This window comes from Streptomyces sp. NPDC005962 (assembly GCF_040629205.1).
Classification (GTDB): domain Bacteria; phylum Actinomycetota; class Actinomycetes; order Streptomycetales; family Streptomycetaceae; genus Streptomyces.
In genome coordinates this window covers 114,327-171,997 of the sequence record NZ_JBEXVE010000016.1, presented here as the reverse complement: position 1 = coordinate 171,997, position 57,671 = coordinate 114,327, and the positions used below count along the sequence as shown (strand labels likewise).

At 72.6% G+C, this 57,671-nt stretch carries 45 protein-coding genes (2 of these 45 cut by a window edge); 21 read left to right on the top strand and 24 right to left on the bottom strand.

Annotation, left to right across the window (positions count from 1 at the left end; translation table 11 throughout):
* A protein-coding gene (locus ABZ370_RS25735) for an SDR family NAD(P)-dependent oxidoreductase (RefSeq protein ID WP_358625189.1) crosses the window boundary here: on the bottom strand, positions 1-5,443 show its 5' portion. 1,166 nt of this gene lie to the left of the window's left edge; only the first 5,443 of its 6,609 coding nucleotides appear in the window; the start codon lies at positions 5,441-5,443; the stop codon falls past the left edge of the window.
* A 42-nt stretch (positions 5,444-5,485) separates the two neighbouring features.
* Positions 5,486-12,757 carry a beta-ketoacyl synthase N-terminal-like domain-containing protein gene (locus tag ABZ370_RS25730; RefSeq protein ID WP_358625187.1) on the bottom strand — a complete coding sequence of 2,424 codons (7,272 nt, stop codon included), beginning with the start codon at positions 12,755-12,757 and terminating at the stop codon, positions 5,486-5,488.
* A gap of 245 nt (positions 12,758-13,002) precedes the next feature.
* On the opposite strand from ABZ370_RS25730, the gene ABZ370_RS25725 reads away from it, so the two are divergent.
* The 5 genes from ABZ370_RS25725 (at position 13,003) to ABZ370_RS25705 (ending at position 18,847) form a co-directional block, all read left to right on the top strand.
* On the top strand, positions 13,003-13,815 hold the full coding sequence (locus ABZ370_RS25725) for a methyltransferase domain-containing protein (RefSeq protein ID WP_358625185.1): 813 nt from the start codon (positions 13,003-13,005) through the stop codon (positions 13,813-13,815).
* Positions 13,816-14,447: 632 nt separating this feature from the next.
* Positions 14,448-15,218: an AfsR/SARP family transcriptional regulator gene (locus ABZ370_RS25720; protein ID WP_358625183.1), complete on the top strand. Its 771-nt coding sequence runs from the start codon at positions 14,448-14,450 to the stop codon at positions 15,216-15,218.
* Positions 15,219-15,230: 12 nt separating this feature from the next.
* Positions 15,231-15,455 (top strand): DUF5988 family protein, encoded by a 225-nt coding sequence (locus ABZ370_RS25715; RefSeq protein WP_358625181.1) that lies wholly within the window; start codon positions 15,231-15,233, stop codon positions 15,453-15,455.
* Between the two features lie 101 nt (positions 15,456-15,556).
* On the top strand, positions 15,557-17,434 hold the full coding sequence (locus ABZ370_RS25710) for a Xaa-Pro dipeptidyl-peptidase (protein ID WP_358625179.1): 1,878 nt from the start codon (positions 15,557-15,559) through the stop codon (positions 17,432-17,434).
* Between the two features lie 234 nt (positions 17,435-17,668).
* A complete protein-coding gene (locus tag ABZ370_RS25705; RefSeq protein ID WP_358625177.1) occupies positions 17,669-18,847 on the top strand; it encodes a CapA family protein in 1,179 nt (392 codons plus the stop codon).
* A gap of 71 nt (positions 18,848-18,918) precedes the next feature.
* Here ABZ370_RS25705 and ABZ370_RS25700 read toward each other — a convergent pair whose 3' ends face one another.
* The 3 genes from ABZ370_RS25700 to ABZ370_RS25690 form a co-directional block, all read right to left on the bottom strand.
* On the bottom strand, positions 18,919-21,453 hold the full coding sequence (locus ABZ370_RS25700; RefSeq protein WP_358625175.1) for an ATP-dependent Clp protease ATP-binding subunit: 2,535 nt from the start codon (positions 21,451-21,453) through the stop codon (positions 18,919-18,921).
* Between the two features lie 31 nt (positions 21,454-21,484).
* Positions 21,485-22,603, bottom strand: a complete 1,119-nt coding sequence (locus ABZ370_RS25695; protein WP_358625173.1) for a PP2C family protein-serine/threonine phosphatase — start codon at positions 22,601-22,603, stop codon at positions 21,485-21,487.
* A 61-nt stretch (positions 22,604-22,664) separates the two neighbouring features.
* Positions 22,665-22,829, bottom strand: coding sequence for a hypothetical protein (locus ABZ370_RS25690; RefSeq protein WP_358625171.1), 165 nt, complete (start codon positions 22,827-22,829; stop codon positions 22,665-22,667).
* 150 nt (positions 22,830-22,979) lie between these two features.
* Between ABZ370_RS25690 and sigJ the strand changes: the two genes are divergently transcribed.
* Positions 22,980-23,852, top strand: a complete 873-nt coding sequence (gene sigJ / locus ABZ370_RS25685; RefSeq protein WP_358625169.1) for an RNA polymerase sigma factor SigJ — start codon at positions 22,980-22,982, stop codon at positions 23,850-23,852.
* Between the two features lie 198 nt (positions 23,853-24,050).
* Positions 24,051-25,007, top strand: a complete 957-nt coding sequence (locus ABZ370_RS25680) for an FAD-dependent oxidoreductase (RefSeq protein ID WP_358625208.1) — start codon at positions 24,051-24,053, stop codon at positions 25,005-25,007.
* Between the two features lie 4 nt (positions 25,008-25,011).
* Here the strand turns inward: ABZ370_RS25680 and ABZ370_RS25675 are convergent, their stop codons facing one another.
* The 13 genes from ABZ370_RS25675 to ABZ370_RS25615 form a co-directional block, all read right to left on the bottom strand.
* Entirely contained in the window at positions 25,012-26,472 is a 1,461-nt protein-coding gene (locus tag ABZ370_RS25675; RefSeq protein WP_358625167.1) for an aldehyde dehydrogenase family protein, read from the bottom strand.
* A 118-nt stretch (positions 26,473-26,590) separates the two neighbouring features.
* Positions 26,591-28,375: an ABC transporter permease subunit gene (locus ABZ370_RS25670; protein WP_358625165.1), complete on the bottom strand. Its 1,785-nt coding sequence runs from the start codon at positions 28,373-28,375 to the stop codon at positions 26,591-26,593.
* Positions 28,372-29,874, bottom strand: a complete 1,503-nt coding sequence (locus ABZ370_RS25665) for an ABC transporter substrate-binding protein (protein ID WP_358625163.1) — start codon at positions 29,872-29,874, stop codon at positions 28,372-28,374. The genes ABZ370_RS25670 and ABZ370_RS25665 overlap by 4 nt, the downstream gene beginning before the upstream one ends.
* 109 nt (positions 29,875-29,983) lie before the next feature.
* Positions 29,984-30,514 (bottom strand): GNAT family N-acetyltransferase, encoded by a 531-nt coding sequence (locus ABZ370_RS25660; protein WP_358625161.1) that lies wholly within the window; start codon positions 30,512-30,514, stop codon positions 29,984-29,986.
* A gap of 33 nt (positions 30,515-30,547) precedes the next feature.
* A complete protein-coding gene (locus tag ABZ370_RS25655; RefSeq protein WP_358625159.1) occupies positions 30,548-31,150 on the bottom strand; it encodes a DJ-1/PfpI family protein in 603 nt (200 codons plus the stop codon).
* On the bottom strand, positions 31,147-32,118 hold the full coding sequence (locus tag ABZ370_RS25650; protein ID WP_358625157.1) for a GlxA family transcriptional regulator: 972 nt from the start codon (positions 32,116-32,118) through the stop codon (positions 31,147-31,149). The genes ABZ370_RS25655 and ABZ370_RS25650 overlap by 4 nt, the downstream gene beginning before the upstream one ends.
* A gap of 32 nt (positions 32,119-32,150) precedes the next feature.
* Positions 32,151-32,450: a hypothetical protein gene (locus ABZ370_RS25645; RefSeq protein ID WP_358625155.1), complete on the bottom strand. Its 300-nt coding sequence runs from the start codon at positions 32,448-32,450 to the stop codon at positions 32,151-32,153.
* A 163-nt stretch (positions 32,451-32,613) separates the two neighbouring features.
* Positions 32,614-33,078: a hypothetical protein gene (locus tag ABZ370_RS25640; RefSeq protein WP_358625153.1), complete on the bottom strand. Its 465-nt coding sequence runs from the start codon at positions 33,076-33,078 to the stop codon at positions 32,614-32,616.
* Between the two features lie 152 nt (positions 33,079-33,230).
* A complete protein-coding gene (locus ABZ370_RS25635; RefSeq protein ID WP_358625151.1) occupies positions 33,231-33,590 on the bottom strand; it encodes an MmcQ/YjbR family DNA-binding protein in 360 nt (119 codons plus the stop codon).
* 63 nt (positions 33,591-33,653) lie between these two features.
* Positions 33,654-34,448: a GNAT family N-acetyltransferase gene (locus tag ABZ370_RS25630; RefSeq protein ID WP_358625149.1), complete on the bottom strand. Its 795-nt coding sequence runs from the start codon at positions 34,446-34,448 to the stop codon at positions 33,654-33,656.
* 82 nt (positions 34,449-34,530) lie between these two features.
* The gene (locus ABZ370_RS25625) at positions 34,531-34,920 is read right to left on the bottom strand and encodes a roadblock/LC7 domain-containing protein (protein ID WP_358625147.1); all 390 of its coding nucleotides are present in this window, start codon (positions 34,918-34,920) and stop codon (positions 34,531-34,533) included.
* A 144-nt stretch (positions 34,921-35,064) separates the two neighbouring features.
* Complete coding sequence (locus tag ABZ370_RS25620; RefSeq protein ID WP_358625145.1) at positions 35,065-35,895, bottom strand: hypothetical protein; 831 nt, start codon at positions 35,893-35,895, stop codon at positions 35,065-35,067.
* Entirely contained in the window at positions 35,892-36,251 is a 360-nt protein-coding gene (locus ABZ370_RS25615) for a hypothetical protein (protein WP_358625143.1), read from the bottom strand. The genes ABZ370_RS25620 and ABZ370_RS25615 overlap by 4 nt, the downstream gene beginning before the upstream one ends.
* A 154-nt stretch (positions 36,252-36,405) precedes the next feature.
* Here ABZ370_RS25615 and ABZ370_RS25610 point away from each other — a divergent pair, with 154 nt between their 5' ends.
* Positions 36,406-36,771 (top strand): hypothetical protein, encoded by a 366-nt coding sequence (locus ABZ370_RS25610; RefSeq protein WP_358625141.1) that lies wholly within the window; start codon positions 36,406-36,408, stop codon positions 36,769-36,771.
* A 38-nt stretch (positions 36,772-36,809) separates the two neighbouring features.
* Positions 36,810-37,469: a PhzF family phenazine biosynthesis protein gene (locus ABZ370_RS25605; protein ID WP_358625139.1), complete on the top strand. Its 660-nt coding sequence runs from the start codon at positions 36,810-36,812 to the stop codon at positions 37,467-37,469.
* Between the two features lie 12 nt (positions 37,470-37,481).
* Here the strand turns inward: ABZ370_RS25605 and ABZ370_RS25600 are convergent, their stop codons facing one another.
* Together ABZ370_RS25600 and ABZ370_RS25595 are read right to left on the bottom strand one after the other, a co-directional pair.
* Positions 37,482-38,423: a pseudouridine-5'-phosphate glycosidase gene (locus ABZ370_RS25600; RefSeq protein WP_358625137.1), complete on the bottom strand. Its 942-nt coding sequence runs from the start codon at positions 38,421-38,423 to the stop codon at positions 37,482-37,484.
* A complete protein-coding gene (locus ABZ370_RS25595; protein WP_358625135.1) occupies positions 38,420-39,568 on the bottom strand; it encodes a PfkB family carbohydrate kinase in 1,149 nt (382 codons plus the stop codon). The genes ABZ370_RS25600 and ABZ370_RS25595 overlap by 4 nt, the downstream gene beginning before the upstream one ends.
* Before the next feature lie 203 nt (positions 39,569-39,771).
* Between ABZ370_RS25595 and ABZ370_RS25590 the strand changes: the two genes are divergently transcribed.
* The 3 genes from ABZ370_RS25590 (at position 39,772) to ABZ370_RS25580 (ending at position 42,390) form a co-directional block, all read left to right on the top strand.
* Positions 39,772-40,683, top strand: coding sequence for a hypothetical protein (locus tag ABZ370_RS25590; RefSeq protein ID WP_358625133.1), 912 nt, complete (start codon positions 39,772-39,774; stop codon positions 40,681-40,683).
* Positions 40,680-41,507 (top strand): alpha-L-glutamate ligase, encoded by an 828-nt coding sequence (locus tag ABZ370_RS25585; protein WP_358625131.1) that lies wholly within the window; start codon positions 40,680-40,682, stop codon positions 41,505-41,507. Before ABZ370_RS25590 ends, ABZ370_RS25585 begins: the two co-directional genes overlap by 4 nt.
* Positions 41,508-41,631: 124 nt before the next feature.
* On the top strand, positions 41,632-42,390 hold the full coding sequence (locus ABZ370_RS25580; protein WP_358625129.1) for an alpha/beta fold hydrolase: 759 nt from the start codon (positions 41,632-41,634) through the stop codon (positions 42,388-42,390).
* Between the two features lie 62 nt (positions 42,391-42,452).
* On the opposite strand, the gene ABZ370_RS25575 is transcribed toward ABZ370_RS25580, so the two are convergent.
* On the bottom strand, positions 42,453-43,667 hold the full coding sequence (locus tag ABZ370_RS25575; RefSeq protein WP_358625127.1) for a DUF4032 domain-containing protein: 1,215 nt from the start codon (positions 43,665-43,667) through the stop codon (positions 42,453-42,455).
* 248 nt (positions 43,668-43,915) lie between these two features.
* On the opposite strand from ABZ370_RS25575, the gene ABZ370_RS25570 reads away from it, so the two are divergent.
* From ABZ370_RS25570 to ABZ370_RS25555, 4 genes are all read left to right on the top strand, one after another.
* Positions 43,916-44,926 carry a helix-turn-helix transcriptional regulator gene (locus ABZ370_RS25570; protein ID WP_358625125.1) on the top strand — a complete coding sequence of 337 codons (1,011 nt, stop codon included), beginning with the start codon at positions 43,916-43,918 and terminating at the stop codon, positions 44,924-44,926.
* A 510-nt stretch (positions 44,927-45,436) separates the two neighbouring features.
* Positions 45,437-46,915 carry an AlkA N-terminal domain-containing protein gene (locus tag ABZ370_RS25565; protein WP_358625123.1) on the top strand — a complete coding sequence of 493 codons (1,479 nt, stop codon included), beginning with the start codon at positions 45,437-45,439 and terminating at the stop codon, positions 46,913-46,915.
* A gap of 59 nt (positions 46,916-46,974) precedes the next feature.
* Positions 46,975-47,529 carry a methylated-DNA--[protein]-cysteine S-methyltransferase gene (locus tag ABZ370_RS25560; RefSeq protein WP_358625121.1) on the top strand — a complete coding sequence of 185 codons (555 nt, stop codon included), beginning with the start codon at positions 46,975-46,977 and terminating at the stop codon, positions 47,527-47,529.
* On the top strand, positions 47,517-48,182 hold the full coding sequence (locus ABZ370_RS25555; protein ID WP_358625119.1) for an alpha-ketoglutarate-dependent dioxygenase AlkB: 666 nt from the start codon (positions 47,517-47,519) through the stop codon (positions 48,180-48,182). The genes ABZ370_RS25560 and ABZ370_RS25555 overlap by 13 nt, the downstream gene beginning before the upstream one ends.
* Here ABZ370_RS25555 and ABZ370_RS25550 read toward each other — a convergent pair.
* Together ABZ370_RS25550 and ABZ370_RS25545 are read right to left on the bottom strand one after the other, a co-directional pair.
* Positions 48,139-48,627, bottom strand: coding sequence for a hypothetical protein (locus ABZ370_RS25550; protein WP_358625117.1), 489 nt, complete (start codon positions 48,625-48,627; stop codon positions 48,139-48,141). The two genes, ABZ370_RS25555 and ABZ370_RS25550, sit on opposite strands and share 44 nt — an antisense overlap.
* Before the next feature lie 142 nt (positions 48,628-48,769).
* Complete coding sequence (locus ABZ370_RS25545) at positions 48,770-50,704, bottom strand: FUSC family protein (protein WP_358625115.1); 1,935 nt, start codon at positions 50,702-50,704, stop codon at positions 48,770-48,772.
* 483 nt (positions 50,705-51,187) lie between these two features.
* On the opposite strand from ABZ370_RS25545, the gene ABZ370_RS25540 reads away from it, so the two are divergent.
* The 5 genes from ABZ370_RS25540 (at position 51,188) to ABZ370_RS25520 (ending at position 56,563) form a co-directional block, all read left to right on the top strand.
* Positions 51,188-51,385, top strand: a complete 198-nt coding sequence (locus ABZ370_RS25540) for a ferredoxin (protein ID WP_358625113.1) — start codon at positions 51,188-51,190, stop codon at positions 51,383-51,385.
* Positions 51,382-52,617, top strand: coding sequence for an FAD/NAD(P)-binding oxidoreductase (locus ABZ370_RS25535; protein WP_358625111.1), 1,236 nt, complete (start codon positions 51,382-51,384; stop codon positions 52,615-52,617). Before ABZ370_RS25540 ends, ABZ370_RS25535 begins: the two co-directional genes overlap by 4 nt.
* Positions 52,618-52,739: 122 nt before the next feature.
* On the top strand, positions 52,740-54,215 hold the full coding sequence (gene mptB / locus ABZ370_RS25530) for a polyprenol phosphomannose-dependent alpha 1,6 mannosyltransferase MptB (RefSeq protein WP_358625109.1): 1,476 nt from the start codon (positions 52,740-52,742) through the stop codon (positions 54,213-54,215).
* Positions 54,212-55,450 carry a glycosyltransferase 87 family protein gene (locus ABZ370_RS25525; RefSeq protein WP_358625107.1) on the top strand — a complete coding sequence of 413 codons (1,239 nt, stop codon included), beginning with the start codon at positions 54,212-54,214 and terminating at the stop codon, positions 55,448-55,450. Before mptB ends, ABZ370_RS25525 begins: the two co-directional genes overlap by 4 nt.
* Positions 55,451-55,459: 9 nt before the next feature.
* Positions 55,460-56,563 (top strand): lysylphosphatidylglycerol synthase transmembrane domain-containing protein, encoded by a 1,104-nt coding sequence (locus tag ABZ370_RS25520; RefSeq protein ID WP_358625105.1) that lies wholly within the window; start codon positions 55,460-55,462, stop codon positions 56,561-56,563.
* A 13-nt stretch (positions 56,564-56,576) separates the two neighbouring features.
* On the opposite strand, the gene ABZ370_RS25515 is transcribed toward ABZ370_RS25520, so the two are convergent.
* Positions 56,577-57,671, bottom strand: the 3' portion of a protein-coding gene (locus tag ABZ370_RS25515) for a CapA family protein (protein WP_358625103.1). Its footprint extends 24 nt past the window's final position; 1,095 of the gene's 1,119 nt are visible here — the last part of the coding sequence; the start codon falls outside the window, past its right edge; its stop codon occupies positions 56,577-56,579.

Sequence of the window (57,671 nt, the reverse complement as noted above, 5' to 3'; positions counted from 1 at the left end):
CGATCCGCACCTCGGCACCCAACTCGCCGAGCTGGACCGCTAGTTCCTTAGCCCCGGGGGCGTCGGGACCGCTGCGGCTGACCAACAGGAGATGCCGGACACCCCAGGCACGGACGAGGTGTTCTGCCACCTGACCGCCCAGGGTGCCGGTACCACCGGTGATCAGTACCGTTCCGTCCGGATTCACCGGGGCCGGGACGTCGAGCACCAGCTTGCCGGTGTGCCTGGCCTGACTCAGATACCGCAACGCCTCCCGCGCCCGACTCAGCGGCCACGACCGCACCGGAGGCGGCACCAGAGCACCGGACGCGAACAGCTCGCCCAGTTCGCGCAGCATCCGGCCGATACGGTCCGGGCCCGCGTCACTGATCAGGTCGTACGCCTCGTACCGCACCCCGGGACGCTCGGCCACGACCTGCTCCGGATCACGGATGTCGGTCTTCCCCATCTCCAGCAACCGGCCACCATCGGCCAGCAACCGCAGGGAAGCGTCCACGAAGGGCCCGGCCAGGCTGTTCAGTACGACATCCACACCACGGCCACCGGTCGCCTCCCGTACGACCTGCTCGAAGTCCAGATCACGCGACGAAGCCCGGTGCCCCTGGTCGATGCCCATGTCCTCCAGCACGGTGTGCTTGCCGGGACTCGCCGTGGCGTAAACCTCCGCACCCACATGGCGGGCGATCTGCACCGACGCCATCCCCACACCACCCGTCGCCGCATGGATCAGCACCGACTCGCCCGGCCGGAGTCCGCCCAGCTCGACCAGCCCGTACCAGGCGGTGAGGAACACGACGGGCGCCGCGGCCGCCTGCTGGAAGCTCCAGCCGGAGGGGATGGGGACGACCGTACGTGCGTCCGCCACCGCCAGCGGGCCGAACGCACCCTCGAACAGACCCATCACCCGGTCCCCCACTGCGAGGCCTGTCACCTCCGGCCCGGTCTCCAGGACCACACCGGCGCCCTCACTGCCCGCGAACACGGCGTCGCCCGGATACATCCCCAGCACGATCAGCGCATCGCGGAAGTTCACGCCCGCCGCATGGACCGCGATGCGTACCTGACCGGCGCGCAAGGGTTCCAGAACCTCCGGACACGGCACGGGCCGCACACTGTCCACGGTCGCCGCCCCGACGACCCCGAGCCGCCACGCCGATTGCCCCACCGGAGGCACCAGACCACCCTGATCGCCGCTGCCGACAGCCCGCACCAGCCGGGGCACCAGCACCTGCCCGGCGCGCAGCGCCACCTGCGATTCGTCCGTCTCCACGGCCCGCAGGACAGCGTTCAGCACCCTGCCGTGATCGGCATCGAGTGTGTTCGGTTCCAGGTCGAGCAGCAGGAACCGGCCCGGGTTCTCCGCCTGCGCGCTGCGCACCAGACCCCACAGCGCGGCACCGGACACGTCCACGCTCCCGGTGTCACCACTCCCGGTGTCATCGGCGGGTACGGCTCCGCGCGTCACCACCGCCAACCGGGACTCGGTCAGCCGTGGTTCGGCCAGCCAGTCCTGCAACAGCTTCAGGACTCGCTCGGCCGACGCCAGCCCATCGGTCGCCATGGCATGGACGTCGGCAGACGCGTCGACAGCGGGCTGATACGCCAGGACGACCGAAGGAGCCGGTGTGCCGGTGTCGAGCGCGGCGATCAAGGAGTCGAGATCCGGGGTGGCCTCACTGCCCAGAGCCGCCCACCTCTGGTCACCGGCACTGCCCTCTGCCACGAGAGGCAAGGGCGTCCAGTCCATGGCGAACAGACCCTCCGTGCCCGGGACTTGGACGCTCCGCAGCTGGTCTCCGCTCGTTGGGCGCAGCACCACCGCATCGGTACTGAGCACCGGGACGCCCAGCGCATCGGCCACCGTCACCCGCACCGTGCGCTCGTCCTCGCCGCTACCCTCCCGGGGGGACAGCCGTACCCGTACGCTGGTCGCCCCTTGGGCCCGTAGCGACACCCCGTTCCAGGTGAACGGCAGCCACACCCTGTTCGTCGTGTTTCGGCCGGTCAGCAGGACGGGGTGCAGCGCCGCGTCGAGCAGTGCCGGGTGGATACCGAACCCGGTGTGCTCGCCCGCGGCCTCCGGCAACACCACCTCGGCCAGCAGATCCGCCCCGTCGCGCCACACCGCGCGCAGCCCCTGGAAGGACGGGCCGTACGCATATCCCAAGGCCGCGACCTGCGCGTAGAAGTCCTCCAGCGCCACGGGCTCCGCCCCCGCCGGGGGCCATACGCCACCCAGACCGGGCACGTCGTCGGCGCGGTCGCCGGGCGCGCTCAGTACGCCTTCCGCATGGCACACCCACATGTCCGCGGAGCGGTCGTTCCCCTCGGGGCGGGAGTACAGGTGCACCTCGCGCCGCCCGTCGGACCCGGGTGGCCCGACCACGATCTGCAGGCGCAGTCCGCCCGACTCCGGGAGCACCAGCGGGACTTGGAGCGCCAGCTCCTCCACGCCACCGGCGCCGACCTCGTCGGCGGCCCGCAGCGCCCACTCCACCAGCGCCGCACCCGGCACCAGCACGGCGCCCGCCACCACGTGCTCGCCGAGCCACGCGTGGGTACGCGCCGAAAGCCGTCCCGTCAGCAGTCGGCCGTCGCCGTTCGCCAGGTCCACTGCGGCGCTCAGCAGCGGATGCCCGGCGGGGACGAGACCGAGGTCGGTGGGGTCGACGCCCCGGCTGGTGAGGCCGTCCAGCCAATACCGCTCGTGCTGGAAGGCGTAGGTGGGCAGATCCACCATCCGGGGGGTGGGGTCGGCCGGGAACAGGGTCGTCCAGTCCACGGGGACACCCGCGTTGAACGCCTGGGCGAGGGAGCGCACCAGCTGGTCCTGGCCGCCGTGGTCGCGGCGTAGCGTCGGCACGGTTGTCGCGTCGACGCTCGCCCGCTCGAAGGTCTCCTGCATGCCGACGGTGAGCACGGGGTGGGTGCTGGCCTCGATAAAGACCCGATGCCCGTCGAGCAGCAGCGCTTCGATCGCGTCGGCGAAGCGTACGCGCTCCCGCAGATTGGTCACCCAGTAGGCGGTGTCCAGCCCGGTGGTGTCGATTCGGCGGCCGTGCACCGTGGAGTAGAAGGCGGTTTCCGTACCGGAGGTGTCGTTCGGGTGGATGCCGTCCAGTTCGCGGAACAGTTCGTCGCGGATCTCGTCGATCTGGGGGCCGTGCGAGGCGTAGTCCACGTCGATCAGCCGCGCCCGGTCGCCGTTCTCCCGGCACGCGGCCACCACCGACGCCACCTGCTCCGGCGGACCCGAAACCACCGTAGAAAACGGCCCATTGACCGCCGCCACACCCACTCCCTCGGCTCGGTCGCCCAGCTCTGACAACAGCCGACCGGCCTCCTCCTGCCCCACACCGAGCGACGCCATCGCCCCGCCACCAGCCAGCTGACGCAACGCCCGACTGCGCAGCGCCACCACCTTCGCACCGTCCTCCAACGACAACGCCCCCGCCACAACCGCAGCCGCGATCTCACCCTGGCTATGACCCACCACCGCCGCAGGCCGCACCCCATGCCCCGCCCACACCTCCGCCAGCGACACCATCACAGCCCACAAAACCGGCTGCACCACATCCACCCGGTCCAGACCGCCCCCGTCACCGCGAAGCACATCGGTGAGCGACCAATCCACATACGCCGAAAGCGCCCGCTCACACTCCGCCACCCGCCCCGCAAACACCGACGACTCATCGAGCAGCGCCGCACCCATCCCCACCCACTGCGAACCCTGCCCCGGAAACACCAACACCGGACCCACATCGCCCGCCAACGCCGGAACACCTGCATGCACCACACCCGGGTGGGACTCCCCTGCTGCCAAAGCCTCCACCGCCGCCACCAACTCGCCACGGCCCGCACCCACCACCACCGCACGATGCTCAAACACCGACCGCGCCGTCACCAACGACCAACCCACCTCGACAGGCGACACCTCCGCATCGACCACCCGCCCCGCCAACGCACCCGCCTGCTCCCGCAACGCCTCCACACTCCGCGCCGACACCACCCAAGGCACCACACCCCCCACAGACCCCACACCCTCAACGCATACAGGCACATCCGGAGCCTGCTCCACGATCACATGCGCGTTGGTACCGGAGATTCCGAAGGAGGACACCGCCGCCCTGCGGGGCCGGTCCAGTTCGGGCCAGGCGGTCGGCTCGGTCAGCAGGCGGACTCCGCTGCCCTCCCACTCCACATGCGGAGTCGGCTCGTCCAGGTGCAGATTCGCGGGCAGGACCCTGTGCCGCAGGGCCGTCACCATCTTGATGACGCCCGCCACACCGGCGGCCGCGTGGGTGTGCCCGATGTGGGACTTCAACGACCCCAGCAGCAGCGGCCGTTCGGCGGGGCGGTCCTGGCCGTACGTGGCGATCAGCGCTTCGGCCTCGATCGGGTCGCCCAGCTTCGTACCGGTGCCGTGGGCCTCCACCGCGTCCACATCGCCCGGTGACAGCTGGGCGCTTGCCAGCGCCTGGCCGATGACGCGTTCCTGGGCGACGTCGTTGGGCGCGGTCAGACCGTTCGACGCGCCGTCCTGGTTGATCGCCGAGCCCCGGATCACCGCCAGCACCCGGTGGCCGTTGCGCCGCGCGTCCGACAGCCGTTCCAGCACCACCAGTCCGACGCCCTCGGAGAAGCCGGTGCCGTCCGCGGTGGCCGCGAAGGACTTGCAGCGGCCGTCCGGGGCCAGCGCGCGCTGCCGGGAGAACTCGGTGAACATGATGGGCGTGGCAAGCGAAGTGACGCCACCGCCCAGCGCCATGGTGCATTCGCCCTGGCGTAGCGCCTGACAGGCGAGGTGGATGGCCACGAGCGAGGCGGAACAGGCGGTGTCCACGGTCACCGCCGGTCCCTCCAGACCGAACGTGTAGGCCACCCGGCCCGAGATCACACTGGTGAGTGTGCCCGTGGTGGCGTATCCCTCGAAGCCCTCGGGAATCCGCGGAGCCCGGGCCAGATAGTCCTGGCTGGACACTCCCGTGTAGACGCCGGTGCGGGTGCCCTTCAGGGTGGCGGGGTCGATTCCGGCCCGTTCCAGCGCCTCCCAGGCGATTTCCAGGACCAGCCGCTGCTGTGGGTCCATCGCCAGCGCCTCTCTCGGGCTGATCCCGAAGAACGCGGCGTCGAATTGGTCGGCCTCGATGAATCCGCCTTGGCGAACGCAACTGGTGCCGTAATGCTCGGGATCGGGGTGGTAGAGGTTTTCCAGGTCCCAGCCACGGTCCGTCGGGAAATCACCGATCGCGTCCACACCCGAACCGAGCAGGTCCCACAATTCCTCGGGGGAGGTGACCCCGCCCGGGAAGCGGCAGGCCATTCCCACCACGGCCACCGGCTCCTGGGCGCGCTCCTCCGCCGCACGCAAACGCTGCCGCGTATCGTGCAGATCAGCGGAGACCCGCTTGAGATACTCGACCAGCTTCTCTTCGTTCGCCACTAGGGGTCACCCGGCCTTCAGCATTCGTCGCGCCCGGTACATTCAGGACACACCAAGCTCGTTGTCGATAAAGTCAAGAACCTGATCCGCGGACGCGGACTCCAGCCTTTCCGCGACATTCATCGCATCCGTCGACTTCTGCGTCGGGACCTTGCCTTCGGGAGAAAGCCGTTGCACCAGATGGCGCGCGATGCCCTCCGGGGTCGGATATCTGAAGATGAGGGCCGCGGGCAGGCGCAGTCCGGTGGCCGCCGCGAGACGGTCGCGCAGCTCGACCGCGGTCAGGGATTCGAAGCCCAGCTCCTTGAAGCTGGCCTCGGCATGCACCGCGTCGGGGTCGGTGTGTCCCAGTACGGTGGCGGCGTGCTGGCGGACCAGCTGGAGCACCGCCCGCTGCCGTTCGGCCGCCGACAGCCCCCTCAGCCGTGCGGCCCAGTCGGCCGACCGCGCACCGGCCACGGCGGCCGCGCGCCGCCGCCCGCCCCGTACGCCACCCCGTGGCACCGGCGCGGTACGTTCGGCCTCGCCATGGCCGTCCGCGGGCCGCAGCTGCTCGGGGGCGGCCGGACGCATCATGAGCGCGTCGATGGTGAGCACCGGTGCGCCCGCGGCATCGGACACGGCCACCCGCATCTCGCGCTCGCCGTCCGCGCCCTGCCGGTGCGGGGACAGCCGGACGCGTACGGTGGTGGCGTCGGCCGCCCAGAGCGCTACGCCGCTCATCGTGAACGGCAGCCACAGCCGCTCGTCGGCGACTTCCCCATTCTCGTCAGGTACCAGGGCCGGTTGCAGGGCCGCGTCCAGCAGGATCGGGTGAATGCCGTACCCGCCCGGCTCGCCTGCGGCCTCCGGCAGCTCCACCTCGGCCAGGACGTCCGCGCCGTCGCGCCACATCGCGCGCACTCCCCGGAAGGCCGGGCCGTACGCATAGCCCGAGGCGGCGATCCGTTCGTACAGCCCGTCCGTCGCCACCGGCCGCGCACCGGTCGGTGGCCATGCCCCGGGCTCGGCCGTCGGGTCGTCCGGTGCGGACGGGCGCAGTACGCCCGCGGCGTGGCACGTCCACGTGGCAGGTGTGCCGCCGACGAGGTCCGGTCGGGCGTATACGCGTACGTCGCGCCGCCCGTCGTCGGCGGGGGCGCCCACCACCACCTGTACGCGGAGGCCGCCTGCGGCGGGCAGCGCCAACGGGGCCCGGAACGCCAGCTCTTCGACCTCGCCGCAACCGGCCTCGTCGCCCGCACGCAGCACCCATTCCACGAGCGCGGCGCCCGGCACCAGTGCCACCCCGCCGACCACATGCTCGCTCAGCCAGGGGTGTGTCCGTGAGGAGATACGCCCGGTCAGCATCAGGCCGCTGCCGTCGGCGCATTCCACGGCGGCGCCCAGCAGGGGGTGTTCGGCGGAGGTGAGGCCGAGGTCGGCGGGATCGCCGCCGCGCGGGGCGGGGGCGTCCAGCCAGTACCGTTCGCGTTGGAAGGCGTAGGTGGGGAGTTCGACGGTACGGGGCGGCGGGTCGGCCGGGAAAAGGGCGGTCCAGTCGACGTCGGCCCCGGCGGTGAACGCCTGTCCCAGTGAGCGCATCAGCTGCGCCCGGCCCCCGTGGCCACGCCGCAGCGTCGGTACGGCGACTGCGACGGCATCCGCCTCCTCGAAACACTCCCGCATCCCCATCGTCAGCACCGGATGGGTGCTGGCCTCGATGAACACGCGGTGACCATCGGTCAGCAGCGCGTCGACGGCATCGGCGAACCGCACCTGTTCGCGCAGGTTGCGCACCCAGTAGCCGGTGCCGAGGTCGGCGGGGCGGGCCCGGCCGCCGGTCACCGTCGAGTAGAACGCCACTCCGGTGTCGGCGGAGGTGGCCGGACGGATACCGTCCAGCAGATGGGTCAACTCCTCTGTGATCTCGTCGACCTGGGGGCTGTGGGAGGCGTAGTCCACCTCGATCAGCCGTGCGCGATCGCCGCTCTCCTGGCATGCGGCCACCACGGCGGCCACCTGCCCGGGCGGTCCGGACACGACCGTCGATCCGGGCCCGTTGACGACTGCCACCACGACCGCCGCCGCCCGGTCGCCCAGCTCGGTCAGCAGGTCGGCCGCCGCCTCCCGCCCCAGCCCCAGCGAGGCCATCGCGCCGCCACCGGCCAGTCGGCGCAGCGCCCGGCTGCGCAGGGCCACGACCTTCGCTCCGTCCTCCAGCGACAGCGCCCCCGCCACCACGGCCGCCGCGATCTCGCCCTGGCTGTGGCCCACGACGGCGGTGGGTGTCACCCCGTACTCCGCCCACACCGAGGCCAGCGAGACCATCACGGCCCACAGCACGGGCTGCACCACGTCGACCCGGGCCACATCGCCCCCGGCGCCGCGCAGCACATCGGTGAGCGACCAGTCCACGTACGGTGCCAGGGCCCGCTCGCAGGCGGCCACGCGTGCTGCGAACACCGGGGAAGTAGCAAGGAGTTCGGCGCCCATCCCCTGCCATTGCGATCCCTGCCCCGGGAACACCAGCACCGGGCCCGGGCCCCCCGTCGGCGCGGTGCCTGGGGGTACCGCGGCGGGTCCCACGAGGCCCGGGTGGCTGTCACCGGCCGCCAGCGCCCGGACGGCCGCCGTCAGCGCGTCGCGGTCCTCACCGACCGCCACCGCCCGGTGTGCGAACACCGACCGCGTGGTGACCAGCGACCAGCCCACCTCCGCGGCGGACGTGCCGGAGTCGGTGGCCAGTGCGGTGGCCAGCGCACCGGCCTGCCCGCGCAGCGCCTCCGCGCTCCGTGCCGACAGCACCCAGGAGGTGGGCCCGTGCTCGGACGGGGCGCCGGGCGCGGCGTCTTCAGGGGCGGTGTCTTCGGGGGCTGTGTCTTCGGGGGCGGGGGGCTGTTCCAGGATCAGATGGGCGTTGGTCCCGCTGATACCGAAGGACGAGACGCCCGCGCGGCGGGGATGTTCCCCGCGCGGCCACGCGACCGGTTCGGTGAGCAGGCGCACGTTGCCGCTGTCCCAGTCGACGTGCGGGCTCGGCTCGTCGATGTGCAGGGTGGCGGGCAGCTGCCCATGCCGCATGGCCATCACCATCTTGATGACACCCGCCACTCCCGCGGCCGCCTGGGTGTGGCCGATGTTCGACTTCATGGAGCCGAGCCACAGGGGGCGGTTCGTAGGCCGCTGGTGTCCGTACGTGGCGAGCAGGGCCTGCGCCTCGATCGGATCGCCCAGCGTGGTGCCAGTGCCGTGTGCTTCCACCGCGTCCACCTCGGACGGGGTCAGCCGGGCGGCGGCCAGGGCCTGGCGGATGACCCGTTGCTGCGACGGCCCGTTGGGCGCCGTCAGTCCATTGGACGCACCGTCCTGATTGACCGCCGAGCCCCGGATCAGCGCCAGTACGTGGTGGCCCTCGCGTCGGGCGTCCGACAGCCGCTCCAGCAGCACGAGTCCAGCGCCCTCGCCCCAGCCCGTACCGTCCGCCGCCGCGGCGAACGGCTTGCACCGGCCGTCGGCGGCCAGGCCGCGCTGGCGGGAGAAGCCGGTGAACATGCCCGGGGCCGCCATCACCGCCACTCCGCCCGCCAGTGCCATCCGGCACTCGCGCTGCCGTAGCGCCTGGGCGGCCAGATGCAGGGCCACCAGCGACGACGAACACGCCGTGTCCACCGTCACCGCGGGCCCCTCCAGACCGAAGGTGAACGCGATCCGCCCGGACACCACGCTGGGCGTGCTGCCGGTCAGCAGATGGCCGTCGAGCCCCTTCGGCGCCTCGTGCAGCCGTGGACCGTAGTCCTGGGGCGTCACCCCGACGAACACCCCGGTCGAGCTGCCCATGAGGGCGGCGGGGCGGATACCCGCGCGCTCGAACACCTCCCACGCGGCCTCCAGCAGCAGCCGCTGTTGCGGATCGGTGGCCAGCGCCTCACGTGGGCTGATGCCGAAGAACTCGGCGTCGAAATGTGCGGCGTCGTACAGAAATCCGCCCTCGCGGGTGTAGCTGGTGCCGGGACGGTCCGGGTCCGGGTCGAAGAGCCCCGCCAGGTCCCAGCCACGGTCCGTAGGGAACTCGCCGACCGCGTCCACGCCCTCGGCCAGCAGCCGCCACAGCGCCTCCGGGGTGTCGGCTCCGCCGGGGTAGCGGCAGCTCATGGCCACCACGGCGATGGGGTCGTCGTCGGTGGCCGGAGTGGTGACCGGTGCTGGGACTGCCGGGGTGCTGGGGGCGTCCGGGGTCCGGTCGACACGGGTGCGCAGATGGGTGGCGACGGCGAGCGGTGTGGGGTGGTCGAAGGTGAGCGTGGCGAGCAGGGGCAGACCGGTGGCGTCGCTCAGCCGCTCGCTCAGTTCCGTGGCCGCGAGGGAGTCGAAGCCCAGGTCTTTGAAGCTGAGGGCGGGGTCGATGGTGTCCGGGCCGGGGTGTCCCAGGACGACGGCCGCGGTGTCACACACCGCGTTCAGCAGGGCACGGTCCCGCTCCGGGCCGGTCAGCTCCGCCAGCCGCCCGACCAGCGGCGATACGGTGGCCGCGCCGTCCGTGGTTGCGCTGCCCGGGGCCGCGCTGTCCGGGGCCGGGGCCGTCGGCTCCGCCTCGGGCCAGTAGCGCTCCCGCTGGAAGGCGTACGTCGGCAGGCTTACCGGGCGGGACACGTCTACCGAACGGGAGCGGTGTCCGCCGAAGACCCGCTCCCAGTCGAGGGCGGCGCCGCGTACGTGTGCCTCGGCCATGGCGGTGGCGAAGGTGCGCGCCTCCGGCCGGTCACGTCGTAGAACGGCCACCACGAGGGGGCGCGACCGGTCGGGGCCGTCCTCGGTGCCGGGGCGCTCGGCGAGGCATTCACGGGCCATGGCGGTCAGTTGGGCGTCCGGTCCGAGTTCGAGGAAGGTGGTGACGCCCACCGCGCGGAGGGTGTCCATTCCGGAGGCGAAGCGCACCGCGTCGCGGGCGTGGCGGGCCCAGTGGTCCGGGGAGGCGAGCTGTTCGGCGGTGGCGGCGCGGCCGGTCACATTGGAGACGACGGGGATGGCCGGTGCGGTGACGGTCAAGTCAGCCGCTGCGGCGCGCAGTTCGTCGAGCATCGGGTCCATGTGCGGGGAGTGGAAGGCGTGGCTGACCTTCAGCAGACGCGCCTTGCGGCCGCGCTCGCGCCAGATGGCCGTGGTGTCGTGGACGGTGTCCCGGTCCCCGGAGACCACGACAGAGGCGGGTCCGTTGACGGCGGCGACGGCGATCCGGTCTTCCTGCCCGGCCAGCAGTTCGGTGGCTTCGTCCACGGTGGCCTGCCAGGCGGCCATCGCACCGTCCGCCGTGACCGACTGCATGAGCCTGCCACGGGCGGCCACGAGCGCGCAGGCGCCGGGGAGGGAGAGCGCTCCGGCCACCTGTGCCGCGGCGATCTCACCGACCGAGTGCCCCATCAGGTAGTCGGCCTTCAGCCCCCAGGAGGCCACCAGCCGGTACAGGGCGACTTCGATGGCGAACAGCGCGGGCTGGGTGTACGACGTCCGGTCCAGCAGCGCCGCACGCGGCGTACCGGGTTCGGCGAACATGACGTCGCGCAGGGGCAGGTCGAGGTGCGGGTCCAGGGTGTCGCAGACCTCGTCGAGGGCGTCGGCGAAGACAGGGTGCGCGGCGTACAGTTCGCGGCCCATACCGGGGCGCTGGCTGCCCTGGCCGCTGAAGAGCAGCGCGAGCCCTCCGTCGCTCGTCCGGCCCCGGACGAGCCCGGCGGTCTGTGCGCCCTGTGCGAGCGCGTCGAGTCCGCGCGGCAGCTCGTCGGGGTGGTGGCCGTCGCCGAGGAGCACGGCGCGGTGGGGGAAGGCGGTCCGGGTGGTGGCCAGCGCGTGGCCGAGGTCCGCGGGGTCGGCGCCGGGGTGGGCGGCGAGGTGGTCGCGCAGCCGCCCGGCCTGGGCGCGCAGCGCCGCGGGCGTCCTGGCGGAGAGGGGCCACAACAGGACAACGGGCGGGGCCGGGGACGTGCCCCGGGGCGTGACCGGCGGCGGGGTGGCCGCCACGGGGGTGGGTGGTTCGGCGAGCAACAGATGGCAGTTGGTGCCGCCCATGCCGAAGGAGCTGACCCCGGCGAGGAGCGGCCGGTCCGGGTGTGGCCACGCGGTGAGTTCGTCCTGCACGCGCAGTCCGAGACGGGCCAGCGGGATGCGCGGGTTCGGGGTGGTGTAGTGGAGGCTGGGCGGGAGTTGCCGGTGGGTGATGCTGAGGGCGCATTTGAGCAGCCCGACGATTCCGGCGGCGCCTTCCAGGTGGCCGACGTTGGTCTTGGCGGAGCCGACCAGCAGGGGGTTGTCCGCAGTACGGGCGCTGCCGAGGGCGGCGCCGAGCGCCTCGGCCTCGACGGGGTCGCCGACGGGCGTGCCGGTGCCGTGCAGTTCGACGTACTGGACGTCGCCGGGTGCGGTTCCGGCGCGCTGGTGGGCGAGCCGCACCACGGCTTCCTGCGCCGCCGGGCCGGGGGTGGTCAGGCCGTCGGTGGCGCCGTCGTTGTTGAGGGCGCTGCCGCGGATCACGCAGTACACCGGGTCGCCGTCGCGCACCGCCGCGCCGAGGGGCTTGAGCAGCACGGCGCCGCCTCCCTCGCCGCGTACGAAGCCGTTGGCGCGGGCGTCGAAGGTGTGGCAGCGGCCGTCCGGGGAGAGTCCGCCGAACTGGGCCGCGGCGGCCTCCATGCTCTCCTCGGTGAGGATGAGGTTGACGCCGCCGGCCAGCGCGAGGGTGCACTCGTGGCGGCGCAGGCTCTCGCACGCGGTGTGGACGGCGACCAGGGACGAGGACTGTGCGGTGTCGACGGTGAGGCTCGGGCCGCGCAGCCCGTAGCGGTGGGAGATCCGGTTGGCGATGATGCTGCGGTGTACGCCGGTCATGGCGTGCCGTGTGCTCGCGAGGGGACGGTGGCGGCGCAGCACGGTCGCGTACTCGTCCCAGATCGCGCCGACGAAGACACCGGTGGCGGTGTCCTTCAGCGTTCCGGGGCGGATTCCGGCGTCCTCGAACGCCTCCCAGCCGAGTTCGAGCATCAGCCGCTGCTGGGGGTCCATGGCCACCGCTTCGCGTGGCGGGATGCCGAAGAACTCGGCGTCGAACGTGTCGACGCGGTCCAGGTATCCGCCGTACCAGGTGGTGGAAGGAGCTACCGGATCGGCCGGGGTGCCGGGGTGGCGGCGGTCGGCGGGCATCGTGGTGATGGCGTGGCGGCCCTGCCGCAGCAGCTGCCAGAAGGCTGACGGGCTGGGCGCGTGGGGCAGGCGGCAGGCCATTCCCACGATGGCGATGGGCTCCGCGGACTGAGGTTGCCGGGTGGGCGGGGCGCTAGCCATCACACCACGTACGGCGCTCGAGGTTGGCAGGGACGTGGTTGCTCATGGGCGGCACTCCCGCTCCGGATTGATGATCGGTGCGAGCACGTGGCCCATCGTGGGGCGCGGTTCTAAAGGCAGACCAAATGCCCGCGGCCGGTCACTTTAGAGACGCGTTACCGGAACCCCGGACCATCGCTGAACAGGTGAGCCCCTTGTGGCCACTTGACGGCCGACCGGAGCGCCGAGCACACAGGAGGAGTGCCATGACATCCCCATCACCCGCGCCGCCAGGCGGCCAGGTGTCGGACTACTACAGTTCGCTCGGACCGCTGCTGCAGATGGCGTGGGACGACAACTTCCACTTCGGCTACTGGGACGGCCCGTCCGACACCAGCTCGGTCCAGGAGGCGACGGACCGCTTCACCGATCTGCTCATCGAACGGCTGCGAGTGGGGCCGGGAGACCGGGTGCTGGATGTGGGCTGCGGTATCGGCAAGCCCGCGCTGCGGGTGGCGTCGACGACCGGGGCCGGTGTTCTGGGGATCACCATCAGCGAGCTTCAGGTCGGGCAGGCGACCGAAGCGGCGCGCGCGGAGCACATGTCCGACCGGGTGTCGTTCCAGTACGCCGATGGCATGGCCATGCCTTTCGGGGACGCATCGTTCGACGCCGTACTCGCCTTCGAATCCATCAACCATATGCACCGGCCCACGGCGTTGCGCGAGATGGCCCGGGTGCTGGCGCCCGGCGGCCGGCTGGTGCTGACGGATGTGACGCCACCGGCCGATGGCAGCTATCAGCCGGAGAACGATCCCGACGCGGTCACCTCGCTGACCGGGATGCGGGACTGGCCCGGTCTGATCACCGACGCCGGGCTGCGGCTGGACGAGCTGAGGGACGTCACCGAGCACACCAAGGACACCGCCAACCGCATGATCGACGGCATTCTGAAGTGCCGCCGGGAGTTCGAGGAGCGGCACGGGGTCAGCGTGCAGGAAGTGCTCGACGCCGCCAAGTCGGCGCTGCCCACGGTGGGCAGCGCCGGTTGTGCGATCGTGGTGGCCCACAAGCTTTGACCAAGGATTCTGGGGCCGGTTTCCACGGGGCAACCGGCCCCAGAAGTCCCGCAATTATCCACTTCTCATCAACGGACCTCAGTGGACGCGGTTTTCGGCATGGCGCGCTTGAACCCGCCATCGCGATCAGCGTATTGTCATTCGCTGACCGCGCTACTCAAGGCCGAAGATATCCGGACCCTGATCTTCCACACCGGTTTCGAAATGCGCTCCTTTCTGCGCGGTGGCGCCTCTAGGGCGCATCTACCCGGATTCTAGGTGAGGCAGGTAGTCATAGGAATCGCTTAGGACGAAGGGCACCTGCCATGGGCGGTGAACTGCGGATTCGCGGTTTCCGAAGCACCGGCAGGTCCGTGATAAAGAGGGGTGAGTAATGGCAGTCGCGAACGACGTGAGTAAGCGGAATCGGCAGCACTGTCCGTCCCCGTGCGGCGGTGAACAGCCGATCCACTTCCCACAGGCGGGCGGCTCGGCGGCACGTGCGCGACGAGAGCCCGCACATTCGTTCGTCTTCAGCAGACAGGCACCACCCCCGGGCGGGTACGGAAACTCGAAGAATCTCGCGGGGATTTCCGGCAACGGCGCCGACTGCCCCATGACCGCACGCATCGGCGACTCGGACGGGGCAAGCAGTGCGATATGAGATCATGGGCCCTCTCCGCGTGGTCGAGGAGGGGCGGAAATTATCCATCAGGGCGCGGAAGATCGAAGTCCTGCTGACCGTCCTCCTGGTCCGCGCGGATCAGGTGGTTCCGATCGACCAGCTCATCACGGAGATCTGGGGCCAGGACCCGCCGCGCCGGGCGATCGCGGGCCTTCATGTGTATGTCTCCCAGATTCGCAAGTTCCTGCGGCGGCCCCAGCAGAGCGAAAGCCCGGTTCTCACCCGCCCGCCGGGATACGTCCTGCGCCTGGGAAATGATGATCTCGACTTCCACTGTTTCGAACGGCTGGTGGGCGAGGGCCGGGATCATCTCCGGGAGCGACGCCACCAGCAGGCCACGGCCTGTTTCGAAAGCGCGCTCGACCTCTGGCGCGACCCGCTGCTGGACGATGTGTGCCACGGGCCGATTCTCGAGGGATTTCAGACCTGGCTGAAGGAAGCCCGTCTGGAGTGTGTCGAAATGCTGACCGATTCGCGCCTGATGCTCGGCCGCCATCGCGAACTGGTAAGCGGTCTGTACCAGCTGACCACCGAGCACCCGCTGCGGGAGGCACTGCATCGTCAGCTGATGCTGGCGCTCTACCGCTGCGGCCGCCGGGCGGACGCCCTGCATGTGTATCAAGCGGCACGGAAGACGCTCAACGAGGAACTCGGGCTCGAACCGTGCCGGGCCCTTCAGGACATGCAGCGGGCCATCCTCACCTCGGACGACCGGCTCGAACTGCAGGTTCCCGCGTAAAGAGGTGAACAGGTGACGGAACAGAGCACATATTTTCCCGACGGCGGCCCGATCGAGGTCATCCTCGAAGGGGGTCCTGACGATCTCCCCCGGGCGCATCGCACCGGTCAGTCGTCCCTCGCCACTCGGAGGCTCAAAATCCAGCACCGCAATGGATACGAGCATTTCGAGCTGGTCGACGGCGATCTCCTCCCGGCGGTGTTCCGCTGGATCATGCGCACCAAAATCGCCGAGTAGCCATCGGAGCCAGGAAAACCTCCGCCGAGGGGCGCCGGACCGCTTGTCCATCGGTCCGGCGCCCCTCGGCGGGACAGGCCCCATGCGACCAGGAGGACCGCGTGCTCATTCCACGATGGCGAGGCACCGCGGTCATCGCGGTCGCGATATCGATGTCCCTCGCCGCCCTCCCCACCGGGCCCGCCACGGCCCGCCCCTCCGCCACGCCCTCGCCCGCCGTGGCCCATGGCCGTACCCAGCCGGTGTTCTCTTACCGGGACGCCATCCGGGAACACCTCATGGTCCACACGCCCGTCGACAGCGACGGCGACGGCGCCAAGGACCGCGTGGCCGTGGACATCATCCGGCCCCGGGAGACCGAGCGGGGGCTCAAGGTCCCGGTCATCATGCTGGCCAGCCCGTACAACGACACGGTCGGCCGCGGCTTCGAGGCGGAGAAGAAGACCTACGACGCCGAGGGCAACCCGCTGAAGTTTCCCCTCTTCTACGACAATTACTTCGTTCCCCGCGGCTACGCCGTCGTCGACGTCGACATGACCGGCACCGGCAGGTCCGACGGCTGCCCGACCATCGGCGGCAAGGCCGACGTCGCCGCGGCCACCTCGGCGATCGACTGGCTGGGCGGCCGGGCCACCGCCTACCGGGCCGACGGCAGCGCGGCGAAGGCCACCTGGTCCAGCGGCAAGACCGGAATGATCGGCCACTCCTACGAGGGGACCCTGGCGAACGCCGTGGCGGGCACCGGGGTGAAGGGCCTGGAGACGATCGTCCCGATCTCCGGAATCAGCTCCTGGTACGAGTTCGCCCGGACGAACGGCGCCAAGCACTGGAACGGGTTCGGCCCGTGGCTGGCCGCTTCGCTGGACTCCGACCCGCCCGCGAAGTGCCAAGCGGTGCGCGACGGCCTGGCCGCGGGCGAGGACGACGCCACCGGCAACTACAACGCTTACTGGAAGGAGCGCGACTACCTCGCGCCGCCCGCTCCCCAGGTGAGCAAGGTGCGGGCGAGCGTCTTCGCCGCCCACGACCTCAGCGACTACAACGTGCGGATCGACCAGCTCGCCGACTGGTGGGCCCCGCTGGCCGAGCGGGGCGTACCGCGCAAGCTGTGGCTCGGGCGCTACGGCCACGCCGACCCGTTCGACTGGCCCGGGCGGCGCGCCCGCTGGGTCGACACCGTGCACCGCTGGTTCGACTACTGGCTGTACGGAATCCGGAACGGCATCATGGACGAGCCCCGGGTCGATCTGCAGTCCGGGCCGGCCACCTGGACCACCCAGGCCGACTGGCCGGCCCGCACCTCCCCCGCGTCCCTGCACCCCAGGCCCGACGGCTCGCTGACGCTCCGTCCCGCCACCGGCACCGGAACCTTCACCGATCTCAAGCTGAGCGAGGCGGACCTCACCGCCGACCCGGCCGCCGCCCGGCCCGGCCGACTCGCGTTCCTCACCCCGCCACTGCGCACCGGCGCGCGGATCTCGGGCACGCCCACCGTGGACTTACGGGTCACGCTCGACAAGCCGACGTCGAACCTCACCGCGCTGCTGGTCGACTACGGCGAGGACGAACGGATCGACTGGTCGCGCAACGACCCGCTGAACGGCGTCCACGACGGGCTGCGCGGGCTCGCCGAGGAGTCCTGCCACGGCGAGAGCACCGCCGCGGACGACGCGTGCTACCAGAAGACGGCCAATGTGACGGTCCGCAACCCCTCCGAGGTGATCGCCCGGGGCTGGATGGACGCGCAGAACCGGCACTCGCCGACCACGCCGGAGCCGCTGACGCCGGGTACGTCCTACCGCGTCGCCTGGCAGACGCTTCCGAACGACTACCAGGTCAAGCCCGGTCACCGGCTCGGCCTCGTCCTCGCGGGCACCGACGCCGACTTTCTCTACTTCGAGGACGCCACCGGGGCGAAGGTGTCCGTCGATCTGGCCGCCGGCCGTGTCACCGTTCCGTTGACCGCTCGGCGTGGTTAAGGTGCGCGCCGGCCTCCGCTGACGGGCCCGGCGCGGACACCTCCCGGACGAGTACGTCCGTTCAGCCGATTCCACGTCGCTCGCACGTCCGCATCACAAGGGTTCGAGAGGGCTCATCGGGTGCTTCCGGTCTGCCGTTCCGGTGAAGCTTCGCACCTCTCCGTTGGGTGATCTTCTGTCGTACGCATAAATACGACAATCCACCCATTTGCCCTCGTGAGTGCGGAGTGACTCGTGTTCCCTCACCGACGCCGCCGAACGGCGATATTCGCGGCCGCCCTGCTCGCCACCGTCGCCACCGCGTGCGGCAGCGGCGGCGACACCACCGCCACCGGCCACGCCGAGCAGAAACCCTCCCGGACAGCGGGCGTGGCGCGCGCCGAGTCCCAGAAGAAGTTCACCCTGGTGGCCACCGGTGATCTCCTCGCCCATGCCTCCGTCATCCGTCAGGCGCGCGCGGACTCGGGCGGTGAGAGCTACGACTTCCACCGCATGCTGGTGGGTGCCGCGCCCGTGGTCGCCCAGGCCGATCTGGCCATCTGCCACATGGAGACGGTGTACGGCGCGGCCGGCGGGCCGTTCACCGGATACCCCACGTTCAAAACCCCGCCCCAGATCGCCGACGCGATCAGGAAGCTCGGCTACGACTCCTGCTCCACGGCCTCCAACCACACGCTGGACGCCGGGACGGAGGGCGTGACCCGCACCCTCGGCGCCCTGGACAAGGCCGGTGTCCAGCACACCGGATCGGCCCGGTCCGCCCGGGAGAGCGCCACCCCGGCCGTCATGGAGGCCGGTGGCGCCAAGGTGGCCCAGCTCGCCTACGCGTACGGCACGAACGGCATCCCGGTGCCCCAGGGGAAGCCCTGGATCGTCAACCTCATCGACGCCGATCGCATCATCAAGGACGCCCGGGCCGCCCGTCGCGCCGGGGCCGATGTGGTCGTGGTCAGCACACACTGGGGCACCGAGTGGCAGCAGGCGCCGGACAAGCAGCAGCTGTCCCTCGCCAAGAAGCTCACCGCGTCCCGGAGCCACGGCCGCCGCGACATCGACCTCATCATCGGCACTCATGCCCATGTCCCCCAGGCGTACGAGAAGGTCAACGGCACCTGGGTGGTCTACGGCATGGGTGACCAGGTCGCGGGCGTGATGCCGGACGAGCGCGGGCAGATGGGCTCGGCGGCCCGCTTCACCTTCGCACCGCCCACCGCCGAGGGCAGACCGTGGGAGGTGGAGAAGGCGGAGTTCATCCCGCACGCCGTGGGCAACGACCCGATCTCCGTGGTCAACCTCCCCCGGGCGCTGGAGAAAAGCCCCGGCAACAGCCACTACACCCACGCCCTGTCCACCATCCAGGAAGCGGTCCTCAGCCGGGGCGCGAAGAAGGACGGTCTGACCATGGGACGCTGACGGACACGTGGCCGTGACGGTCAGGTGGCCGTGACGGTCAGGTGGCCGTGACGGTCACGTGGCCGTGACGGTCACGTGGCCGCGGGCTCCTGCTCGATGTGGAACGCCAACACGTCGTTCTCCACGTCGACTTCGACCGGGCTGTGCGGCCGCAGCGTGCCACCGAGCAGCATCCGGGAGAGCGGGTTGTCGACCTCACGCTGGATCGTACGGCGCAGCGGGCGGGCGCCGTACTCCGGCTGGTGGCCGTGGCGGGCCAGCCAGTCGACGGCGGCGGGGGTGAAGTCGACGAGGATGTCCTGGGCGCGCATCCGGCGGCGGGTCTCCTCCAGCAGCACATCGGTGATCTGGCGCAGCTGTTCGTCGGCGAGCCTGCGGAAGATCACGATCTCGTCGATGCGGTTGAGGAACTCGGGCCGGAAGTGTTCCCGCAGCGGGCGCAGCACCCGTTCGCGGCGGGACGCCTCGTCGGCCTCGGCGTCGCCGCCGCCGAAGCCGAGGACGGCGCCGCGCCCGGTGATGGCCTCGGAGCCGAGGTTGCTGGTCATGACGATGACGGTGTTCTTGAAGTCGATGGTGCGGCCCTGGGCGTCGGTCAGTCTGCCGTCGTCGAGCACCTGGAGCAGGATGTTGAACACGTCCGCGTGGGCCTTTTCCACCTCGTCCATGAGCAGCAGCGCGTACGGCTGTCTGCGTACCGCCTCGGTCAGCTGCCCGGCCTCCTCGTGGCCGACGTATCCGGGTGGCGCGCCGACGAGGCGGCTCACGGTGTGCTTCTCCTGGTATTCGCTCATGTCGAGGCGGACCATCCGGTCCTCGCTGCCGAACAGCGCCTCGGCCAGGGCGCGGGCGAGTTCGGTCTTGCCGACGCCGGTGGGGCCGAGGAAGAGGAAGCTGCCGCTGGGGCGGTGGGGGTCGGCGAGTCCGGCCCGGGAGCGCAGCACGGCGTCGGAGACGGCGGCGACGGCCTCCTCCTGGCCGATGACCCGCTTGTGGAGGTGTTCTTCCAGGCCGAGCAGCCGTTCGCGCTCCTCCTGGGTGAGGCTGCTGACGGGGATGCCGGTCTGCCGGGAGACGATGTCGGCGATGTCCTCGACGGTGACCTCGGAGACCCGGGAGCCGTGGAACTGGGTGCCGGAGCCCTCGGTGATGCGGCCGCCGAGTTCGGCGATGCGGTCGCGCAGTGCGGTGGCGCGCTCGTACTGCTCGGCGGCGACGGCCTGGTCCTTGTCGCGGGTCAGCTGTTCGACCTCGCGTTCCAGGGCGCGCAGATCGGTGCCGCGGGCGCTGGAGCGCAGCCGTACCCGGGCACCGGCCTGGTCCATCAGGTCGATGGCCTTGTCCGGGAGGAAGCGGTCGGCGAGGTAGCGGTCGGCGAGTTCGACGGCGGCGAGCAGCGCCTCGTCGGTGTAGCGCACCTGGTGGTGTGCCTCGTGGCGGTCGCGGAGGCCGTGCAGGATGGAGACGGCGGCCGTGGGGGTGGGTTCGGGGACCATGATGGGCTGGAAGCGGCGGGCGAGGGCTGCGTCCTTCTCGATGTACTGGCGGTACTCCTGGAGTGTGCTGGCGCCGATGACGTGCAGTTCGCCTCGGGCGAGGGCGGGCTTGAGCAGGTTGCCCGCGTCCATGGTGCCGCCCTCGGAGCCGCCGCCCGCGCCGACGACGGTGTGCAGTTCGTCGATGAAGATGATGAGTTCGTCGGAGTGGGCGCGGATCTCGTCGATGATGGCGGTGAGGCGCTGTTCGAAGTCGCCGCGGTAGCGGGTCCCGGCCACGACACCCGCGAAGTCGAGCTGGATGACGCGGCGGCCGAGCAGGATGTCCGGCACGTCGGCCTCGGCGATGCGCTGGGCCAGCCCCTCGACGACGGCGGTTTTGCCGACGCCCGCCTCGCCGATCAGGACGGGGTTGTTCTTGCCGCGCCGGGCCAGGATCTCGATGCTCTGCTCGATCTCCTCGTCGCGGCCGATGACCGGGTCGATGCGGCCCTCCCGGGCCAGGTCGGTCAGATCGCGGCCGTACCGGTCGAGGGTGGGGGTGCCGCGGCGGTCCGCCACGGGCCGCTCGGCGGCGGGGCCCGGGGCCGGGCGGCCGGCCGGGGGTGCGCTGCGGGGTTCGAAGTGGGCGGCGTGGAGGATCTGCCCGGCGGTGGAGTCCCGGTTGGCGGCGAGGGCGATCAGTACGTGTTCGGGGCCGATGTACGAGGAGCCGCGGGCCCGGGCGATCTCATGGGCGTCGAGCAGCGCCCGTTTGACGGCGGGCGTGACGGCGACCGAGCCGCGTGGCGGGCCGTCCCCCGCCTGCTGGTCGATTTCGGCGGCGAGCCGGTCGGGGTCGGCCCCGGCGCGGGAGACCATGGTGCGGGTCGGTTCGGCGGTGAGCGCCGCCCGCAGCAGATGTTCGGTGTCGAGGTCGGTGCTGCCGTGTTCGGCGGCGTACGACGCGGCGGAGGAGACCAGGTGGCGAGCGGTCTCGCTCATGAGCCGGCCGAAGTCGACATGGCGGTCGGCCCCCTGCCCGCCGGGACCGGTTCCGAGGAACCGGGCGAGGAAGTCGCCGAGTGGGTCTGGCCCGAAGTCGTCAGGACCGTCGTTCCCGCTGCCCATATCACCACTTTAGCGGTGGTTCGTGCGGTGGTCAGCTTTCCGGGTGGCGGCGCTCCAGGACGACCAGAGCGGCGTCGTCGCCCTGGTGGCCGCCGATGTGGGCGAGCAGGTCGCGGCGGAGGTGGTCCACAAAGCCCCGGGGCCCGTCGCCGTCCCAGGTCTGGAGCCGTTCGGTGAGCGGGTAGAAGGTGCCGTCGGCGTCGCGCGCCTCGATCACGCCGTCGGTGTACAGGAGCAGCAGATCGCCCGGTTCGAACGGGTAGTCCTCGGCCCGGTAGCGGTCGGCCGCCAGGTCGCCGAGGCCCAGCGGCAGGGCGGGGGCACGGCCTTCGAGGGCCTTGATGGTGGAGTCGCGCAGCAGGAACGGCGGCGGGTGTCCGCAGTTGACCATCCGGACCACCGGCTGGTCGTCGGGGATCTCCAGGACGGCGGCGGTGACGAACGACTCCCCCGCCCCCGGCGCCCGGTCGGTGGGTTCGGTGCGCTCCGCGGACAGGGCGGCGTCCAGGTGCGAGACGAGTTCGGGCAGTGGTACGGGCCAGTGGGCGATCGCACGGAAGGCGCCGAGCACCAGTGAGGCGTCCGCGACGGCGGTGAGCCCGCTGCCGCGCACATCGCCGATGATCAGGCGGGTGCCGAACGAGGTGCGGGCCGCCGCGTACAGGTCGCCGCCTATCTCCGCGCCCGGCTCGGCGGCGAGGTAGACGGAGGCGATCCGCAGCGGGCCGACGCGGTCGGGCAACGGGCGCAGCAGCACCTTCTGCGCCACGTCGGCCACCGCCCTGACCCGGCTCAGCTCGCGGGCGTGGCGGTCGAGCACGGCGCGGAAGAGCACGATGAGGGCGGAGACGAGGATCAGGGTGAAGAGTTCGGCCATCCGGTTGGGCGCGGTCAGCCGGTGCTGTCCGGCGTTGATGCCGATCTGGGCGCCCACGGCCACCAGCCCGATACTGCCGGTGAGCAGCGGCCCGGCGAAGGACGCGGCCATGGCGGGGGCGGCGATCAGGAGGGGGCTGAGACGGACGCCCGCAGGGCCGAACACATCGCCGAGCACGATCAGGACGATGAGTGCCAGGGGAATCGCGACCAGGGCCCGTCTCCCCTGCTGCCCTGGCCGGCCGAGCTCCGGGAGACCCTGCCGAATATCCACATCTACTACTTACGCCTCTCCCGGCCCCCCGCGCCACCCCCGTTTCGTCACAGGGTCTGGGTCAGCGGATGGCGTAGCGGCGGCGTGCGATGGCCACGGCGGCCAGGCTGAGGGCGGCGAGAGCGGTCAAATACCAGGTGACGGCGACGACGGGGGTGGTGGTGCCGAAGAACATCACGGTGAGCATCACTCCGAATCCGGGGTGTGCCACCAGGAAGGCGAACAAGGGGGTCGAGCATCATCAGCTTGATCGACAGCGTCGGTCTCCGCCTTCCTCGACCCTCTACCAGGCGTGATGTCACACTCCGGGCCGCCGTTTCGTCTCCCCTTCCGGGCCCGTTTCCGGGTCCCGGAAACGGACGAGAGGATCGGGGCCATGGCAGACCTGGCAGAGTTCGAGCAGCAGCGCGGTCGGCTGTGGGCCGTCGCGTACCGCATCACCGGGTCGGTCGCCGACGCCGATGACGCCGTACAGGAGACGTGGCTGCGCTGGCAGGCGCTGCCCGGGGACGAGGTGGCCGACCCGCGCGCGTATCTGACCACGGTGGTCAGCCGGATCTGCTACGACCTGCTCGGCTCCGCCCGCGCCCGCCGCGAGGCGTACATCGGGCCCTGGCTGCCGGAGCCGGTGGTGGCGGGCGACGGTCCCGAGGACCGGGTGACGCTGGACGAGTCCGTGGGCTTTGCCCTGCTCACGGTGTTGGAGCGGCTCACCCCCGCCGAGCGGACCGCGTTCATCCTGCACGACGTGTTCTCGGTGCCGTTCCCCGAGATCGCCGAGGTCGTGGGCCGGTCCCCCGAGGCGGTACGGCAGCTGGCCTCACGCGCCCGCAAGCGGGTGCGGGCCGAGGCCCCGCGCCGCTCCGTCGACCGCGGCGAGCACCGGCGCGCGGTGGACGCCTTCCTGACGGCGGTGACGGGCGGCGATCTGGACGGGCTGCTCGAGATCCTCGATCCGGAGGTGGTGTGGCGCTCGGACGGCGGCGGGAAGGTCGTGGCGTCCCGGGTGCCGATCCTCGGCAACGAGCAGGTGGCGCGTTTCGCCCAGCGCCTCGCCCGCGGCCTCGACCCGGCGACGATGTCCGTCCTGCGGCGGGACGTCAACGGCGCCCCCGGGCTGGTCATCGTGGACCCGGCGGGCGAGCGGGCCGTGGTCTTCGCGTTCACCGTGCGCCACGAGCGGATCACCGCGGTCGACGTCGTCATCAACCCCGACAAGCTGCGCCACCTCGACCTCCCCAACCTGTGACCGGCGTCACCGTCACACCCCGGCCCGCTGTGTCGTCCCCCTCGTGAACACCCCTTGAGGAGGAGGCGACCGACATGAAGAAGCAACTGGTCGTGGTGCTCGGCGCGGGCTACGGCGGGCTGCTGGCCGCCCTGCGCCTGGCCGTACGCCCACGTCACCCTCGTCGACCCGAGCGACCGCTTCACCGAGCGGGTCCGGCTGCACGAACGGGCCGCCGGGCGGCCCGAGGTGACGCACCCGCTGACCGCGCTGCTGCGGGGCACCGGCATCGCGCACATCGCCGCCCGTGCCACCCGTATCGACCCCGCCACCCGCCAGGTGGACACGGATGACGGCCGCCGTCTGCCGTACGACCGTCTGGTGTACGCGCTCGGCAGCTTCACCGCCGACGTCGGCGAAGGCGCCTTCACCCCGGAGACCTCGGCCGAACTGCACAAGCGGCTGCTCGACGGGTCCGGTGACCTCGCCGTCGTCGGCGGTGGGCTCACCGGTATCGAGCTGGCCGCCGAACTCGCCGAGAGCCACCGGAACTGGCGGGTACGGCTGCTCACCGCGGGCGAGATCGGCGGCGGGCTGTCCCCCAGGGGCCGCACCCATGTCCGTACGGCTCTCACCGGGCTGGGTGTACGGATCGGGGAGGGCCGATCCGTGGCGCGCCCAGGGGACATCGACGCCGATACGGTCGTATGGGCCGCCTCGATGACGGCGAACACCGGGCTCGCCGAGGCGGCGGGACTCGCCCTCGACCCCGCCGGGCGCATCCGCGTGGACACCGCCCTGCGTTCCGTGTCCCACCCCGGGATCTACGCCGTCGGGGACGCCGCCGCCGTTACCTCACCGCTCGCCGGAGCGCTGCGGATGGCGTGCGCCACCGCCCTGCCGACCGGCTCGCACGCCGCCTCCTCGATCATCGCCGAGGTGCGGGGACGGCAGCCGAAGCCGCTGGCCTTTCGCTACCTGCTGCAGTGCGTCAGCCTCGGCCGCCGGGAGGGGCTGGTCCAGTTCGTGCGCGCGGACGATGCCCCGCGCGACGTGATCCTGCGCGGGGCCACCGCCGCCCGCGTCAAGGAGCAGGTGGTGCGCTCGACCATCCGCGTGCTGCGGCTGGCCGCCCGGCGCCCGGACGCCGTCGGCCACCTCCCGGGGTTCGGCTGACGGGTCAGAACGGGTAGTGGGCGTGCTGGGTGGCCAGGGTGATCCAGCGGGTGTCGGAGAACGCCTCGATGCCCCAGCGGCCGCCGAACCGCCCGTACCCGGACTGCTTGATGCCGCCGAACGGGACCTGTGGTTCGTCGGCCACCGACTGGTCGTTGATGTGCACGATGCCGGTGCGGATACGGCGTGCGACCCGCAGCCCGTGCGTGCCGTTCTCGGTGATGATGCCGCAGGTCAGCCCGTGGTCGGTGGCGTTGGCCAGGGCGACGGCCCCGTCGTCGTCCGCGAAGGTGGCGACCACGCACACCGGGCCGAACGCCTCGCCGTGGTAGAGGTCCATGTCCTCGGTGACGCCGGTCAGCACCGTGGCCGGGTGGACCGAGCCCTCGGGGGCTGTGCCGCCCGTGAGCACGGTCGCGCCCTTGGCCACCGCGTCCTGGACGAGGGCCGCCACCCGCTGCGCCGCCTCGGGGCGGACCAGCGGGCCGACCACGGTGGTCGGATCGGCGGGGTCGCCGCAGGGCAGCGCGGCGACCTTGGCGGTGAACTTCGCGGTGAACTCCTCGGCGAGGCTCTCGTGGACGAGGATGCGGTCGCCCGACATGCAGATCTGGCCGGAGTTCATGAACACGCCGAAGGCGGCGGCGTCCACCGCGTAGTCCACATCGGCGTCGTCGAGGACGATGATGGCGTTCTTGCCGCCCAACTCCAGGACTGCGGGCTTGAGATGGCGTGCGGCGTGGGCGCCGACGATCCGGCCGACACCGGTGGACCCGGTGAAGTTGACCATCCGTACCCGCTCGTCGGCGATCAGGGCCTCGGCCACCTCGGCGGCGTCCTCGGGGGCGTTGGTGACCACGTTGAGCACACCGTCGGGCAGCCCGGCGTCGCGCAGGACGTCGGCGACGAAGAGCCCGCAGGCCAGCGGCGCGTCCTCGCTCGGCTTCAGCACCACGGTGTTGCCCGCCGCGAGCGGGGCCGCGACCGCGCGGACACCGAGGATGACCGGCGCGTTCCACGGGGCGAACGCGGCGACGACACCCATCGGTTCCCGCACGGCGAGCCCCAGCGCCCCGGCCTCCTGGGCGCTGAGGACATCGCCGCGCGGCGCGGTGATGGCCGCGGCGGCCTCGCGCAGGATGTTGGCGGCAAGCGCCACGTTGAAGTGGGCCCAGGGCGCGGTGCCGCCCGCCTCGTGCCGCATGTACTCCGCGGCCTGCGCGGCGCGGGACTCCAGCAGGTCCGCCGCGGTGAGGAAGATCTTCCGGCGGGTGAACGGGGCCGTCTCGGCCCATTCGGGGAAGGCCGCGTCGGCCGCGGCCACCGCGCGCGCCACGTCCTCGGGCCCGCCGGCCGCCACGGTGGCGTACACCTCGCCGGTGTAGGGGTCGAGGTCGTCGGCGGTGCGGCCCGAGGCGGCCGGAGTGTCCTTGCCGCCGATCATGAGGTCGCGGGTGATGGTCATTCCGGTGTCCTTCGCGGTAGCGTGCCGAACAGCCTGTGCGCGCAGTGAACTTGAGTTCATCACACGTGTGCGCGCCAGTCTCCGCCGCCGTTTCGATTTGTGTCAATCGAGAGCTGTGTCAATCGAGTGCGGCCGACCGGCGCGCCCGCCGTCCCGGCCACCGCACTCCCCCGGCCGAGGTGACCGCCACCACACCGAGCAGGGCGAGCGCGGCGGCGGGGGTGAGCACGGCCCAGGGCGCGCGTTCGGCGTAGGGGTGGTTCTCGGCGAGGAGCCGCCCCCACTCGGGGGACGGCGGCTGGGCGCCGAGGCCCAGGAAGCCGAGGGAGGCCAGGGCCAGCGCCACGGCGGGCAGCCGCAGCAGCGCGTGGCGCGTGACGGGCGGCAGTACGGCGGGCAGCAGATGACGGCGGAGCAGGTGGTGGCGGCCCGCGCCGAGCGCGCGCGTCGCGGCGAGGTGGGTGGCGGCGCGCTCCTGGACCAGCAGGGCGGCGGTGTGCGCGGCCAGGGGCGCCCAGGCGACGGCGGCGACGGCGAGCGCGGGCGTGTACGGACCGGCCCCGGCGGTGCCCGCGACCAGCAGCCCGGCGAGCACGGGCGGTACGGCGTTGGCGGTCTCGACGAGCCCGCCGGACAGCCGGGGCACCAGGCCGAGCAGCAGCCCCACGGCCAGCGCGCAGGCGCTCACCGCGAGGGCGAGGGCGAGGGTGGTGAGCGCGCCGTGTCCCACCCGGGCCAGCAGATCGCGGCCGAGCGCGTCCGTACCGAACGGGTGCTGCCAGGACGGGGGGTCGAGACGGGCCATGGGGTCCAGTGCCATCGGGTCCCGGAGCGCGCCGATGGCGACGACGGCCAGCAGGACGGCCCCGTACAGCAGGGGGAGCGCGCGGGCGGGCTGCCCGGACGGCCGGTGGAGGGAGGGCAGTTCGCCGTCGCGCAGCGCCGGGCCGAGCAGCAGCCGGGCCGCGAGCCGGGCGAGGCCCCCGGCGGCGGTGGCGAACACGATGAGCACGAGGGTTCCGGTCTGGAGGACCGGCAGATCCTGGGCGAGGGCCGACTGAAGGGTGAGACGGCCGAGCCCGGGGATGTCGAAGACCTGCTCGACGGCGACGGCGCCACCGGTGAAGCCGACCACGAACAGGCCCACGTTGGGCAACACTCCGGGGACGGCCCGGCGCAGCGCCTGCCGGGCGATGCGCCGGGCGGGCATGCCGCGCGCGGCGGCGGCCCGCACCCAGGGCTCCGCGAAGGCGCCGGGCAGGACGTCGTCCAGGATGCGGCCGAGCGCCGCGCCGACGGGCAGGCCGAGCGCGAGCGCGGGCAGCGGCATCCAGGACCAGCCGTACCAGCCGACGGCGGGCAGCCAGCCGAGCCGCACCCCGATGACGGCGGCCAGGACGGAGGCGAGCAGGAACTCCGGCAGCGCGGCGAGGAGCGCGCCACCGCTCCCCGCGCCGCGCGGCAGCGGCCGCCGCCGCGCGCCGAGCCACAGGGTGCGCGCGCACACCGCACCGGCCGTGGCCACCGCGACCGCCAGCGCTCCGGCCATCAGCAGCAGTGAGCAGCCGAGGGCCTGGGCCACCATGGGCGCCACGGCCGTGCCGGAGAGCCAGGACGTCCCGGCGTCGCCGTGGGCCAGCCCGCCGAACCACTGGCCGAGGAGGTGCGGGGGCCCGGCGTCCAGGCCGAGGTCGCGGCGGATGGCGTCGAGCAGCTCGGGGGTGGGATCGCGGTCGGCCGCGCGCGCCTTGAGCACGGTGCGGGCGGGGTCGGTACGGGACAGCCAGGGCAGCAGGCCGATGCCGCACAGCAGCAGGAGGGCGAGCGCGGCGCGCCACAGCGCGCTCAGCGCGGCGGACCGTCCGTCCGCGGTGGTGGCCGCGGCGCGGCGTATGCCGGTCAACGGTGCGTACCGGCGCCGACGAGGGCGCGCTCGTACGGGTCGAGCTCCACTCCCCGTACCGAGCTGCCGACGCCGTGGATGATGCGCTGGTGCACCAGGGGCACGACGGCGTCGGTGCGCAGGATGGCCGTCTGGGCGGCGAGCGAGGCGCTCTGCCGCTCGGCGGTGTCGGCGCGGGAGTCGGCGACGGCGACGGCACGGTCCACGGCCTTGTCGCAGAGCCCGGCCAGGTTGTAGCTGCCGTGGCAGGTGAAGTCGCTGGCGAGGTAGGAGACGGGGTCGCCGGTGTCGAGCATGGTGTTGCGGGCGGCGACGACGGCGTCGAACCTGCCCGCGAGCGCGTCGGCCTCCAGCCGGGAGTACTCCCGGACCTCCAGCTTCACGTCGAATCCGGCCTTCTCCAGCTGCTGTTGCACCACCTGGGCGGCCTCAGGCAGCTCGGGCCGGTTGTCGTAGGTGCCGAGGGTGATCGAGGTGTTTTCGACGCGCGCGGCCGAGGGGCGGTCGGGCGTGGGGTGTGTGCCGGTGGCCCAGGAGAGGGCGGGGCCGAACACGCCCTGGCCGGGGTCGGCGTGGCCCTCGTACACGCCCCGCGCGAACACACCGGGCTTGACGGCCTCGCGGACGGCGGCGCGGACCTTCGGGTCGGCGAAGGGGCCGGAGCGGGTGTTGAGGAAGAGGCCGGTGGTACGGGCGGTGGGCACTTCCCGGACGGTGGGCTTGTCGAGGGTGGCCGCCTGGGAGACGGGCACGGCCTCGGCGATGTCCGCGTCGCCGGTGCGCAGGGCGTTGGTGCGGGCGGTGCCGTCGGCGATGAAGCGGACGTCGATGCCGGAGGCGTGGGCGAGGCCGCCCCAGTAGCCGTCGAAGCGGTTCAGGGTGGCCCGGGTGGCACCGGTGGACCGGCCGAGTACGAAGGGTCCGGTGGCGGTACCGGCCGGGTCGGGGGTCGCCTTCTTGTACGCCTTCGGGGACAGGATGGCCAGGCCCGGGCTGGAGAGCGTGAGCGGCAGCGCGGGGTACGCGGCCGAGGTGGTGAGCCGGACCCGCCGCTCCCCCGCGGGCTTGGCGGTGAGCTTGACGCCGGAGAGCGCGGCGGGCACCGGGTCGGCGTGCGCCGCGCGGGTCAGGGCGTCCGCGACGGCCTTCGGGGTGACGGCGGTGCCGTCCTGGAACTCGGCCTCGCGCAGGGTGAACAGCCAGCCGCGGCTGCCTTCCCGGGTCCAGGACTCGGCGAGCGCGGGCGACGCGGAGCCGTTGCCGTCCAGACGGGTCAGCCCTTCGGTGACGCCGAGTCGGCTGAGCAGGGTGGCATCGGCGCCGTACGGGGAGAAGTTCTCGGCGGGCGGGAACGCCATCGCGACCCGCAACCGGCCACTGCCTCCCCCGCCGGAGCCGCCCGCCGCGTCGTACGCCGTGCCGTTCGGGGAGGCGAAGCAGCCCGCGAGCAGCGGGACGAGCAGCAGAGCGGCGGCCGTCCGACGGCGGACAGGGGGCATGGGTCAGGTTCTCCAGGGGCTGCGCGGAGCGGGATGAGCCGAGGCTACATGACAATCATTTCCATCAACTCGACGGAGACGGGCCCCGGGGGCAGAAGATGGCCGCCACTCAGGCCATGGGGACCTCGAAGTGCAGGACCCGGCTACCCCCGGACTCCTCCCGCTCGTCGCACACAGCCTTCCCCAGCGACCGCCAGAACGGCTCGGCGCCGGGCACGCCCGGGTCGGTGTGCAGATAGACGGCGCGATATCCGCCGTCGGCCGCGGCGAAGTCGAGCAGCGCGCGCACCAGTCGGCGGGCCAGCCCCTGGCGGCGGTACTCGGGCCGCACGTACACCCGGCGCAGCTGGGCGGTCTCCCTCGACGGGTACCGCTCCGCCAGCCACGCCGGGTTGGGGGGATGGGCCGGGCCCCGGGAGTCGAGGGCCGCGGTCCCGGCGACCGCGCCATCCCTCTCGTCCACCGCGACCAGCAGCGTGTGCCGCGGCGACCGCAGATAGGCGGCGCCGGGATCGATGATGTCGGCGTGCCAGCGCGGCACGTATCCCGTCCCGAAGTCGCGGTAGACGGTGTCGAGCATCACGCCACGGGCGGCGTCGAGGTCGTCGGCTGTCGCGGTCCTGATGCTGAATTCATGCACCTGCAGATCGTACGCAATAAGCCCCGGGGGCTATCAACCGGCCGGGGCGTCGGCGAGGTACGGGGGCGCGGGCTCGTACTGGATGTAGCGGCGTACGGCGCGGGCGTGGTCGACGCCGTGGAGGCGGCCGACGAGCCACAGCGCCATGTCGATCCCGGCCGAGACGCCCTGGCTGGTGACCAGGGAGCCGTCCACGACGTACCGCGCGTCGCGCACCACCGTGATGTCGCCGCGCGCCTCCAGGGCGTCCTCGAAGAGATGGTGGGTGGCGACCCTGCGCCCGCGCGCCGGGCCCGCCTCGTGCAGGAGCAGGGCCCCGGTGCAGACGCTGGTGGTCCAGGTGGCGGCCGCGGAGGTACGGCGAATCCAGTCGGTGACCACCGGGTTGGACACCTCGCGGCGGGTTCCGCCGCCGCCCGGCACCAGCAGGACGTCCAGGGGCGGATGGTCGTCCAGCGTGTGGTCCGGCAGCACCCGCATGCCCTTGTTGCAGCGGACGGCGCCGGACCGCTCGGCGATGAGCACGGCGGTGTCGGCGTGGTCGCGCAGCATCGAGGAGACCGTGAACACCTCCCAGGGTCCGGCGAAGTCGAGTTCCTCGGCGCCCTCGAAGACCAGCAGCCCGTACGTCGTCACATCTGCTCCTTGGTGGATCGGAATCGGTCCCGGTAGTCGGACGGCGCGACGCCGACCTGCCGGTGGAACGAGCGGCGCAAGGTTTCGGCGGTGCCGAAGCCGTACCGCCGGGCGATGGTCTCGACGGGGTCGTCGCCCCCGGCGAGCGCGCGCTGCGCCGCCTCCACGCGCACCCGTTCCACATAGGCCGCGGGCGGGGTGCCGAGTTCGGCGGTGAACCTGCGCTGCAGATGGCGCGGGCTCATCCCGGCGCACGCGGCCAGATCGGCGATGCCGTGGCGAGCGCCGGGGTCGGCGTGGATGGCGGACACCACGGCGCGGAGGGAGTCGGTGGCGGGCTGCGTCGACCACAGCCCCACACCGAACTGGGACTGACCGCCGGGGCGGCGCAGGAACAGCACCATCTCGCGGGCGACGGCGTGTGCCACCTCGCGCCCCAGATCCGCTTCCACCAGGGCGAGCGCGAGATCCATCCCGGCCGTCACCCCGGCCGAGGTCCACACCCGGCCGTCCCGGATGAAGATGGGATCGCAGTCGACCCGCAGACCGGGATGTTCCCGGGCGAGCTGTTCCGCGCGCGCCCAGTGGGTGGTCACCCGAAGCCCGTCGACGAGCCCGGTGGCGGCCAGCAGGAACACCCCGCTGCACACCGAGGTGATCCGGCGGGCACCGGCCGCGGCGGCCGCGATCCAGCCGGTCAGCGCCGGATCGTGGCACGCCCGGTCGACCCCGGCGCCGCCCGCCACCACCAGGGTGTCGACGCCGCCGGGGTCGAGGTCGGCCACTCCGTGCGCGATATGCACCGGCAGCCCGCTGGACGACGCCACGGGCCCCGGGCGGGGTGCCACGATCTGGCGGCGGTAGCCGCCCGCGAGCTGGTCGGCGTGCTGGAACACCTCATGCGGGCCGGTGAGATCGAGGGACTGGAACCCGTCGAAGACCACGAAGACGATGCGTCGCTCGTTCACTCCTCCAGGCTGCGATCCCGCCCGTCATGGCGTCAACGACACATACCCCACACATCGCGCCACGCCATGCGCAGGGTCCGCAGGAACCCGGTGCGGCGCGGCACCGGACCGGGCCGGGCCGTACGGGGTGACGCGACGCTGTGGGGTGACGCGGCGGTACGGGGCGGCACGGGCTTGCGGGGCGGCGAGCCCGTACGCGGGGTGGACACGGGCACGGCCCCGGGCGGCTCGGCCGGGGGTGCGGAGGCGTCGGACTGGGCGGGGACGGTGGACGGGCGCGCTGCTTCGGCGCGCACCAGTGCACCCATGGCGGCGTAGACGTCGATGGGCATGCGGGGGCTCCTGCGGTGTCGGACGGCGGTTGGCTGATCCGGGGCAGGCCGTACCGCACCCGCGCTCCGCCCGCGCGGCGGCGCGTCGGGAAGACGCGGCGCACACGGGGAGATGCGGGGGACGCGGGAGAGCTGTAGAAACGCGGAACGGCCCGGTCCCCGCTCAGCAGCGCAGGACGACGTCCCGTGCGGGGAGCCGGCGGGGCGCGGCCTCGGCGGCGGAACCGGAACCGGCGGGGCCCGTCGTACGGTCCGCCGGGCGGGCGCGGACGACGGCCACGGCGAAGTGCAGGGGTGCCGTGGGAAGGGACCGGTGGGAGCCGACCGAGGTGGCGCAGGCGCTCCCGGGATGACCGGCCGGGTGGCGGCCCAGCTCATGGGCGGCGCGGGCAGCCGGACGCGGGGCGGACGGACCGTCCTCCTCCGGCGAGGCCGCAGTCGACGCGGCGGGCGAGGCCGCAGGCGACTGGACGCCGGGCCCGCAGCGGCTCACCGAGGGCGGCGGCGGATGGACGGCGCCGAGGGAGAGCAGACCGTGCAGCAGGGTGATCGCCAGCAGCGCGACCAGCAGGACGGTGCGCGGCCGACCGGGAGCCGGGCGGCGGTTCGTCTCGCGGCCGTGCACCATGCGGCCTCCCTCACTGGTCTCCTTCCAGAGAACCGCGAAGAGCGGAAGGCAGCACTCCGATAGCCCGAAAGAGGCGGGCATTTCACCCGTGTCGGTTACCTCCTCGAACAGGCATGCCGACACATGGCGAGGAGGTGCGCCCCGAGGCGGCGTCAGTCGGAGGTCGCCGCGCCGGAGTCCGGCAGCGCGTCGAGCAGCGCGACCGGCGCCGCCTGCCGCCAGGAGTCGACGAGGATGTCCCGCAGCTCGTCGAGGTTCTCCAGGGCGGCGAGCCGCACCCGCACCCAGGCGAAGCCCGCCTCGTGATCGGCGATCCAGAACTTCTCCGGCTCGGCGAGCGTGAGTTCGTTCCGCTCTTCCCTGGGGCAGCGGACGGCCATCGAGGTCTCGTCCTCGGGGAGCGTGGCGAACATCTTCCCGGCGACCCGGAAGGTCGGCATGGACCAGGCGATCTTCTCGGTCGTCTGCGGCAGCGACAGCGCGATCCGGCGGACATCGTCAGGCGTGATCATGGCATGACGGTAGAGCACCCCACCGACAGCGCCACCGACAACGCCACCGCGGCGAGCGGAACCCTAGCTTCCGTAGACGTACGGCGTGGTCGTGGTCAGCGGTGCGAAGCCGAGCCGCTCCAGGATCGGACGGCTCTGGTCGGACGCGTCGACCTGGAGATAGCGGTAGCCGCGCTCGGCGGCGATCCGGGCGCGGAAGGCGATCAGGGCCCGGTAGAGGCCCCTGCCGCGCCACTCCGCCACGGTGCCACCGCCCCACAGCCCGGCGAAGTCCGCTCCCGGGGGCAGCTCCATCCGCGCGGCGCTCACCGGCTGGTCACCGGCCAGGGCGACGACCGGGACGACCGTGTCCGGTTCCTCGCGCAGCCGGCTGAGCAGTCGGTGCCTGAGGTGACCGCTGTCGGTGCCGAACGCCCGCGCGTGGACGTCCACCATGAGCTCCACCCCCGCGGCGTCGGTGACCCGGAGCAGCCGGACGCCCTCGGGAAGATCGGGGAGATCGGAGAGACCGGCGGCAGTGGGCGGAACCCGCACCGGCGCGACCATCACCGTCTCCTCCGGTTCGGCGGAGAAACCGGCCGCGATGAGCCGCTCGCCGAGGTCGCCGGGCCGGTCATGGGCGTACAGCTTCCACTCGAAGGCGCGCCCCCGGGCGGTGAAGAATCGTATCTGCGCCGCGATGGCCGCGTCCGCCGTGGACGCGTCCAGATCCGACCACCGGATGCCGTTCCAGTCGTCGGCCGCGCCGGTCTGCCGTACCACCCCGTCCACGTGCTCGACCCGGGTCCCGGGGCCGTCGGCCGGTGCCGCCTGTCTCAGTTGCCCGTCGAACAGCTCTCGTACCGCGTCAAGGTCCATCGGGTCACCCCAGCACCGGCCGACCGCATGGGGCAACTGGTTTACCGGCGGGGCGGCTTGAACGGCCGGGAGGCCCGTACCGTCAGGCGAGCAGGCCGCCGAGCCGTTCCACGACGGCCGGGGTCTCCCGGCGCAGCGCGCTCATGTCCAGGCCCTCGTCTCCGAGGATCACCAGCAGGGCCTGTTCGCCGACGGCCAGGACGACGCTGTAGCCGCCGTTGCACCGGGTGACCACCTCACGCAGGCTGCCCAGGCCCACTTCGGCGGCGGAACGCTTGCCCAGCGCGAGCGTGGCCGCGGAGAGGGCGGCGAGGGACTCCGGCTGCACATTGGCGGTGTCGGCGGCGACCAGGAGTCCGTCCGGGGTGGCGATGATGCTCTCGGAGATGCCCAGGACCAGCTCGCGCAGACCGGTCAGCTCCTTGACAAGGGCCTCGGACGGCGCACCGGCGGCGGGCGGGGGGTTGGTCATGGGGGTCCTCCTCGGACTCCGTTGGGGCTCGCCTCGACTGCGGCTGTCATGCGAGCCGGTGGTACTCGTGAAACCCGCGGTGATCCCGCGGAGAGTGCGGCCCATGGGCGTGGGCGCCCGTGGGAGTTGCCGTCCGGGGCGAGATCAGCCGGTGCTGTCCGGCCGCCGGTCGGCCGGGGTGCGTCTGGGCAGTCCACCCCCGGTGGGGGCCTCGGCGCGCGGCTGTTCCGATGCGGGGTCGCGGGGGGCGACGCGCGGTGCGGTGGCCGGGGGCCGCGGCGGCTCCGGCTGGATGAGCTGAAGCGCCTTCATCCGGGAGATGTCGAGCATGACGGGGTAGACGCCGCGGCCCAGCGCGAAGGCGATGTCCCGGGGCGTACGGCGTCCGTCGGCGCTGAGCAGGATGTCGCGGTAGCGGGCGGGCAGCCCCCCGATCCCGGCGGTGGCCCGGGCGGACGCCCGGATGCGCTCCTGGCCGAACTCCCGTACCGGCCCCCAGGACTTGGCCAGCAGCCGCACCCGGCGGCTGGTCTCCTCGGTGAGCCGCCCGGGGTCGGTGCCGTCCAGGTGGCTGAGCCGGGGTCCTGAGGCCTCCCGGTCGACCTGCCAGCTGTCGGGGGTGCTGAGCGCCATGGCGAAGGCGGCGTCGTAGAGGGCGCCCACGCACAGGACTTCGAGCTCGGCGGCGCCGATGTGGCCCTGTTCGACGAGCGTCACGTCGAGCCGTCCGCCGGGGCCTGTCGCGGTGCAGGCGGCGTCCCACTCCGGCTCGCCGATCCGCCGGGACTTCAGCAGCAGCGCCTCGGCGGTGGGCGCGCCGGGGGTCTCGATCGCGCGGACCGCCCCACGGTGCAGATGGATGGTTCCGCCGACCGCGCCGGAGATCGACACGGCCCCGCTGAAACGATCCTGCTGGAGCGTGAGCAACAGGCTGGGGACATTGCGCGGGGGATTTCGCTCCATGCTCTCGCTCATGTCAGCACGGCCTTCGCCTGATCGGCCAGGTGCCGCATGACGAGGGCGAGATTGGTGCGGTCGCGGTCGGCCGTCGCGCACAGCAGCAGGGGGTCCTGGCCGCGCGGCACCACCGTGGTGATGTGGTGGAAGCGCGCACTGGTGACGACCACGCTCTCCAGCTCTCCCACCGCACCGGCCTGGTTCAGCCGGTCGCCGATCAGAGCGACCGTCTCGGCGAGTTCATCGCCCTCGCCGAGGGCGTCGGTGTCCCCCACCGCCGCGTAGTGGAGCCCGGTCACCGCGTCCACCAGACTGACGCCCATCACTCCCGGGGACGCGAGCGCTCCGGAGAGCGCCGCTTCGGCTGCGTTCACCTATGACCCTTCGCTGCGTACCATCAAGCACGTTAGTTTAAGCATCATCTTGCATAACTTGGACCACTCGGCTACTCGTTATGGTTCAGAGCTATCGTCTGGTGACAGCTTTGGTACCAACAGGCCCCGGCTATCAGCCATGCGAAGGAAGCACATGAACATCGAGACCGCTCTCAAAGAGGCGATGGCCATCGACGGGGCCCTGGGGGTCGCGCTCGTCGACTACGAAAGCGGCATGTCGCTCGGAGTGGCCGGCGGGGGCCAGGAGCTGGACATGGAAATCGCCGCGGCGGGCAACACCGAGGTCGTCCGGGCCAAGGTCCGCACCCTCGCCACGCTCGGCATCACGGACGGCATCGAGGACATCCTCATCACGCTGGGCTCGCAGTACCACCTCATCCGGCTGATCTCCGGCAGCCATGGGACGCTCTTCCTCTACCTGGCCCTGGACCGGGCGCGGGCCAACCTGGCGCTCGCGCGGCATGGGCTGAAGCGCATCGATCACGAGCTGAAGGTCTGACCCTGCCGGGACCGCGGCGCGAGTGCTTCAATGCCCGCATGACGGATCTCGACGTACTCAGGGTGTTCTGTGGCCCCCGTGGCCACGGGGGAAATGAGCTCGGTGTGGTGCGCGACGGCGCCGCCGTGCCCGGTGAGCGGGCACGGCAGGAGCTGGCCGCCGAGCTGGGGTTCAGCGAGACCGTCTTCGTCGACGACCCGGAGCGCGGCGTCGTCGACATCTACACCCCGGGCGTCCGGCTGCCCTTCGCGGGCCACCCACTGGTGGGCACCGCCTGGCTGCTGGACCTCCCCGAGCTGCTGCCGCCCGCCGGTGAGGTCCCGGCCCGCCAGGACGGCGAGTTCACCTGGATCGGCGGCCACCCCGCATGGGCGTCCCGGCGGCGCACCCAGCAGTACGCCTCCCCCGCCGAGGTCGACGCCCTCCCCTCCCCGCCGGAGGGCGAGGGCGCGCTGTACGCGTGGGCCTGGCAGGACGAACCGGCGGGCCGGGTACGCGCCCGCGCCTTCCCGCGCCGCGGCGACGGGATCGTGGAGGACGAGGCCACCGGCGCCGCCGCCCTCGTCCTCTCCGGCGAACTGGGCCGCGCCCTCAACATCACCCAGGGCCGGGGCTCCCAGATCCTCACCAGCCCCCAGCCGGACGGCTCCATCGAAATCGGCGGCCGGGTCGCCCTCGCCGAGGTCCGCTCGCTGTGAGGTGAGAGCGCGTCAGCCCGGGCGGTGCGCCGGTGTCTGCGTCGCGTAGCTGATGGCGATCCGCGCGCCGAGCCGGGCGTTGTTCTTGACCAGTGCGATGTTGGTGCGCAGGCTCTCGCCCTTCGTCAGCTCCACGATGCGGCCCAGCAGATAGGGCGTGGCGTCCTTGCCGCCGATGCCCGCCTCCGTCATTTCGGCGAGGGCCTGATCGATGATGCCGTCGATCCGCCCGGCGGGGATCTCGTCCGCCTCCGGGACCGGGTTGGCGATGCTCAGCCCGGCCGTCAGACCCAGGTCCCACTGGGCGTGCATCACGGCGGCGATCTCCTCGGGGGAGTCGGCGCGCAGCGGGGAGGCGAAGCCGCTCACCCGGGAGTAGAACGCGGGGAAGTCGTCGGTGCCGTGGGTGAGCACCGGCACGCCCAGGGTTTCCAGGGTCTCCAGGGTGAGCCCGATATCGAGGATGCTCTTCACCCCGGCGCTGATGACCGCCACCGCGGTGGTGGACAGCTCGGTGAGGTCCGCGCTGATGTCGAAGGACTGCTGCGCCCCGCGGTGCACCCCGCCGATGCCGCCGGTGACGAAGACCCGGATACCGGCGAGCGCGGCGAGCCGCATCGTGCTCGCCACGGTGGTCGCGCCGTGGCCGCCACGCGCCATGACATGGGCCAGGTCGCGGACGCTGACTTTCCCGACGTCCGGGTCGGTGGCGAGCAGCTCCAGATCGGCGCGGTCCAGTCCGATGCGCGGGGTGCCGTGGAGGACGGCGATGGTGGCCGGGACCGCGCCCTCGGCGCGGATGATGGCCTCGACCTCGGTGGCCATCTCGACGTTCTGCGGATACGGCATGCCATGGCTGATGATCGTGGACTCCAGCGCGACCACGGGCCGTCCGTCGCGCAGCGCCTCCCGGACCTCCTGGGTGAGGGCCAGCCGGGGGTGGGGGGTGGTCATGTCGTCCTCCGCGGTGGGGCGTGTCGCGCGTCCTCGACGAGACGCGGGGTCAGCGCGTCCTCGACGAGGCGCGGGGTCAGATCGGGCCGTACGGTGGCGGTGGTCGCCACGGTCAGCGCGGCGGCGGCGTGGCCGTAGCGGGCGGCGGCCACGGGGTCCTCGCCGGTGAGCAGGGCGTGGACGAACGCGCCGAGCATCGCGTCCCCGGCACCGGTCACGTCCTGGACCTCGGCCCGAGGCGCCGCCAGGATGGTGACGCCCTCCTCGGCGCCGCTCAGCAGCGAGCCGCGCTCACCGAGCCGCACCCATACGTACCGCACGCCGCGCTCGTGCAGCGCGGCCGCGGCCTCCTTCAGATGGCGGTCGTCGCCGGTGGCGCGGCCGGTGAGGGCGCCCAGCTCGGCCACGTTCGGAGTGACGGCGAACACCGGGCGCCCGGCGGCGAGCAGCGGGGCCAGCAGCGCCGCCTTGGGCACGCTCACCGGGTCGATCACCGTCCGCACTCCGGCGGCGCTCGCGATGTCCAGGGCGTAGGCCAGCGCCGGGGAGGAGAGGTTGCCGTCGAGCACCAGCATGCTCGCGTTGCCGATGAGTTCGCGGGCGGGCCGCAGATACTCGGGGCCGAGCCCGTCGGTGGCGGCCATGTCGGCGACGGCCACGGCCAGTTCGCCGTCGGCGTCCAGCACCGCCGTATAGGTGCCGGTGGGGTGCGTACCACGGTGGACGTGGTCGATCCGCACCCCGGTGGCCTGGGTCTCGCTCAGCAGCCGCTCCCCCGCCGGGTCCTGGCCGACGGCGGCGATGAGATGGGTCGGGGTGCCCAGCCGGGCCAGGTTCTCCGCCACGTTGCGGGCCACGCCGCCGGGGCTGGTGTGGGCGTGGCCCGGGTTGCTGGTGCGGTACGCGAGCGGCGCCAGGCCGCGCACCTTGACGTCGACGTTGGCGCCGCCGATGACCACCACCGCGTGCTCCTGGCGGAGGATGTAGCCGCGCCCGAGGATGGCGCCCTTCTTGCCCAGGTTGGACAGATGGACGTTGACCGCCGCCCGGGTGGTGCCCAGGGCGTCGGCGATCGCCTGGGCCCCGGACAGCGGGTCCCGGCGCAGCAGCGCGAGCACTTCCCGCTCCCGTCGCGTCAGCATCATGTTCAGGACAATAAAGGAAACTTAGCGCGATAAACAGACCCCGCTCCGAGTGCTGGGCGGGCGACCTTGGAGCGGGTCGCGGACCAACCGGGTGGGGCCGGAAATGACGGGAGAACAGGTGATGACATCCTGTGGGTATACGACTTGCCGGACCCGCTCCGCGGCAGCCCGGGGGATATGTCCGGTGATGAGGAAGAAGGCCGATGAGACTCTGCTTTCTGGTGGAGGAGCGCTATCGCCACGACGGAATGCCGCAAGAGGTGATCGGTCGGCTCACCGCCTGGGGCCATAAGGTGGACGTCCTGCGGCCCGGCCGCTCCCTGATGCGGATAACCGACGCGATACAGGCCGGAAGCCATGACGCCTGGGTGCTCAAGACCGTGTCCGGCGGGCCCGGTCTGACGCTGCTGGAGGCCGCGTCCGCGGTCGGGCTCACCACCGTCAACGACGCGCGGTCCATCCGCGGGGTGCGGGACAAGGCGCTGGCGGCGGCGATCGGCCGCAGCCGTGGCCTGCCGGTACCGACGACCTACGCGGCGGCGTGTCCCGAAGCGCTCGCGGAGCTACCGGAATCGGCATTCCCGCTGGTGGTCAAGCCCGCGGACGGCAGCTCGGGGCGGGCGGTGCGGCTGGTGCCGTCGCCGGACCGGCTGGCGGCACTCGGCCCCGAACTGGCCCAGGAGGGCATGCTGATCGCCCAGCCCTATGTGCCGAACTCGGGCATCGACCTCAAGGTGTACTGCGTCGGCGGCGAGTTGTACGCGACCGAGCGCGGCTCGCCGCTCGGCCCGGACCGGGACATACGGGGACGCCGGGTCGCGCTGTCCCCCGAGGTGGCCGCGATCGCCACCGAGGTGGGCTCCGTGTACGGGCTCGATCTGTACGGGGTCGACATCCTGCTCGGGCCGGACGGCCCGGTGGTCGTCGACGTGAACGACTTCCCCAGCTTCAAGGAGGTACCGGACGCGGCGGCCCGGGTGGGACGCGCGGTGCTGGAGCTGGCCCGGCGGGGCGCGACCGGTCCCGGTGCGGCACGCGGCGCTCTGCCCGGCCCGGCCCGGGTGGCGGCGCCGGTGCCCGTGCAGCTGCCCGCGTCGGTGGGAGGTGCCGGATGAGGGTCGGTCTCATCACCGCCGACCCGGACCATCAGCTCCTCGCCGACACCGCGGCCCTGCTGACGCCTCGCCATGAGCTGGTCGCGGTCGCCCCGGAGGCCACGGCCGCGCCCGGCGAACTCGCCGACGTCTATCTGCTGAAGGCGCGTACGCCAGGCGCGCTGGCGCTGGCCCGGTCCCTGGAGGAGCGCGGCGCGCCGGTGGTGAACTCCGCGGCGGCCACGGAACTGTGCCAGGACCGGACGGCGATGGCGGCGCTCGCGCGGCGGGCGGGGCTGCCGTTCGCGGAAACCCGTACGGTCTCCGCGCTGGCCGCGCTATCCCGGTTGGACACCGCGCGGCTGGAGTACCCCGTGGTCGTCAAGAGCCGCTACAGCCGCCGCCACGATCTGGTGGCCCGGGTGGACGGCCCCGTACGCCTGGCGGAGCTTGCCGCCGCATGGCCCGACGAGCCCGTGGTGGTCCAGGACTTCACGCCCAACGACGGCTGGGACCACAAGCTGTGGGTCGTCGCGGACACGGTGTTCGCCGCACTGCGGACCTCCGAGCTGACCGTCGGCAAGGACGGCCGTCTGACGCTGCCGCTCCCCCTGGAAGATCTGCCGCCCGGGTGGCTGGATCTGGTGCGTCGGGTCGGTTCGGTGTTCGCGCTGGAGGTGTACGGGGTGGATGTACTGCGCGGCCCGGACGGCCCGGTGATCGTGGACATCAACGCGTTCCCGGGCATCCGGGGCCAGGCGGGCGCGCCGGAGGCGCTGGCAGCCCTGACGGTACGCACGGCCGCTGGTCAGCCCGCGGTCGGGGTGCCGCTCCAGAATCACTAGGGGCAACCCCCGTCCGAAAAATAGGGGTTGTAGCCGTTCGGGCCGACCCGGCAGGCTTGTCTCCGTGTGCGTGCGCGCGAGCGCACGCCGTCGAACGTCGAACCAGGGCACGAAAGGACGTCAGGTGACCGCAAACCCCACCGGCACCAGTCTGTGGATCAGGCAGTTCCATCCCGCGCCGGACGCGACGACGCGACTCGTCTGCCTGCCGCACGCCGGCGGATCGGCCTCCTACTACTTCCCCGTGTCGAAGGCACTCTCGCCGGGCGTGGACGTACTCGCCATCCAGTACCCGGGCCGCCAGGACCGGCGTAACGAGGAGTGCGTCGGCACCATCGGCGAGCTGGCCGACGCGCTGGTGCCCGAGCTGCTGCCGTACACGGACAAGCCGCTCGCGCTCTTCGGCCACAGCATGGGCGCGACGCTCGGCTTCGAGGTGGCACTCCGCCTGGAGCAGAAGGGCGTGGCGCCGGTGGCGCTGTTCGCGTCGGGGCGGCGCGCGCCGTCCGCGCACCGCGACGAGTCGGTCCATCTGCGCGACGACGACGGCCTCATCGCCGAGATGCAGTCGCTCAGCGGCACCGATTCGCAGGTTCTCGGGGACGAGGAGCTGCTGCGGATGGTGCTCCCGGCGATCCGCAGCGACTACAAGGCCGCGGAGACCTACCGGTACACACCGGGCCCCCGGCTCGCCACCCCCATCCACGTCCATGTGGGCGACAACGACCCCAAGGCAACGGTCGACGAGGCCCGCAAGTGGAGTGAGCACACCGACGGCGGGTTCGAGATGCACACGTACTCCGGTGGCCACTTCTACCTCAACAACGAGGCACCGCGGGTCATCGCGTCCATCTCGCAGACGCTGTCCGCGCTGCGGCCCTGACGCGCCCCTACGCTCCCCTGACCCGTGCTGTCGCGCACGGCGCATAGCGCTCCGCCCGCCGGTCACTCCGGCGGGCGGGCGCCCAGGACGTTGCGGGTGTAGTCCTCGGCGGCGGCTTTCAGGCCCACGTCGCCCTGGCACCGTTCGGCCAGCAGCCAGCGGTGTTCCAGCACCTCGTAGTAGATCTGCGCGGTGTCGGCCGATCCGCGCAGCTCCAGGGGGACGGTACGCACCGTCGGCCGGAACTTGTCGCGCACCCAGCGGTGGGCCAGCACCTCCGGGCGGGCGCCGAGCGGATCGCCGGGGGCGTAGTCGTCCTGGGTGGCCATCCACGCCTCCAGGTCGTTCAGCAGGCTGCGGGCCTGGTTCTCCTCCGCGTCGAGGCCGGTCAGCCGCAGCAGCTGGCGCTGGTGGTGGCCCGCGTCCACGACCTTGGGCAGGAAGGTGACGCTGTCCCCGTCGGGCGAACGCTCGATCTGCATTTCGGCCACGTCGAAGCCCAGCTCGTTCAGGCGCCGCACTCTCCGGTCGATGTAGCGGCGCTTGGCCACCGGGTAGACGGACTGCCGGGTCAGCTCGTGCCACAGCGCGGTGTACCGCTCCTCGATGGCCTGGCCGAACAGCACCGGGTCGACCGAAGGGTGCAGTGAGCCGCTGGCCTCCAGGTCCATCAGCTCCCCGGCGATGTTCACCCGGGCCACCTCCACGTCGTACGACCGCTGCCCGGTGGTGAGCTTCGGCTGGATCTGCCCGGTCTCGGCGTCCACCAGATACGCGGCGTAGGCGCCCGCGTCACGCCGGAAGAGGGTGTTCGACAGCGAACAGTCCCCCCAGGCGAATCCGGCCAGATGCAGCCGCACCAGCAGCACGGCCAGCGCGTCGAGCAGCCGCTTGATGGTGCTGGGCCGCATGGTCGTCTCGAACATCGACCGATACGGCAGCGACCCCACCAGATGGCGGGTGACCAGCACCGGCTCCAGCGGTTCACCGGCGCCGTCGGTCCGCCCCGTGACCACCGCGAGCGCGTCCACGGCCGGGATGGCGAGCCGGTCCAGGTCGCGCAGCAGCCCGTACTCGCGCACCGCCGCCCACTCCCCGACCTCCTTGACGGCGACCACCTCGCCGCCCGCCTGTGCGAACCGCACGACGTGGCGGGAGATACCGCGTGGCAGGGCGACCAGACACTCGTCCGGCCACTCCTCCAGGGGAGTGTTCCAGGGCAGATCGAGGAGAGACGCAGGCTGCTCGGGCGAGGTCGCGGTGATCTGGAGCTCCATGACATACCAGTGTGCGGTACGGGTGAGCGATACGGGTGGGCGGTAGGGGTGTGCGACCGGGGGCGATACGGGTGAGCGTTCCGGGTGGGCGATCCGGTGGGCGCCATCTCGACACACGTACCGGCTTCCGGTTGCCTTTCGAAGTGGAAACAGGAAACAACACGGATCGCCTTGCCTGCTCATGACCGCTGCACCACGCTGACTTGCGGTGACTCACAGCTGCTCGGCAGGGCATAACGGAGGTACATGTGCTCGAGCAACGTCACCGGTTCGGTCAGGAACTCCGCAGGCTGCGGCTGGCCGGCGGGTTCACGCTCGACCGGCTGGCCGGGTCGGTCCACTACAGCAAGGGCCAGCTCAGCAAGGTGGAGCGCGGGCTGAAGGTCCCGAGCCCGGAACTGGCCCGGCTCTGCGACGCCGCGCTCGGCGCCGGGGGCGAGCTGGCCGCCCTGGTCCCGTTGCGGCCTTCGGAAGCGGACACCACAGAGGAGACCCACGGTGACGAAGAGGTGTGGCTGATGCACCTGTCGGCAGACAGGCCGAGCTGGTTCCAGCCCATGGACCGGCGGCAGGTGATGACGGCGGGGGCCGCCTCGGCGGTACGCCTGGGCCTCGGCCCCTCCCCGGCCCCGTCCGGGACCGAGGGCGCCTCGCTGCTGGAGGTGTCCCGGTCGCTGTTCGACCAGTACCGGCGGCTCGGGCAGACCGTGAGCCCGTCGTTCGTGCTCCCCGCGCTGATCGCCCAGACCCACACCCTGCGCGAGCTGTCGCGCGGGGCCGGTACCCGCACCCGTCAGGGCCTGCTGCGGCTCGCCTCCCGGTACGCGGAGTACATCGGCTGGCTGACGCAGGAGTCGGGCGACGAGCAGGCCGCCCTGTGGTGGACGCGGCGCGCCGTCGATCTGGCCGCCGCCGGCGGGGACGAGGATCTCGCGGCGTACGCCCTGGTGCGCCGCGCGCTGATCACGCTGTACCGCCAGGACGCCGCGCAGACCGTCGGCCTGGCCCGACAGGCGCAGAGCGGCACGCTCCCGCCCCGCATCCACGGCCTGGCCGCCCAGCGCGAAGCGCAGGGCCACGCGCTGGACGGGGACTACGACGCGTGCATGCGGTCCGCAAGGACGAGGCGGTGTGGGAGCACGAGCGGAAGTACGAGCAGAACCGGCGCGCGTATCTGGGCACGGATGTGCTGCGGGACACCGGAAGCGCCGTCGTCTGGTGGCTCGCCCGGAACGACGACCAGGTCGAGAAGACGGTGAAGGACCTGGGCCTGCTCGCCCAGCTCACCTCCGCCGCGAACAACGCGGACGTCCCCGCGCAGTTCCAGCACCTGGTCCCGTATCCGCTCCCCCAGCCCGCGCCGTACGAGCAGAACGGCCACGCACCCGCGCCCTTGCCCCTGCCGGAGATCGCGGCGTCGGCCGGGGACCACTTCGCGGCCCTGCTGGACGCCATGGGGCTCGCCGAGGACGACCCCCGATGCGCCCTGTTCGCCCGGCAGATGGCCCATACCGCGGCGTCCTACGCAGCGCCGGAGGCCGGGGAGGAGCTGCTCACACGGTTCGACACGCCCGCCCCGGCGCCGGAGACCGTCGATCCGGATGCCGCTGCTCCGGACGCCGCCGATCCGGACGCCTTCGACGGCGCTCCGGACGGGGCCGAACGGGAGGCGGAGGGACAGCGCACTCCCTGACCCGCCGCCCGCCCTGAGCGCCATGTCCGTTTTCCGCCAGCGCACCGCCCTGGGGATGGCGCACAGTGGGGGTGTGATGAGCGAAGACAGCATGTACGAGGCGGTGTGCAGCCGTGATGCGCGCTTCGACGGCGAATTCTTCTTCGCCGTCGCCACCACCGGGATCTACTGCCGCCCGAGCTGCCCGGCGACCACGCCCCACCGCAAGAACGTGCGCTTCCTCCCGACCGCGGCCGCGGCGCAGGGCGGGGGGTTCCGGGCCTGCCGCCGCTGCCGTCCCGACGCGGTGCCCGGCTCCGCCGAGTGGAACGCGCGGGCGGACGCCGTCGGGCGGGCGATGCGGATGATCGGTGACGGCGTGGTCGACCGGGAGGGCGTGGCCGGGCTGGCGGCGCGGCTGGGCTACAGCGCCCGGCAGGTGCAGCGGCAGCTGGGCGCCGAGCTGGGGGCCGGGCCCGTCGCACTGGCCCGCGCCCAGCGCGCCCACACCGCGCGGATACTGCTGCAGACGACCGACCTACAGGCCGCCGAGATCGCGTTCGCGGCGGGGTTCGCCAGTGTGCGGCAGTTCAACGACACCATCCGGGAGATCTACGCCGCCACCCCGACCGAGCTGCGCGCCGCCCGCCCGGGCCGGGCCACCCGGTTCGGGCCGGTGGGGCGGCGGGTGCCGGGGGCCACCACGTCCGGGGTGCCGCTGCGGCTCGCCTACCGCGGCCCGTACGCCACCGCGGAGGTGTTCGGCTATCTGGCCCGCCGCGCCCTCACCGGCATGGAGGAGGTCGTGGGTGCCCCCGGCGACCGCACGTACCGCCGCACTCTGCGGCTGCCGCACGGCTGCGGTGTCGTGGAGGTCGACGAACGCCCCGGCGACGGGTGGCTGGAGTGTCGGCTGCACCTGACCGAGCTGCGCGATCTGACCACCGCGAGCCAGCGGATTCGCCGCCTGTTCGACCTGGACGCCGATCCGTACGCGGTCGCCGAGCGGCTGGGCGCCGACCCCGCACTGGCGCCCCTGGTGGCGGCGCGGCCCGGGCTGCGCTCGCCGGGCGCCGCCGACGCGCATGAGCTGGCCGTCCGCGCCGTACTCGGCCAGCAGGTGTCGGTCGCCGCGGGGCAGCGGCTGGGCAACGCCCTGGTCGCCGCGTACGGCACGCCCCTCACGGAGCCCAGCGGCGGGCTCACCCATCTCTTCCCGGGCGCCGACGACCTCGCCGACAGCCCGCTCACGGACCTCGGCATGCCGGAGAGCAGGCGCGCGACCCTGCGCACGCTGGCCACCGCGCTCGCCACGGGCGCGGTACGCCTCGACACCGGCGCCGACCGCGACCGGACCGAGAAGGAGCTGCTGGCGCTGCGCGGCATCGGCCCGTGGACGGCCGGTTACATCCGGATGCGGGCGCTGGGCGACCCGGACGTCCTGCTGGAAGGGGACGTCGCGGTACGGGCCGGGGTGCGCCGCGCCGGGGCGTTCCTGGAGGACTCCGAGGGCTGGCGGCCGTGGCGTTCGTACGCCATGCACCACTTCTGGAACACGCCGGAGACCACCCTTTGACCACACAAGCTTGTGAACGCGCGAGAACACGCGAGGACACGCAAGAAAAGGACAGGGCCATGACCCCCAGCACGACACACACGTCAGACACAACAGACACGACATACACGACGATCGACAGCCCCCTGGGCGAACTGCTGCTGGTGGGCGCCCCGTCCGCCACCGCCACCGGCGGCACCGCGCTGTCCTCCCTCTCGGTGCCCCAGCAGACCGGCGGGGCCACGGTGCGGGACGACTGGCGGCGCGACGACGCGGCGTTCACCGAGATCGTGGACCAGCTGAGGTCGTACTTCGCGGGCGAGCTGACCCGCTTCGACCTCGAATTCGTCCCCGGCGGGTCGGCGTTCCAGCAGCGGGTGTGGCAGGCCCTGGAGGCGATTCCGTACGGCACGACCGTCAGCTACGGCCACATCGCCGAGCGGGCCGGTGCCTCACGCGCCGCCGTCCGCGCCGTGGGCACCGCGATCGGGCGCAACCCGCTGCTGGTCGTACGGCCGTGCCACCGCGTCATCGGCGCGAACGGCTCGCTGACCGGTTACGCGGGCGGCCTGGAGCGCAAGGAGCGGCTGCTGCACCTGGAGGGCGCCACGGCCGGGAACCGATGGACGCCCTGATCCCCCGGCTGCGCGTGGCGCCCGGCGCGGTCCACGTCCCCGGCTGGCTCACCCCCGACGAGCAGCGCGAGCTGGTGGCGGCGTGCCGCGCCTGGGCCACCGGCCCGGTGCCCATCCGGCACACCAGGCTGCCGAACGGCGGCGTGATGTCCGTGCGGACGGTGTGCGTCGGCTGGCACTGGCAGCCCTACCGCTACACCCGCACCGCGGACGATGTGAACGGCGCGCCCGTGGCCCCGTTCCCGCACTGGCTGGTCACGCTGGGCCGCCGCGCGCTGGCCGACGCGTACGAGGATGAGACGGCCGGGGACGGCTACAGCCCCGACACCGCGCTGATCAACTTCTATGACGGCCAGGCCAGGATGGGCATGCACCAGGACAAGGACGAGCGGTCCGGCGCCCCCGTCGTCTCCTTCACCATCGGTGACAGCTGCGTCTTCCGGTTCGGCAACACCGAGACCCGTACAAGGCCGTACACCGATGTCGAACTCGCCTCCGGCGACCTGTTCGTCTTCGGCGGCCCGTCCCGCTACGCGTACCACGGAGTGCCCAGGATCCACCCGCACACGGGCGATCCGGCGACGGGCCTCGCGACGGGACGGCTGAACATCACCCTGCGGGAAACCGGCCTGCCCGAGGGCTCCGGCGCCTGATCCGCAGCTCGGACACGTAACCCGCGCCGACGATCAGCAGCGCGGCGGCCAGCAGGAGAGACAGGGTCGCCCAGTTCATCCACACGTAGCCGGGATCGCTGGGGTAGGCGGTGCCGTCGTCCCGGACGCAGTCGAAGCGCAGGGGCAGATAGGAAGACCGGTAGTGGGAGAGGTGCTGGACCGTTTCCGCCGCGAAGCCATCACGGCATGCCGGAGCCGGACTTGAGTCCGCTCCGTTGTCGGTCTCCCACTCGGACGACAGAACAGCGAAGAGTCCCAGCGAATAGATGGATGCCGCCGCGAAGGCGGCCAGCCCCGCGGCACGCCGCATCAGGTGGACCAGCCAGGGCTGGGGCCGACCCGGAAACGCCATGGCGACGGTCCCGAGCAGGGCTATCAGTGCGCCGATGGCACACGTTGCGGAGATGCCGAGGCCCACGATCACGCCTGCGCCTCCGGCCGTCCGGGGAGTGGGGAGGTATACATCCGGCAACCCCACCAGGTCCGGACCCGCCGGGCTGTGGTGGAAGCCATACCTCCCGTAACAGCGCTGTCACAGGAGCTGGCTTCACAGGGGCTGTGAGGGGCTAGTTGGAGGCGAGGCGGCGGGCTCTGCGCAGGCCGGCGGTGACGTCCGCGAGGGTGGCGCAGTCCGTCACCGCCGCTCCGGCGGGCAGGACCAGGTCCGTCGGGGGCCTGCGGGTGGCGACGGCGTCGGCGAGGTCGGACAGGCCGGCGCGCAGCCGGGCGGTCAGTTCCGCGTCGGGGTACGGCGCGCCCTGGTCGAGCCGGACACCGCATGCGGTGGCGGCGTCCACGATCTCCTCCAGCGCCGAGACCACCGGCGCCCAGGCCGCCAAGTCCCTTCCGAACGGCGGGTGTTCGGCGCTCGCGACCTCCACCGAGCGGCGCGCGTCGGCCAGTGCGCGGTAGGCCTCGCGGCGCAGGCGGAGCCGTTCCGCGTAGGGCGCTTCGGCGGTCAGCACCCGGTCCAGGTGGTCGCGGGTGGCGTGGACGGCGAGGGAGAGCCGGACGGACACCTGGGCGCGCGGGCCGCCGAGTCCGGGCAGGGCGCCCGCGGCGAGCACCACCACGCAGGCGAGCAGGGTGTCGATGAGCCGGGTGTAGCCGGGGTCGGTGTCGCCGCCGAGGTAGACGAGGGAGAGCAGCAGCGGGGTGAGCACCGCCGTCTGCAGCGCGAAGTGGCGTACGGAGACGGGGATGAGCGCGGCGCACACCGCCGCCACCGCGACCGGCCACAGCCCGGCCACCCCGGTGGCCTGGCCGAGCAGCGTGGCGAGCACGCCGAAGACGGCCACGCCCAGCGCGGTGCCGAAGGCACGGGAGAGTGCGCGCGAGACCAGCGGGCCCATATCGGGCTTGACCAGGAAGGTGGCGGTGGCCGGGAGCCAGTACCAGTGGTCGCCCGGCAGCGAGCGCGCGAGCACGGTGGACACGCCGACGCACAGGGCGACCCGGGCCGCGTACTCCCGTCCGGCCGCGCCGCGCATCCGGCGCAGCCGCTGCCGGAAGTCGGGTCCGACGGCGCCGACCGGGGGCGCGGGTTCGCCGTCGAAGACGCGGGCGGCGAGCAGCACCGCACGGTGTACGGCGATGCTGCCCGCGGTGCTGGGTACGGGGGCGGGGAGGCGCCCCGGGGGCAGGCCGGTGCGTACCGAGCGGGCGAGCTGGGCGGGGGTGCGGGCGACCCGGTCGGGCAGGGGCTCGTTCTCCCACAGCAGGGTCAGCGCCGCTTCGCTCAGCCCTCCGGCCACCGCGAGCCGGTCCCGCAGCCGCCGTTCCTCTTCGTCGGGGCGCTGCCAGGGGAGGCGGTGGCCGTAGAGGGCTTCGTACGCGGCGTCGTACGCGGAGGTCAGTCTGCGCCGCGCGGGCTGAGCGCCCTCGGTGCCGACGACCGTCATCAGGTCGCCGAGCGCGTCGTACACGGCGGCCACCGCGCCGCGTTCGTCGGGCCCGGGGGCGGCCGCCGGGCGGAACCGGAGGACCAGGGGCAGCAGCGAGGCCATCACGATGACCCAGGTGGCGCCGACGAGCAGCATCCCCGCGCGCATCGGCGGGGGCTCGGGCAGCGGCATACCGGCGCCCACCACGGCGAGCACCATCAGTTGCACCCCGGCCGCCGAGCAGACCGGGCCGACGGCGCTGAGGGCGCCGGAGACGAGCCCGACGGTGGCCAGCGCGAGGGCGATCCACGGACCGAGTCCGAGCGTGCCGAACGAGGCTCCCGCGAAGAGGCCGAGCGCTCCCGCGAGGGCCGGAACCCCGATGCGTACCTTGCGGGTGCGGCGGGTGGCCGGGCGGTCGTTGATGTGCGCGAACATCGCGCCGAGGCCCGCGGTCACCCCGGCGGGGGTGTTGCCGGTGGCCACTCCCGCCGCCACCACCGGTCCCACACCGAGCGCTCCGCGCAGCACCGCCGGCCAGGGCACGGGGCCACGCAGCCCCCGCATCCCGCGCAGGGGGTGCGTCAGCCAGTCGGGCAGGACGAGAAGCGCGCGCAAGGAACCTCCGTAGATCCGGGGCGGTGTGATCGGTGCGATCGGTGCGATCGTGATCGATGTGATCGGTGCGATCGGTTACGGTTCCCGACCGTACGTGAGCCGGGCGGACCTTACGTAACCTGTACGTTTCCGCCATGTGAGCCGTGGACGGTTGACAACCGCCGATGCCGGGGCATGTGGCCGCAGGCCGGGCGGCGGAGGCCGGGACCACCGCGCCGATGCTCGTCGATGACCTGCTGCTTTTGCATTTTGACCGGGTTTATTCGTAACGCTTATCCGTTCGTGCACATGCCAGGCTCATATGTGACTCACATTGGCCATCTTTGAACTGAGCGTGTTGTGCTGTGCACACAAGGCCAACTAGCCTCCGTGTCGCCGCTTGCAGAACGATCGTTTACCAACGGGCTCACCTGATGAGCGCGTTCCCCGCTGCTCCGGCAGCCCCGCATCGCCCGGCCCGACACCCCAAGCGTGGAGAACTCCGTGCACGTGACGTTAGATCAGGACAGATGCGTGGCCTCGGGCCAGTGCGTGCTCGCCGCCCCGGAGGTGTTCGACCAGCGCGACGACGACGGTGTGGCCGTCCTGCTCGACGACCTTCCGCCGAGCGGACTGCACGGCGAGGTGCGCCGGGCCGCCGCCGTCTGCCCCGGCCTGGCGATCGCCCTGGCCGAGTCGTGAGCAGCCCGGGAAACGTGGTCATCGTGGGCGCCTCGGTGGCCGGGCTCACCACCGCGGTCACACTGCGCTCCCTGGGCTACGGCGGGCGGCTCACCCTGATCGGCGACGAGCCGCACACCCCCTACAACCGGCCGCCGCTGTCCAAGCAGATCCTGGCGGGCACCTGGGAGCACGACCGGATCAAGCTCCGTACGGACGAGGAACTGGACGCGCTCGACGCGGAACTGCTCTTCGGCAGGTCCGCCACCGGGCTCGACACCGTCCGGGAGCGGGTGCTGCTGGACGGCGGCGACAGCGTCCCCTACGACTCCCTGGTCATCGCCACCGGTGTCACCCCGCGCAGTCTGCCCGACGCCCACCACCTGGCCGGGGTGCATCTGCTGCGCACCCTCGACGACGCGCTCGCCCTGCGCGCCGATCTCCAGCGCAGGCCCACGGTGGCAGTGGTCGGCGCCGGGTTCCTGGGCGCCGAGGCCGCCGCGGCCGCCCGCCGGATGGGGCTCGACGTCACCATGATCGACCCGCGTCCGGTGCCGATGCGCCGCCAGTTCGGCGACCGGATCGCGGGGCTGGTCGGGCAGTTGCACCGGGACAACGGTGTGTCCATGCGCTGCGGCACCGGGGTGACCAGGTTCCTGTCCGCCGGTGGCCATGTCACCGGGCTGGAGCTGACCGACGGAGCGGTGCTCGACGCCGACCTCGTCGTGGTCGCCATCGGCGCGGACCCGTCGGTCGGCTGGCTGACCGGGTCCGGGCTGGGCCTGAACAACGGCGTGGAGTGCGACGCCGCCTGCCGGGCCGCTCCGGGCGTCTACGCGGCCGGTGACGTCGCCTCCTGGTACAACGAACACTTCGGCGCCCGCATGCGGCTGGAGCACCGGCTGAACGCGACCGAGCAGGCCCAGGCCGTCGCCCGTAATCTGCTCGGCGACGACCTGCCGTTCGCTCCCGTACCGTACTTCTGGACCGCCCAGTACGACGCCCACATCCAGGCGTACGGCGTCTTTCCGGCCGACGCCGAACTCGCCGTACTCCACGGCGAGCTGGACAACCGCCACTTCGTGGTCGCCTACGGCCATCGGGGACGGGTGGTGGGGGTACTGGGCTGGAACAGCCCGCGTGAAGTGCTCAAACTCCGCCAACTGGTGGCCGACAAGGCGGCCTGGTCGTCGATCGAGGGCAGCGCACCCCTGGTGGGAGCGCTCGTGGGGGCCTTCGGTCCGGGCGGGTGATCCGGCTGGGCAGCTGATCCGGCCGGGCGGGTTGCCCGGCCCGGGCGGGCGGCGTGGCCGACACCTCCCGGTCAGCCACCGGTGACCGCGGCGTCACGTTTCGGCCATACGTCACGGCGAGTATGGGGCGGGTGCTGGTCCGTCGTGTTCTCGTCCAAGGTGTCGCCATCGCTCCGCACCACTGTCGGCTTCTCGGGTTCGCGGGCTCGGTCGCCCTCGCCGCGGGTGGCGCGACGGCCGGAGCGCTGCCCGTGGGGGATGCCCTCACCCCGGACTCCGGAAGAGCCGCGCTCGGCCTGATCAGCACCTACTTCGGGCTGGTGCTGCTGGTCGCGGCCTGGTGGTGGCTGGGGCGTGAGGTGCGCGGCCCGCGGCCGCCCGGCGTCCGCAGCCTGCTGGTGACGCTCGCCGCCTGGGCGGCCCCGCTGCTGCCCACTCCCCCGCTGTTCAGCCGGGACGTGTACAGCTACCTCGCCCAGGGCGCGATGGTGCACGCGAACATCGACGTCTACACCCATGGCCCAGTACGGCTCGGCGGACCGATCGCGGCCGAAGTGGCGCCGGTGTGGCAGCACACACCCACCCCGTACGGCCCGGTATCGCTGGCCTTCGAGAGCGCGATCGCCCACGCCTCGCGCGCCGAACTGCCCCTGGGCGTCTTCGGGTTGCGGCTGATGGCGCTGCTCGGGGTGGCGCTGATGGTGCTCGCCCTGCCCGTACTGGCCCGCCGTTGCGGCACCGACCCGGGCGCCGCGCTGTGGCTGGGCGGGCTCAACCCGCTGTTGCTGCTGCACCTGGTGGGCGGGGCGCACAACGACGCGGTGATGCTGGGGCTGCTGGGCGCCGGGCTGGTGGCCGCGACCGGCCGGTGGCCCGCCTGCGGCGCCGTCCTGGTCACGCTCGCCGCCCTGGTCAAGGCGCCCGCAGCGCTGGGGCTGCTGGCGGTGGCCTCGCTGTGGGCGCGACGGATGACGGGCCGGAGGCGGCGCGTCGGCGTCTTCCTCGCCACGGCCGCGCTGGCGCTCGTCACCACGGGCGTGGCCACGGCCGTCACCGGCACCGGCTACGGCTGGATCGGGGCGTTGTCCACCCCAGCGTCCGCCGACAACTGGGCGCTGACCAGCGCACTCGGCCGGGCCACCGGCGCCCTGCTGCACGCGGGTGGCAGCGGGCTGGCGCCGCTGGCCACCCCGGCGTGGCACGCGCTGGGGCTGCTCGCGACGGCGGTCGCGGTGGTGATCGTCTGGCTGCGGCCACCACGCCGCGGACCGCTCTACGCGCTGGGGCTGAGCCTGACGGCGGTGGCCGTGCTCGGCCCGGCGATCCGGCCCTGGTATCTGCTGTGGGGGCTGTTCCTGATCGCCGCGGCCGCGCCGAGCGGCTGGGTGCGCCGCGCGGTGGCCGGGGTGAGCGGAGTGCTCGCGCTGGCCGTGCTGCCCAGCGGCTTCGCCCCGGATTCCCGGCAGCTCACCTTCGCGATGTGCGGCGGCGCGCTGGCGCTGTGCGTGCTGTGGTGTGCGCGCTGGGCGCCGGGGTTCGCCACCGGGCCCGGGCTGGCCTCCGCCAAGGGCGCGCACTGGCCGGAGCGTTCGGCATGACAGGGCCCACCACGACCCGCGGACGGCTGCTGCTGGCGGCCGGGCTCACCACGGCCGCGGCGCTCTTCCTGGCCTTCGTGCCCCTGCACCGGGACTGGTTCGACCTGGGCGTCTACTACGGTGCCGTCGGCCAGTGGCTGCGTGACGGCCATATCTACGAATTCACCACGCCCGGGGCGGACGGGGCGGACTACGGCTTCACCTATCCCCCGTTCGCGGCCGTGTGCATGCTGCCGATGACGCTGCTGAGCTGGCCGGCGGCGGTCGGCGTCAGCATGCTGCTCAACGTGGCCGCCTCGGCGGTCGTGCTGACCTGGCTGATCGGGCCGGTGGTGCGGCGGCAGGGCTGGAACATGTGGTTCGCCTTCACCGTGGCGGCCTCGCTGTTCTCGCTGCTGGAGCCGGTCCGGGACACCTTCAGCTTCGGGCAGGTCAATCTGCTGCTGCTGGTCCTGGTGCTGCTGGACGCGCGGCTGCTGGCCTCGGGGCACGGCCGCTTCGCCGGGTTCGGGACCGGTCTTGCCGCCGCCATCAAGCTCACGCCCGCGATCTTCATCGTCTATCTCGTGGTCACCCGGCGGTGGCGCCCCGCCGCCGTCGCCACGGCCACCGCCGTGGGCGCCACGCTGCTGGCCATGTGCGCGGCGCCCGGCGCCTCCCGGGTCTACTGGACCGAGGCGCTGTGGGACACCGACCGCATCGGGGTGCTGTCGTACGTCTCGAACCAGTCCTGGGAGGGCGTGCTGGCGCGGCTCGTGGCCCCGGTGGAGCCCAGTGGGGGCGTCTGGGCGGCCGGGGTGCTGGCTCTGCTGGCGGTGTGGGCGTACCGGGTGCGGCAGGCGGCGGCCGTGGGCGACGAACCGGCGGGCTACGCCCTGACCGGGATCGCCGCGTGCCTGGTCAGCCCGATCACCTGGGTGCACCATCTGGTGTGGCTGATCCCGGCGCTCATCGTGCTCGCCGAGTCGGGGCTGCGGCCGGATACGCCACCCCAGCGGCGGCGGACACTGCTGAGGAGCGCCGCGGTGATCTACGTGATTCTGTGCAGCAGCCTGGTGTGGCTGTGGCGGTTCGACGCGACCGGCGTGACCGGCTTCCTCGGCAGCAACGCGTATGTCTGGATCTGCCTCGGGATGCTGCTGGCGCTGCCGCTACGGGAGGCAGCGCCCGATACGGTTCCGGCGCGCGCCCCGGCGCCGCGGTCGGCCCCGACCGGGCGCCCGGCGACGGGATAGGCGGAAACGATGCGACCAAGCACACCCATACGGCAGACGGCGCCCCTCCCGGGAACGGCGCCGCTCCCGGGAACGGGGCCCCTTCAGGGAACAGCGCCCGTCCAGGAGACCGCGCCGCTCAAGGGAACGGCGCCGCTCCAGGGAACCTCGTCCCTCCGGGAGACCGCGTCCCGTCCCCTGTACCGGCGGCTTCCGCTGCGCCAGATCCTGTGCCTGGTGCCGCTGGTCGCGGTCGCCGTCTGGGTGGTGCAGCACCGGTCGCTGATCGGTTCCGGTGCCCGTCAGATGCTCACCGCCGACCCGTGGTGGCTGCTGACGGCGGTCGCGACGACGGGGCTCGGCTGGGTCGCGGTGTCGTTCGCCCGGCAGGGCACGGTGCTGGAACGGCTTCCGGCCAGGCGGCTGTTCGCCACCCAGTTCGCCGCGGGCGCCGCCAACCATCTGCTGCCGTCGGGGATCGGGGCGAGCGCGGTCAACATCCGCTTCATGACGGGCTGCGGCCTGACCCCCGCCCGCTCCTCGGCCGCGCTCGCCCTGTACTTCCTGGCGGAGGCCGTCACCCGGATCGGGCTGCTGCTCGTGCTGCTCACCGCCTTCCCGGAGGCACTGCGCGTCGGCCCGCTGCTGCCGGAGCGGACCGCCGGACTGGTGGTGTGGGCGGCGGTCGCGGGGACGGTCGTCCTGGTGGCGGGGCTGCTGCTGATCCGCCGGGTGCGCCGGATGATCCGTGACTTCCTGCGCACCGCGCTGGCCGACGCCCGCTCCCTGCATCTGCGGCCGTCCCGGGCGCTGGCCCTGTGGGGCGGTTCGCTGGCGTTCCCGCTGCTCCAGGCGTCCGGTCTGGTGGCGGTGGCGCTCGCGCTGGAGCTGGACGTGTGGCCGCCGCATGTGATGCTCGCCTATCTGGCCGCCTCGGCGGTGGCCGCCGTCGTCCCGTCCCCCGGTGGCATCGGCTCGGTCGACGCGGCGCTGGTGATCGCGCTGGTCGCGGCGGGCGCCCCGGTCGCGGCCGCCACCTCCACGGTGCTCGCCTACCGCTTCATCACCCTGTGGCTTCCGCTGGTCCCGGGCGCGCTGGTGCTGGGCGCCCTGGTCCGTTCCAAAATCCTCTGATCGCCCGGGCGGCTCACGACTCGGCGCGCTGCGCGGTGAGTACGTCGTCGCGGCCGAGGCCGATACGGGTGCCGAGGGCGGAGCCGGTGCGGCCGAGGGTGCGGGCCAGCCATAGGGCGTCCTCGTGCGGGGCGCGGCCCAGCCGCATCCGCCGGGCCCGGAGAACCACCATCCGCAAGGTCAGGAGCGCGCCGGTGTCCGGCCGCAGCGTGGCGAAGTACAGCAGCCGCAGATCGTCCCGGTAGCGCTCGTAGCCTTCGATGCCCTCGTAGTCGTCGATGAGGTCGCCGCAGCCGTAGAGGACCAGCTTGTCGCGGTAGATCTCCAGGGGGCGGGGGTGGTGGGAGGAGTGGCCGTGGACGAGGTCCACGCCGCCGTCGATCAGGGCGTGGGCGAAGCGGATCTGATCCTCGGGGACGGTGTATCCCCAGTTGCCGCCCCAGTGGATCGAGACCACGGCGATGTCGCCGGGCCGCTTGAGCTGCCGTACCCGGTGGGCGAGCGCGGCGGCGTCACCGGCCGCGTACTCGGACACCAGGTCGACGCCGGACCGGTCGCCGCCCGCCGCCCAGCCGGGCGGGATGCCGCTGGAGGCGGTCCCGCAGGCGAAGACCAGGACGCGCCGGTGGTCACCGGCCGGGACGACCGCGGGGCGGCGTGCCGCCCTCACGTCCCGGCCCGCGCCCGCCACCCGGATACCGGCGGCGGCCAGGGTGTCGAGGGTGTCGTCGAGGCCGGGGCGTCCGCGGTCCAGCACATGGTTGTTCGCCAGGACGCAGACGTCGGGCCGGGCCACGGCCAGGCCGGGGAGGTTGGCGGGGCTCATCCGGTAGTGGATCTCCTTGCCGGGTGCGAACGCGCCACCGCGGGTGATGCTCGTCTCCAGGTTGACCACCCGCACATCGGGCGCCGCCCGGTCGAGCACCGGCAGCGCCTCTCCCCACGGCCAGGAGAAGCCGACCGGGCGCGGGATGGGGCCGCTCGCCTCCTCGACCAGCGCGACATAGGTCCGGGAGTCACGGATGTACGGCTCCCGCAGCGCCGGATCGCCGGGGTGGGGCAGGATCTGGTCGACACCGCGGCCGAGCATCACATCGCCGCAGAGGAA

Excerpts from the sequence above, each read along its gene's own strand:
- ABZ370_RS25645 (WP_358625155.1), bottom strand. The coding sequence starts at position 32,450 with ATGCCCATCGACGTCTACGCCGCCATGGGTGCACTGGTGCGCGCCGAA.
- ABZ370_RS25585 (WP_358625131.1), top strand. The coding sequence starts at position 40,680 with ATGAGGGTCGGTCTCATCACCGCCGACCCGGACCATCAGCTCCTCGCC.
- ABZ370_RS25590 (WP_358625133.1), top strand. The coding sequence starts at position 39,772 with ATGAGACTCTGCTTTCTGGTGGAGGAGCGCTATCGCCACGACGGAATG.
- ABZ370_RS25520 (WP_358625105.1), top strand. The coding sequence starts at position 55,460 with ATGCGACCAAGCACACCCATACGGCAGACGGCGCCCCTCCCGGGAACG.
- ABZ370_RS25525 (WP_358625107.1), top strand. The coding sequence starts at position 54,212 with ATGACAGGGCCCACCACGACCCGCGGACGGCTGCTGCTGGCGGCCGGG.
- ABZ370_RS25675 (WP_358625167.1), bottom strand. The coding sequence starts at position 26,472 with ATGACCATCACCCGCGACCTCATGATCGGCGGCAAGGACACTCCGGCC.
- ABZ370_RS25630 (WP_358625149.1), bottom strand. The coding sequence starts at position 34,448 with ATGGACCTTGACGCGGTACGAGAGCTGTTCGACGGGCAACTGAGACAG.
- ABZ370_RS25635 (WP_358625151.1), bottom strand. The coding sequence starts at position 33,590 with ATGATCACGCCTGACGATGTCCGCCGGATCGCGCTGTCGCTGCCGCAG.
- ABZ370_RS25555 (WP_358625119.1), top strand. The coding sequence starts at position 47,517 with ATGGACGCCCTGATCCCCCGGCTGCGCGTGGCGCCCGGCGCGGTCCAC.
- ABZ370_RS25565 (WP_358625123.1), top strand. The coding sequence starts at position 45,437 with ATGAGCGAAGACAGCATGTACGAGGCGGTGTGCAGCCGTGATGCGCGC.
- ABZ370_RS25575 (WP_358625127.1), bottom strand. The coding sequence starts at position 43,667 with ATGGAGCTCCAGATCACCGCGACCTCGCCCGAGCAGCCTGCGTCTCTC.
- ABZ370_RS25595 (WP_358625135.1), bottom strand. The coding sequence starts at position 39,568 with ATGATGCTGACGCGACGGGAGCGGGAAGTGCTCGCGCTGCTGCGCCGG.
- ABZ370_RS25600 (WP_358625137.1), bottom strand. The coding sequence starts at position 38,423 with ATGACCACCCCCCACCCCCGGCTGGCCCTCACCCAGGAGGTCCGGGAG.
- mptB (WP_358625109.1), top strand. The coding sequence starts at position 52,740 with ATGGGGCGGGTGCTGGTCCGTCGTGTTCTCGTCCAAGGTGTCGCCATC.
- ABZ370_RS25665 (WP_358625163.1), bottom strand. The coding sequence starts at position 29,874 with ATGCCCCCTGTCCGCCGTCGGACGGCCGCCGCTCTGCTGCTCGTCCCG.
- ABZ370_RS25640 (WP_358625153.1), bottom strand. The coding sequence starts at position 33,078 with ATGGTGCACGGCCGCGAGACGAACCGCCGCCCGGCTCCCGGTCGGCCG.
- ABZ370_RS25560 (WP_358625121.1), top strand. The coding sequence starts at position 46,975 with ATGACCCCCAGCACGACACACACGTCAGACACAACAGACACGACATAC.
- ABZ370_RS25620 (WP_358625145.1), bottom strand. The coding sequence starts at position 35,895 with ATGAGCGAGAGCATGGAGCGAAATCCCCCGCGCAATGTCCCCAGCCTG.
- ABZ370_RS25605 (WP_358625139.1), top strand. The coding sequence starts at position 36,810 with ATGACGGATCTCGACGTACTCAGGGTGTTCTGTGGCCCCCGTGGCCAC.
- ABZ370_RS25725 (WP_358625185.1), top strand. The coding sequence starts at position 13,003 with ATGACATCCCCATCACCCGCGCCGCCAGGCGGCCAGGTGTCGGACTAC.
- ABZ370_RS25700 (WP_358625175.1), bottom strand. The coding sequence starts at position 21,453 with ATGGGCAGCGGGAACGACGGTCCTGACGACTTCGGGCCAGACCCACTC.
- ABZ370_RS25610 (WP_358625141.1), top strand. The coding sequence starts at position 36,406 with ATGAACATCGAGACCGCTCTCAAAGAGGCGATGGCCATCGACGGGGCC.
- ABZ370_RS25730 (WP_358625187.1), bottom strand. The coding sequence starts at position 12,757 with ATGGCTAGCGCCCCGCCCACCCGGCAACCTCAGTCCGCGGAGCCCATC.
- sigJ (WP_358625169.1), top strand. The coding sequence starts at position 22,980 with ATGGCAGACCTGGCAGAGTTCGAGCAGCAGCGCGGTCGGCTGTGGGCC.
- ABZ370_RS25625 (WP_358625147.1), bottom strand. The coding sequence starts at position 34,920 with ATGACCAACCCCCCGCCCGCCGCCGGTGCGCCGTCCGAGGCCCTTGTC.